This window comes from Mycobacterium sp. ML4, from assembly GCF_054515735.1.
Map to the genome: position 1 here is coordinate 171,796 of NZ_JBTNSY010000009.1, position 57,671 is coordinate 229,466.

Consider the following 57,671-nt stretch of genomic DNA (forward strand, 5'->3'; position numbering starts at 1 on the left):
CGACAACTCCGGGAAATCGGCGGCGAGGACGCGGTGAAAACGTTTGCGCGGCGGCGCATCGACGCGATTCTTTCCGGGGTGCAGGCAGCCGACGGCCCCGACGAGGATGCGGTCGAAGCGACCGCCGACCGGATAGCGCAGGCGTTGACCAAAGCCGGTTACGTAGCCACCACCACCCGGGTGGGTGGCCCGATCCACGGTGTGCAAATCTGCCAGCATCACTGCCCGGTCTCTCATGTCGCCGAGGAATTCCCGGAGTTGTGCGAAGCCGAACAGCAGGCCATGGCCGAGGTGCTCGGGTCTCACGTGCAGCTGTTGGCGACGATAGTCAACGGCGACTGTGCCTGCACCACGCACGTACCCCTGGCCCCGGCGCCCAGCCCGCGCCCCACCGCAACACGCAACAAGGGAGAGTCCTCATGACACTCGAAGCTGCACGGACCGTCGAGCCACTCACCCAGGAGCAGACCATCGAGTCGCTGGGCAGGTACGGCTACGGCTGGGCCGACTCGGACGTCGCGGGCGCCAGCGCGCAGCGCGGATTGTCCGAGGCGGTCGTGCGTGACATCTCGGCGAAGAAGAGCGAGCCGGAGTGGATGCTGAACATTCGGCTCAAGGCGCTGAACATCTTCGACAAGAAACCCATGCCGAACTGGGGCTCCAACCTCGAGGGCATTGACTTCGACAACATCAAGTACTTCGTGCGCTCCAGCGAGAAACAGGCCGCGACCTGGGACGATCTGCCCGCGGACATCAAGAACACCTACGACAAGCTGGGCATCCCGGAGGCCGAGAAGCAGCGGCTGGTCTCCGGTGTCGCCGCCCAGTACGAGTCTGAGGTCGTCTACCACTCCATCCGTGAGGATCTCGAGAAGCAGGGCGTCATCTTCCTGGACACCGACACAGCGCTGCGGGAGCACCCGGACGTCTTCAAGAAGTACTTCGGCACCGTGATTCCGGCGGGGGACAACAAGTTCTCCGCACTCAACACGGCGGTGTGGTCGGGTGGCAGCTTCATCTATGTGCCGCCGGGCGTGCACGTCGACATCCCGCTGCAAGCCTATTTCCGGATCAACACCGAGAACATGGGCCAGTTCGAGCGGACGCTGATCATCGTCGACGAAAACGCGTACGTGCACTACATCGAGGGCTGTACGGCGCCGATCTACAAATCGGACTCCCTGCACTCCGCGGTGGTGGAGATCATCGTGAAGCCCGGTGGCCGTTGCCGTTACACGACCATCCAGAACTGGTCGAACAACGTCTACAACCTGGTCACCAAGCGGGCCCGGGCCGAGGCCGGCGCCACCATGGAGTGGGTCGACGGCAACATCGGATCCAAGGTGACCATGAAGTACCCGGCGGTCTGGATGACCGGCGAGCACGCCAAGGGCGAGGTGTTGTCGGTCGCCTTCGCGGGCGAGGACCAGCACCAGGACACCGGCGCCAAGATGCTGCACCTGGCACCGAACACGTCGAGCAACATCGTGTCCAAGTCGGTGGCGCGGGGCGGCGGTCGCACCTCCTACCGCGGCCTGGTTCAGGTGAACAAGGGTGCGCACGGCTCCAAGTCGAGCGTGAAATGCGATGCGCTGCTGGTCGATACGATCAGCCGCAGCGACACCTACCCCTACGTCGACATCCGCGAGGACGACGTCACGATGGGCCACGAGGCCACCGTCTCCAAGGTCAGCGAGAACCAGCTGTTCTATCTGATGAGCCGCGGCATGACCGAGGACGAGGCCATGGCGATGGTGGTGCGCGGATTCGTCGAGCCGATCGCCAAAGAGCTGCCGATGGAGTATGCGCTGGAGCTCAACCGGCTGATCGAGTTGCAGATGGAGGGCTCCGTAGGATGAGAGTCGGATGACCGCATCGCTGAACAAGGGGGAGTTGTTCGCCTCCTTCGATGTCGACGCGTTCGAAGTACCGCATGGTCGCGACGAACTCTGGCGGTTCACCCCGCTGAAGCGCCTGCGCGGCTTGCACGATGGCAGCGCGGCAGCCACCGGCGCGGCCACCATCACGGTCACCGAGCGGGACGGCGTCACGGTGGAGACGGTGCGCCGCGGCGACGAACGCCTTGGGCAAGGCGGTGTTCCCGCTGACCGCGTTGCGGCCCAAGCCTTTTCGTCGTTCAACGCGGCGACGCTGGTCACTGTCGGACGCGACATCCCGGTCGGCGACCCGATCAACATCACCGTTGCCGGACCGGGCCAGGGTGCAACCGGCTACGGGCACCTGCAGATCCGGGTCGAAGAACTCGGTGAGGCGGTGGTCGTCATCGACCACCGGGGCAGCGGAACCTACGCCGACAATGTCGAATTCGTCGTCGGTGACGCCGCCCGGCTCACCGTCATCTGGATCGCCGACTGGGCCGACGACACCGTGCACGTCAGCGCCCACCACGCCCGGCTGGGTAAGGACGCGGTGTTGCGCCACGTCACCGTCACGCTGGGGGGCGAGGTGGTGCGGATGAGCGCGAACGTGAGGTTCGCCGGACCGGGTGGAGACGCCGAATTGCTCGGCCTGTACTTCGCCGACGACGGCCAGCACCTCGAATCGCGGTTGCTGGTGGATCACGCGCAGCCGGACTGCAAGTCCAACGTGCTGTATAAGGGTGCGCTGCAAGGAGATCCATCGTCCAAGCTGCCCGACGCGCACACGGTGTGGATCGGCGACGTGCTGATTCGCGCCGAGGCCACGGGCACCGACACTTTCGAGATGAACCGCAACCTGGTGCTGACCGACGGCGCGCGCGCTGACTCGGTACCCAACCTGGAGATTGAGACCGGCGAGATCGCCGGTGCCGGACACGCCAGTGCCACCGGGCGTTTCGACGATGAGCAACTGTTCTATCTGCGCTCCCGCGGCATCCCCGAAGAGCAGGCCCGCCGGCTGGTGATTCGCGGCTTCTTCGGCGAGATCATCGCCAAGATTGCGGTGCCCGAAGTGCGGGAGCGTCTCACCGCGGCTATCGAACACGAACTGGAAATGACGGAGAAGGCAACAACCGCATGACAATCCTGGAAATCAGAGACCTGCACGTCAGCGTCGTCAACCCGAGTGGCGGCGACGGCGAAGGCGAGATCCCGATCCTCAAGGGTGTCGACCTGACCGTGAAATCCGGCGAAAAGCATGCGCTGATGGGGCCCAACGGTTCCGGGAAATCGACGCTGTCCTACGCGATCGCCGGACACCCCAAGTACGTCGTCACCTCGGGCTCGATCACGCTGGACGGCGAAGACGTGCTGGCGATGAGCGTTGACGAGCGGGCGCGGGCCGGGCTGTTCCTGGCCATGCAGTACCCCGTCGAGGTGCCCGGCGTCTCGGTGTCCAATTTCCTGCGCTCGGCCGCCACCGCCATCCGCGGCGAGGCGCCCAAGCTGCGGCACTGGGTCAAAGAGGTCAAGGCCGCGATGTCCGCCCTGGAAATCGACCCCGCGTTCGCCGAGCGCAACGTCAACGAAGGGTTCTCCGGCGGTGAGAAGAAGCGGCACGAGATCCTGCAGCTCGAGTTGCTCAAGCCCAGGATTGCCATCCTCGACGAAACCGACTCCGGCCTGGACGTCGACGCGCTGCGCGTGGTCAGCGAGGGCGTGAACCGATACGCCGAAGCCGAGAACGGCGGCATTCTGCTGATCACGCACTACACCCGGATCCTTCGCTACATCCACCCGGAGTTTGTGCACGTCTTCGTCGGCGGGCGCATCGCCGAATCCGGTGGTTCCGAGCTTGCCGACGAACTCGAGCAGAACGGCTACGTGCGCTTTACCCAAGCGGCGACCGCTGGAGCCTGACCATGTTGGATCTCACGGCGATCCGCGCGGACTTTCCCATCCTCAAGCGCATCATGCGCAGCGGAAAACAGTTGGCGTACCTGGATTCCGGCGCGACCTCGCAGCGCCCCCTGCAGGTGCTCGACGCCGAGCGGGAATTTCTGCTCACCTCCAACGGCGGGGTGCACCGTGGCGCGCATCAGCTGATGGAGGAAGCCACCGACGCTTACGAGCAGGGCCGCGCGGACATCGCCGGCTTCGTCGGTGCCGATCCCGGCGAACTGGTGTTCACCAAGAACGCCACCGAATCGCTCAACCTGGTGTCGTATGTGTTGGGGGACAGCCGTTTGAAGGGTGCGGTCGGTCCGGGCGACGTGATTGTCACCACCGAACTCGAGCACCACGCAAACCTAGTTCCCTGGCAGGAACTGGCCCGGCGCACCGGCGCCACCCTCAAGTGGTTCGGCGTGACCGGAGACGGTCGCATTGACCCGGATTCACTGCAGCTCGACGAGAACGTCAAAGTCGTTGCCTTCAGCCATCATTCCAACGTCACCGGTGCGCTGGCGCCGGTAGGCGAACTAGTCGGGCGGGCGAAGGCCGTCGGCGCCTTGACGGTGCTGGACGCCTGCCAGTCGGTGCCGCACCAACCGGTCGACTTCCACGTACTCGGCGTCGACTTCGCCGCATTCTCCGGGCACAAAATGCTGGGGCCCAACGGGATCGGCGTCCTCTACGCCCGCGGCGAGTTGCTGAACAAGATGCCGCCTTTTCTCACCGGCGGGTCGATGATCGAAACCGTCGCCATGGAGAGCTCCACCTACGCGCCGGCCCCGCAGCGCTTCGAAGCCGGCACCCCGATGACGTCGCAGGTGGTCGGACTGGCCGCTGCCGCACGCTATCTGGACGAAGTCGGCATGGAAGCCGTTGAGGCGCACGAATACGACTTGGTCGCCAAGACCATCAAGGGTCTGTCCGGTATCGAGGGCGTGCGCATCGTCGGGCCCACCTCGATGGAGAACCGCGGATCGCCGGTCTCCTTCATCGTCGACGGCGTACACGCGCATGACGTCGGCCAGGTGCTCGACGATGAGGGTGTGGCCGTGCGCGTCGGACATCACTGTGCATTGCCGCTGCACCGGCGATTCGGTCTGGCGGCTACCGCGCGGGCTTCGTTCGCGCTGTACAACACCGACGAAGAGGTCGACCGACTGATCGCCGGCGTGCGACGGTCTCTGGAATTCTTCGGGAGAGACTGACGTTGCGTCTCGAGCAGATGTACCAGGACGTGATCCTGGACCACTACAAGCACCCACATCACCGCGGACTGCGGGAACCGTTCGGCGCCCAGGTGTTTCACGTCAACCCGGTCTGCGGTGATGAGGTCACGCTGCGTGTCAACCTCTCTGAAGACGGTCAGACCGTCGCCGACATCTCTTACGACGGGCAGGGTTGTTCGATCAGCCAGGCATCGACGTCGGTGCTGACCGAACAGATGATCGGGCAGAGCGTGCCGCAGGCACTCAAGACTCTCGACGCCTTCATCGAGATGGTCTCCTCGCGCGGGAGCGTGCAAGGCGACGAGCAGGTGCTGGGCGACGGAGTAGCGTTCGCAGGAGTGGCCAAATATCCGGCGCGCGTGAAATGCGCGCTGCTGGGCTGGATGGCGTTCAAGGACGCGCTGGCGCAGGCCCACGCGTCCTTTGAGGAGGTTGCACAATGAGCGAAACCACCGCATCCGACGAGGAACTGCTCGCCGACGTCGAAGAGGCGATGCGCGACGTCGTCGACCCGGAATTGGGGATCAACGTCGTTGACCTCGGCCTCGTCTACGGCTTGAACCTCGAGCAGGGCGAAGCGGGAACGATCGCCCTGGTCGACATGACGCTGACATCGGCGGCATGCCCGCTGACTGATGTCATCGAGGACCAGTCGCGTTCGGCGTTGGTGGGCAGCGGCCTGGTCGATGAGATCAAGATCAATTGGGTCTGGAACCCGCCGTGGGGCCCGGACAAGATCACCGAGGACGGCCGCGAGCAGTTGCGTGCCCTCGGCTTCACGGTATAAGGCTTCACCTGCCGGGAGCGTGTTCGCACGCACTAAATGGGACGTGTCCGGACCCCTGCTCGAGGCCCAATTCGAGGGAAGTTGATCCTGAGACTATTTCTGGACGCCGACGAATCCTGGGCTGCGGCCTGGGAGTGTGACTGCCCGTAGGTCCTGAGGACTTGTTTCATCCTGAGGACCTATTTCATCCACACGATAGCGGCGGCGCAAGCGATCAATCAACGATCGTGCCTTCGTAATGTCGTCTGAGAGTTGAGCCTCTTCCCGACGTAACACGCCAAGCCGTGGGGTCTGATGACGGTACCGGCGGCCGATTGTCTCGCGAACCTCCGCCTGACGACTCGACATGGTGACGATCTGTTCCTCCAACGCCGCAATGAGTACACGCGCTTGAGCGATATCGACATCACTTACCACAAAACGATGATCGCACCACCAACGCTAGCGTGCAGCCCGGTGAACCCTTTTCGGCACCAAGTTAACAGGAATGCAAACGCAGCACATGGCCGCCAGTCAGGCCGGCACAACCGCGGATCCTTAACCGGGAACAATCAGACACACCCTAAAGCAACCGCAGACAATAGTGCGCCGTTGTCTGCGCTGCCGCGGACGGTTATGCATTGCCCTGTGCGGCGTAGCGGTGTCCGAGACGGTCGCCGTCTGCGACGCTCCGGCGAATTCCGCGGTGACAGTTCCGCTTTGCGTCGTGATCAGCTGCTTACGGCGTGCCGTTGGCCCCGTCCGTGCCGAACAGCTGCCCGCCCGCGCCGCCGACGCCGCCAGGCCCGTCCGCGCCGTCGATCAATGCACCTGTCCCGCCGGCGCCGCCGTGCCCGCCAGTCCCGCCGTTGCCGATCAGCCGGCTGTTGCCGCCGCTGCCGCCCGCCCCGCCGGCCCCGCCCAAATCGAAGCCATCGCTACCCGCTCCGCCGGCCCCTCCGGCGCCGCCGGAGCCGTACCACCAGCCGCCGTTACCGCCGGCCCCGCCGTTGCCCCCCACCCCGCCAATGGGGCCAAAGAAACGCCCGGGGCCACCAAGCCCGCCGACGCCGCCGTTGCCGATCAGTCCGGCGTCGCCACCCACGCCACCCGCCCCGCCGGTGCCGGAACCGCCGTTACCGCCGCCGCCGCCTTGCCCACCGGCGCCGCCATCACCGAGCAGCAGGGCGCGGCCGCCGGCGCCGCCGGCTCCCCCGGTGCCGCCCTCGCTGCCGTTGGCCGCACCGCCGGTGCCGGTGCCGGTGCCACCCACGCCCCCGACCCCGCCGGTTGCACCGGCACCGTACAGCCACCCGCCGGTACCACCGGTGCCGCCGGACCCGCCGGACCCGCCGTAGCCGACCGCCGTGGCTCCGCCAACCCCCTTGCCGGTGCCGCCCTTGCCGCCGGCGCCGGCACCGGCGCCCTGGCCGATCAGCCCGGCGTTGCCTCCGGCCCCGCCGGCTCCGCCGGCCCCGCCGACCCCGGTGCCGGCGCCTGTGCCGTCACCGCCGCCTCCGCCATCTCCGCCCGCGGCGCCGGCGCCGTACAGCCAGCCGCCGTGGCCGCCGTTCCCGCCGCCGCCGCCGGCCCCGCCCACGGCGCCGGCGTTGATACTGGTGGCGTCTGCCGTCGCACCGGCCCCCCCGCGTCCGCCGACCGCACCGTTGCCGATCAGCCCGGCGTTGCCGCCGGCTCCACCGGCGCCACCGGCTCCGCCCGCCAAGTCGCCGCTGGATGCTCCACCGTCTCCGCCGGCCGCGCCGACACCACCGCTGCCGTACAGCCACCCACCGTTACCGCCGGAGCCGCCGGCTCCGCCGGTGCCGCTGGCCGAGCCCGCGCCACCAGTCCCACCAGCACCGCCCATGCCGATCAGCCCGGCCTGGCCGCCCGCCCCACCCGCTCCGCCGGGCGCGCCGGTGCTGACGGGGCCGGCGCTGCCGTTGCCGCCCGCGCCGCCCGAGCCGTAGAGCAGCCCACCGTTGCCGCCCCTTCCACCGGCCTGACCTATCTGTCCGGTGACAGCGGTTCCGCCGTCGCCACCCCTGCCGCCATTTCCAATCAAGCCCGCCTCACCACCGGACCCCCCGGGCCGACCGGTCCCGCCCGACCCGCCGTCTCCGCCGTTGCCGTACAGCAGACCTCCTGGTCCGCCAGGCAGGCCGCTTCCCGCCGGAGCGTTCGCGCCGTTGCCGATCAGCGGACGGCCCAAGAGAGCTTGAGTGGGTGCGTTGACCGCATCGAGCAGTTGCTGCTCCGCGACCTGCAGCGGCGAGACGTTAGCCGCCTCGGCGGCGGCGTACCACGTGCCGGCGGTGTTCAACAACCGCTCGAACTGTTGGTGAAACACTGCCGCCTGCGCGCTGAACGCCTGATAGGCCTGGGCGTGGCCGGAGAAAAGGGCCGCGATCGCCGCCGACACCTCGTCAGCACCCGCCGCCAGCACCCCGGTGGTGGAAGCCGCCGCCGCGGCGTTGGCCGTCGTTATCGCCGAACCGATGCCGGTCAAGTTCGTCGCCGTCGCCGTCAGCGCGTCCGGCACTGCCGTCACATAAGGCATAGCTGCTACCTCCGTGCCATTTCAGCGCCGGGAGTCTCAGAACACGTCTTCGGAAACGCGCATGATGTCGTCGTCGATGTTCTCCAGGACGGCACGCATCCCGGACAGCTTCGGCAGCATGTTCTTGGCGAAGAACGCCGAGACCGCCACCTTCCCCTGATAAAAGGCCTTGTCCTGCGCCGACGGTTCGCCCGCCAGCGCGGCTGCGGCCACGTTCGCCTGCACCAGCAGTTGCCAGCCGATCAGCAGATCGCCGACGGCGAGCAGGTACCGCACCGACCCGAGGCCGACTTTGTAGATGTCAGTGGAATGTTGAGCCGCCGACATCAGATATCCCATCAACGCACCCGTCATGCCGGTGACGTCTTCGACCGCAGCCTGCAGCAACTCGGCGTGGTCCTTCAACGATTCCGTGGTGGTTTCGATGGTCTTGTTGATCTGAGTCGTCACGTGCTGAAATGCCTGGCCGTGGTCGCGCACAATCTTGCGGAAGAAGAAGTCCATCGCCTGGATCGCGGTGGTGCCCTCATAGAGCGAATCGATCTTGGAATCGCGGATGTACTGCTCGATCGGGTAGTCCGTCAGAAAGCCCGAACCGCCCAGCGTCTGCAGCGACTCGGTCAGCACCTCATACGCCCGCTCGGAGCCCACGCCCTTGACGATGGGCAGCAGCAAATCGTCGACACGGTGCGCCAGGTCGTGGTCGGCACCTGAAACATGCTGTGCCACAACATCGTCCTGATGTGCGGCGGCGTACAGGTACAGTGCCCGCAGCCCCTCGGCGTAGGCCTTCTGGGTCATCAAGCTGCGACGCACATCTGGATGGTGCATGATCGTGACCCGCGGCGCGGTCTTGTCCGTCATCTGGGTGAGGTCGGCACCCTGCACCCGTTCCTTGGCATAGGCGAGTGCGTTGAGGTACCCGGTGGACAAGGTTCCCGTGGACTTGACCCCAATCGTCATGCGCGCGTTCTCGATTACGGTGAACATCTGCGCGATCCCGTTATGGACTCCGCCCACCAGATACCCGACCGCCGGCACGTCGGTGGCACCGAAGGTCAACTCGCAGGTGGGGGAGGACTTCAGGCCCATCTTGTGTTCCAGCCCGGTGACGTAAACCCCATTGCGCGCACCGAGTTCCCCGGTGTCCGGGTCGAAAAGGAAGTTCGGGACGTAGAACAGGCTCAACCCTTTGGTGCCGGGACCGGCGCCCTCGGGCCGGGCCAGCACCAGGTGGAAAATGTTCTCGGTGGTCTCGCCGACGTCGCCGCCGGAGATGAACCGCTTGACGCCCTCGATATGCCAAGTGCCGTCGGGTTGTTCGATCGCCTTGGCGCGGCCGGCGCCCACATCAGAGCCGGCGTCGGGCTCGGTGAGCACCATCGTGGCCTGCCAGCCGCGCTCGATTCCCATTGCGGCCCAACGCTTCTGCTCATCGTTGCCCTCGACGAACAACGACTGTGCCATCACCGGACCCAGGTTGAAGAAGCAGACCGACGGGTTGGCGCAGTAGATCATCTCGTTGACCGCCCAGGTGAGCGGTGGGGGCGCGGCCATGCCGCCGATCTCCTCGGCCAGGCCCAGCCGCCACCATTCGGCGTCTTTGATCGCCTGCACCGTTTTGACCAGTTCCGGTGCGACGCTGATGGTGTGGGTCGCCGGGTCGAACACCGGCGGGTTGCGGTCGGCGAACGCGAAGGACTCGGCTACCGGGCCTTCGGCCAGCCGGGCGGCCTCCGACAGGATCGTACGCACGGTGTCCTCGTCGAGGTCGGCGTACTTTCCGCTGCCCAGAACGGCGCTGATGTCAAGAACCTCGAACAGGTTGAACTCGAGGTCGCGCACGTTGGCGATGTAATGCCCCAATGTGGTTCCTTCCACTCAGACTGATCGGCCCGATGATCGGGCACAGTCTTGCTGCTGGGGGAAAACGTACGCAACCGTAACCAGCGGGAGGAGGCAGTGACCTGCTGCGGTTACGTGCCGTTCAGGCCGCGTTGACCGAACAGCAGCCCGCCTCTGCCGCCGATGCCCGGCGTGCCGAGCGCCCCGCCGCCGCCGCCGGCTCCGCCGTTGCCGATCAGGAGGGCATTGCCCCCGTTACCGCCGCGGCTACCCGCCAGCCCGCCCGCGTGGCCGCCGTCTCCACCGCCGAAGAACAAGCCGCCGTCGCCGCCGTCACCCCCGTTGGCGTTGCTGAATCCGGCGCCGCCGAAGCCGGCGCTGCCGAACAGAAGTCCGGCCTGGCCGCCGTTGCCGGCGGTCGCCGCGGAAAGGGCGTCTCCGCCGTTGCCGCCGGCACCGAATAGGTACGCCCTGCCGCCGGCACCACCGCCGCCGAGGAAGCTGGTGCCACCGCTGCCGCCATTGCCGTAGAAAATCCCGCCGTTGCCGCCGGCGCCGCCAATGCCGCCACCGTTGGCACTATTGCCACCGGTGCCGCCGTTGCCGAGCAGGAAGGCCGTGCCGCCCGCGCCACCGGGGGCATTGCCTCCGCTGTTGCCGCCGCCGCCGGCGTTGCCGAACAGCCAGCCGCCGGCGCCGCCGGCCCCGCCCGCCCCGCCGGCCCCGCCGCTACCGCCTGCGCCGCCGTTACCGAGCAGGCCCGCCGACCCGCCATTGCCGCCGGCAACACCCGCGACGGCCGTTGAGAATCCCCTGCCGCCGTCGCCGATCAGAAGGCCGCCGGCCTGACCGTTGGGGTTGGCCGCGGTCCCGTCGGCGCCGTTGCCGATCAGCGGCCGGCCCAGCAGCGCGTTGGTGGGTGCGTTGATCAAGTCGGCGATCGGCTGCAAAGGACCGAAGTTCGTCGCCTCCGCGAGGGCGTACTGCTGCGCCCCGCCGGCCATGAGTTGCACGAATTGCTGGTGGAACGCGGTCGCGCCGGTGCTCAGCGTCTGATACGCCTGAGCGTGCGCGCCGAAGACCGCTGCGACCGCGGCGGACACTTCGTCGGCCCCTGCGGCCGTGACGGCCATGGTCTGTGCGGCCGCCGCCTTATTGGCGTCGCTGATCGCCGAGCCGACGCGGGCCAGATTGCCTGCGGCTTGCGACACGAAATCGGTGTTAGCGACCACATAAGACATCTCGCACCTCCACTGCCATGAGCCGGCGACCAGAGAATCGTATCGCGATTCGGCAGAGGTGAATCGTTTTCCGACGTCTTTCTCAATCCAATTTCGAGCCGAATTTGAATGGTCCGCCAAAAGAATTCGCTCATTGTCCGCAGCGGGCGCGCGCAGCCCCGCAATCCCGCCTCCCGAGGCGTCGCCATGTTCCGTATACCGAAGTGCGATAAGCCAATTCAATGACAGAACGGAACCAAACCGAGACCTTCGGCAGGGCCTGTCTCAATACACTCGGTGCATCCTGACGCACTTCCACTTTCCTGTGAGGCCGCCCGAATGACCCTGACCGCTTTCGGAGTGACTGCTCCCGAGGCGTCCTTCGACCGCGTGCCCGCCGCCGCTGCGCGCCGCCTGAGCTGGGCTGCGGTGCTCTGGTCGGTGACGTCGGTGCGCTGGGCAACCGTCGCACTGATGCTGTTTTCGGCCGGTTTGGCGGCTCAACTCGAGGCCGCGCCGCAGCCTGTCTGGTGGGCGTTGTATCTGGCGTGCTATCTGTCCGGCGGCTGGGGCTCGGCGTGGGCAGGCGTGCGGGCGCTGCGAAACAGGACGCTCGACGTGGACCTGCTGATGATCGTCGCCGCGATCGGGGCGGTAGCGATCGGGCAGATCTTCGACGGAGCGTTGCTCATCGTGATTTTCGCGACGTCGGGTGCACTCGACGAGGTAGCGACCAAGCACACCGAGGACTCGGTCAAGGGGCTGATGGACCTGGCGCCGGATCAGGCCGTCCTCGTCGACGCAGACGGTTCCGAACGGCTGGTGCCCGCGGCCGACCTGGTGGTCGGCGACCCGGTGCTGGTGCGGCCGGGAGAACGGATACCGGCCGACGGTGTGGTGCTTTGCGGCGAGTCCGACGTCGACCAGTGTTCCATCACCGGCGAATCGATGCCGATCGCCCGATCCGCCGGCGACGAGGTCTTCGCCGGCACCGTCAACGGGTCAGGGGTGCTGCACCTCGTCGTTACCCGCGACCCCTCGCAAACCGTGGTCGCCCGGATCATCGAGTTGGTATCCGACGCTTCGGCGACCAAGGCCAAAACCCAACTGTTCATTGAGAAATTCGAACAGCGCTACTCGGTGGCCATGGTGGCCGCAACACTTGCGCTGATTGCGATTCCGTTGATGCTGGGGGCTGCGGTGCAGCCGACTCTGTTGCGCGCCATGACGTTCATGATCGTGGCCTCGCCGTGCGCGGTGGTCCTGGCCACCATGCCGCCGCTGCTCTCGGTGATCGCCAACGCGGGGCGGCACGGGATCCTGCTGAAATCCGCGGTCGTCGTCGAACACCTCGCCGATACCAGCGTCGTCGCGCTGGACAAGACGGGCACGCTGACCTGTGGGCTGCCGCGTCTGACGGTGATCGAAGCGCTGCGGCCGGACCTGGTTGACGGGTCGCGGCTGATCGAATTGGCAGCTGCCGCAGAGCAATTCAGCGAACATCCGCTGGGCAGGGCGATCGCGGCCGAAGCCCGGCGGCGCGGTGTCGCCATTCCCGCCGCGGAGGACTTCCGCGCGGTGCCGGGCCACGGCGTGCGCGCCTGCGTCGGTCGCGATTTCGTCGAGGTCTGCAGTCCGCGCAGTTTCCGCGGGATCCCGCCGGCCGAACTGGCGCCGATCCTCGATGCCGGTGCCACGGCCGCCGTCGTCGTGGTCAACGGGGTGGCCGTCGGGCTACTCGGAATGACCGATCAGATCCGCTCGGACGCGGCGGAATTCGTTGCGGCTCTGACGGCACTCACGGCGGTGCCTCCGGTACTTCTGACCGGTGACAACGCGCGCGCCGCCCGGCTCGTTGCCCGCGACACCGGAATCTCCGACGTGCGTGCCACCTTGCTGCCCGAGCAGAAGGTTGAGGCGGTACGCCAGCTGCAGGCCGCGGGTCACCGGGTGCTGGTCGTCGGCGACGGCGTCAACGACGCTCCCGCGATGGCCGCCGCGTGCACATCGATGGCCATGGGCGCCGGCTCGGACCTCACGCTGCAGACCGCCGATGCCGTGACGGTCCGTGACGAACTGCACACCATCCCCACCATCATCGGTCTGGCCCGGCAGGCCCGCCGCGTGGTGACCGTCAACCTCGCCCTGGCGGGCAGCTTCATCACGGTACTGGTGCTGTGGGATCTGTTCGGGCAACTGCCCCTCCCCCTGGGAGTGGCCGGCCACGAAGGATCCACACTGTTGGTGGCGCTCAACGGCATGCGTCTGCTCAGCAACCGAACCTGGCGAGCCGCCGCCTCGCGTTGACGTACTCTCTATTGCTGATGGGAGACGCCACGACCAGGGATCTGACGGCCGCCGACTTCCGGCAGGCGGTCAGGGGCAATGACAATGTGTTCGTCTACTTCTGGTCGCCGCTCTGTGCGCCGTGTGAGGTCTTCGCTCCCACATACCACGCGTCGGCCCGGAATTGCCCGGACATCGTGCACGCCAGAGTGAACTTCGACACTGAGAAGGACTTGGTCGAGACGGCCAAAGTGACGTTGTTGCCCACCCTGATGGCCTTCAAGAAGGGCAAGCTGGTGTTCAAGCAGGCGGGCCTCGCCAACCCCGGGATCATGGCCGAACTGGCGAGGCAACTGCGCGCATACCGGGATCCCACGGCGAAACCAGGCCTGCTCTGAACGACTGGGAACAAGCACCGCGACGTCGGCGTTAGGGCAGACGTGACTACCCAAGACCTCACCGCCGCGCAGTTCAACGAAACCGTCAACGGTAACGACATGGTGCTCGTTGACTTCTGGGCCTCCTGGTGCGGCCCATGTCGCGCGTTTGCGCCGACCTTCAAGGCTGCTTCGGAAAACCATCCTGACGTGGTGTTCGCCAAGGTGGACACCGAGGCCGAACAGGAGTTGGCCGCAGCGGCCCAGATCCGGTCCATCCCCACGCTGATGGCTTTCAAGAAGGGCAAGCTGCTGTTCAACCAGGCCGGGGCGCTGCCTCCGGCGGCGCTGGAGGACCTGGTACAGCAACTCAAGGCGTATGACGTCGACGAGGTGACCGAAGTCTGACCCGCGCCCGAGCGACGTTCAGGGGTTCAGGGCAGGTCTGCGCTACCGTTTCCGGGTGAGTTTGGTCCTTCTGGAATACCCGCGGCCCGAAATTGCTCTGATCACGCTGAACCGTCCCGAGCGGATGAACTCGATGGCGTTCGACGTCATGGTGCCGCTCAAGGAGGCGCTCGATGAGGTCAATGTGGACAATTCGGTGCGAGTGGTGGTCCTCACCGGGGCAGGACGTGGTTTCTCCTCCGGCGCCGACCACAAATCGGCGGGGACCGTGCCGCATGTCGAAGGCCTCACCCGGCCGACCTACGCGTTGCGGTCAATGGAACTGCTCGACGAAATCATCCTCAAGCTGCGACGGCTGCATCAGCCGGTGATCGCGGCGGTCAACGGCGCGGCGATCGGCGGAGGCTTGTGCCTGGCGCTGGCCGCGGACGTCCGAGTGGCTTCCACCAGCGCCTATTTCCGGGCCGCCGGCATCAACAACGGGCTCACGGCCAGCGAACTGGGTCTGAGCTACCTGCTGCCCCGGTCCATCGGGTCGTCGCGGGCCTTTGAGATCATGTTGACCGGCCGCGACGTCAGCGCCGAGGAGGCCGAGCGGATCGGGCTGGTGTCGTGTCAGGTACCGGGACCGCAGCTGCTGGACACCTGTTATGCGATCGCCGCCCGCATGGCGGCCTTCTCGCGCCCGGGAATCGAGTTGACCAAACGCACGCTATGGAGTGGACTGGACGCAGGCAGCCTCGAGGGACACATGCAGGCCGAAGGCCTCGGACAGCTTTTCGTCCGTCTGCTCACCTCCAACTTCGAAGAAGCGGTCGCCGCACGCGCAGAGAAGCGCCCGGCGGTTTTCACCGACGACAAGTAGCGCCACACTGAAGGAGCGAATGTGATCACGGCTACGGACCTCGAGGTCCGCGCTGGTGCGCGCATCCTGCTCTCACCCGATGGCCCTGACCTGCGGGTGCAGCCCGGCGACCGGATCGGGCTGGTCGGGCGCAACGGCGCCGGCAAGACGACGACCATGAGGATCCTGGCCGGGGAGGGCCAGCCCTATGCGGGTTCGGTCAGCCGCAAGGGCGAAATCGGTTATCTGCCACAGGATCCCAAGGAAGGCGACCTCGAGGTACTGGCGCGCGACCGGGTGCTGTCGGCCCGCGGGCTGGACGTGCTGCTCACCGATCTGGAAAAACAGCAGGCCCTGATGGCCGAGGTCGCCGACGACGATGCCCGCGACCGTGCCATCCGCCGCTACGGCCAACTGGAGGAGCGGTTCGTGGCGCTCGGCGGCTACGGCGCCGAGAGCGAGGCGGGCCGCATCTGCGCCAGCCTCGGGCTGCCCGACCGGGTTCTCACCCAACAGCTGCGCACCCTGTCCGGCGGCCAGCGCCGCCGGGTCGAACTCGCGCGCATCCTGTTCGCGGCATCGGAGGGCGGAGCGGGGGCCTCAGGATCCAACACCACGCTGCTGCTGGACGAGCCGACCAACCACCTCGACGCGGATTCCGTGGGTTGGCTGCGGGATTTCCTGCGGTCTCACTCCGGTGGGCTGGTCATCATCAGCCACAACGTCGAGCTGCTCGCCGACGTGGTCAACCGGGTGTGGTTCCTCGACGCGGTACGGGGCGAAATCGACGTCTACAACATGACCTGGCAGAAGTACCTCGATGCGCGCGCCACCGACGAACAGCGCCGGCGCCGGGAACGCGCGAACGCCGAGCGCAAGGCCGCAGCGTTGCGCAACCAGGCGGCGAAGTTGGGTGCCAAGGCCACCAAAGCCGTTGCGGCGCAGAACATGTTGCGTCGAGCCGACCGGATGATGGCGGCGCTCGACGAAGAACGCGTCGCCGACAAGGTGGCCCGCATCAAGTTCCCCACCCCGGCTCCGTGTGGGCGGACGCCGTTGGTGGCCAAGGGGCTGAGCAGAACGTACGGGTCTCTCGAGGTGTTCACCGGGCTCGATCTGGCCATCGACCGCGGCTCGCGGGTGGTGGTGCTCGGACTCAACGGCGCCGGCAAGACCACGCTGCTCCGCCTGCTGGCGGGCGTCGAGACCCCCGACACCGGCGGCCTGCAACCCGGACACGGTCTGCGGATCGGCTATTTCGCCCAGGAGCACGACACCCTCGACAACGACGCGACCGTCTGGCAGAACATCCGGCACGCCGCACCCGAATCCGGCGAACAGGACCTGCGTGGCCTGCTCGGCGCCTTTATGTTCACCGGGCCGCAACTCGACCAGCCCGCCGGCACACTGTCCGGCGGTGAGAAGACCAGACTGGCGCTGGCCGGCCTGGTCGCCTCGACCGCCAACGTGCTGCTGCTCGATGAGCCGACCAACAACCTCGACCCCGCCTCGCGCGAACAGGTGCTCGACGCGCTGCGCAGCTACCAGGGCGCGGTGGTGTTGGTGACGCACGATCCGGGTGCGGCCGAGGCGCTGGACCCGCAGCGCGTCGTGCTGTTGCCCGACGGCACCGAGGACTACTGGTCAGAGGAATACCGGGACCTGATCGAGCTGGCCTGATTTCTATCAAAACGACCCGCCGCCGGCAGCGGGTTTCTAGGCTGAATGCCTAGGATTGTGACGGTCCTGGAGGCCCCGGTGCGACGGTTGAATCAGACTTGCGAGTCGGGAACCACGATGCTGCGCCGCGGCTGCCCGCGTCATCATGCTCGGCCACGGCAATGTGCCACGGGTGGGTCACGTCTGCTGCTTGGAGGTCAACCATGGTTAATTTCGCAGCGTTAGCGCCGGAAATCAATTCCTTGCTGATGTTCACCGGTGCGGGTTCGGCGCCGATGCTGGATGCCGCGGCGGCCTGGGATGGGTTGGCGGTGGAGCTGGGCGCGGCGGCGTCGTCGTTCTCGGCGGTGATCTCGGAGTTGGCGGGTCAGGCGTGGCAGGGTCCGGCGGCGGCGGCGATGGCGGCTGCAGCCGTCCCGTATGCGGGATTCCTGACGACGGCATCGGCGCAAGCTCAGGGGGCGGCCGGGCAGGCAAAGGCGGTTGCCGGCATGTTTGAGGCGGCGCACGCGGCTGTAGTTCATCCGTTGCAAGTGGCGGCCAACCGCAGTGCGTTTGTGCGGTTGATTCGGTCGAATTGGTTGGGGCTCAACGCACCCGCGATCATGGCCACGGAGAGCCGGTACGAGCAGATGTGGGCTCAGGATGTGGCGGCGATGCTTGGCTATCACGCCGGTGTGTCGTCGGCGGCGGCGCACCTGCCGTTGCCGGCCGCCTTGCAGCAGTTCCTCAACAGCCTGCCCAACCTGGGCGTCGGCAACAAGGGCAACGCCAATCTGGGCAGCGGCAACACGGGTAACGGCAACGTCGGTGACGGTAACCGCGGCGGCTCCAACGTGGGTGGTGGCAACGTCGGTGACCGGAACATTGGCAGCGGCAACCGCGGCGGCGACAACGTCGGATTCGGAAACTTCCGCAACGGCAATGTCGGCTTCGGAAACACCGGAACCGGTCCCGTTGGCCTGAATCCGGGCCACAACGTCGGGGCGGGTAATACGGGAAACTACAACTGGGGCTTCGGTAACACCGGCACCGCCAACACCGGCGGCGGGAACACCGGCAACGGAAACATGGGTGGGGGCAACACCGGCAATAATAACTTCGGCTTCGGCAACACCGGCAACGACAACATCGGGATCGGGCTGACCGGCAACAACCAGGTGGGCATCAACCTTGCTGGGCTGTTGAACTCGGGCAGCGGCAACATCGGCATCGGGAACTCGGGCACCAATAACATCGGCTTCTTCAACTCGGGCAGAGGAAACGTCGGCTTCTTCAGCACTGGCACCAATACCGTTGAGCCCGGCCACCTCAACGGCTTCGGCTTCGGGAACTCGGGCGTCGGCAACGTCGGCTTCGGGAACTCGGGCGCGTTAAACACCGGATTCGGGAACGCTGGCGACCTGAACACCGGGTTTGCGAACAGCGGCACCCAAAACACCGGCGTCGCAAACACGGGCAGCTTCAACACGGGTTTCGACAACTCGGGCAACATCAACACCGGCAGCGGGAACTCGGGCACCACAAATACGGGCTCATGGAATTCGGGCAACGCGAATACCGGTTTCGGATTTACCACGGACAGCGGCTTGACGACATCGGGCTTCAACAACACCGGTAGCGGAGTCTCAGGCTTTTTCAACACTCCCACCGGTCCCGGCGCCGGGTTCGTATCGGGCTTCTTCAACACCGCCAGCGGCGGCAGTGCCCTCAACGGCTCAACCTCGGGCATTGGAAACATCGGCGTCCCAAGCGCATTGGCCCCTGGCGCGAGCGGCTTGACCTCGGGCTTGTTCAACATGGGCACCCTCACAACGGGGGTGTTTAGTCTCCGTCGGCTGTTGTCGTAACTGATCGGCCGCCGGCTGTGTAACGCGCGACGTGCCAGCGGCGTGTCGCGTCGTCATATTCACATTGGCCCCGTCGCGGGGGTTCGCGAAGGCTAAGGCGTAGTTCCCCGGGGCCGGCGCACCGAGTTCTCCACCAAGTCCAGCACCGCTGCCAGCCGCTGCGGATCCTCACCGGACGCCAGACGGGCAACCAGACCGTCCAGCACCAGATCCAGATAGCACTGCAACACGTCGGCCGGGACGTCGTCGCGGACCCGCCCAGCCTGCTTTTGGCGGTGCAACCGTTCGGTGGTGGCCGCCGCCAGTTCCGCCGACCGCTCGGCCCAGCCGCGGCTGAACTCCGGGTCGTGGCGCAGCTTGCGGGCGATTTCCAGCCGGGTGGCCAGCCAGTCGAATTGCTCTGGCGCGGCCAGCATGTCGCGCATCACCTGGATCAGGCCCGAGCGCGAAGCGACCTCCGCCATCCGCTGGGTGTCCTCGCGGGCAAGCGCGAAGAACAGGGCGTCCTTGTCCCGGTAGTGGTGGAAGATCGCGCCGCGCGACATCCCGATCTCTTTTTCCAGCCGTCGCACCGTGGCTTGGTCGTAGCCGTACTCGGCAAAACAGCGGCGTGCGCCGTCGAGGATCTGACGGCGCCGAGCCTCCAGATGGTCCTCGCTGACCTTCGGCACTGGCGGGCGGGGGCGATCGGTTAGCCGGACTTGCTGGACTTGAGCATGTTGCGCAGCACGTACTGCAGGATGCCGCCGTTGCGGTAGTAGTCGGCCTCGCCGGGTGTGTCGATTCGGACCACCGCGTCGAACTCGACCTTCGACCCGTCGCCCTTGGTTGCGGTCACCGTGACGGTCTTCGGCGTCTTGCCCTCGTTGAGCGCTTCGATGCCGGTGATGTCGTAGGTCTCGGTGCCGTCCAGCTGCAGCGACTTGGCCGACTCGCCGTCAGGGAACTGCAGCGGGATGACGCCCATGCCGATCAGGTTGGACCGGTGGATGCGCTCGAACGACTCGGCGATCACCGCACGCACACCCAGCAACGCGGTACCTTTGGCCGCCCAGTCCCGCGAGGAACCGGAGCCGTATTCCTTTCCGCCCAGGACCACCAACGGAATGCCTGCTGCCGCATAGTTTTGCGCTGCGTCGTAGATGAACGCCTGCGGACCGCCCTCCTGGGTGAAGTCACGGGTGTACCCACCGGAGACGTCGTCCAGCAGCTGGTTACGTAACCGGATGTTGGCGAAGGTGCCGCGGATCATCACCTCGTGGTTGCCGCGTCGCGAACCGAAGGAGTTGTAGTCCTTGCGTTGGACACCGTGTGCGTCGAGGTACTGCGCGGCCGGGGTGCCCGGCTTGATGCTGCTCGCCGGCGAGATGTGGTCGGTGGTCACCGAATCGCCGAGCAGCGCCAGCACCCGCGCCGCGCTGATGTCCTTGACCGGCTCCGGCTCGGCGGACATCCCGTCGAAGTACGGCGGCTTGCGCACGTAAGTCGAATTCTCGTCCCACTCAAAGGTATTACCGCTTGGGGTGGGCAGATTCTGCCAGCGCTCATCACCCTTGAACACGTCGGCATAGTTCTTGACGAACATCTCCTGGCTGATCGCCGAGGCGATGGTGTCGGAGACGTCCTTTTGCGACGGCCAAATGTCTTTGAGGAAGACGTCGTTGCCTTCCTTATCGGTGCCGAGCGCCTGAGTTTCAAAGTCGAAGTCCATCGACCCGGCCAGCGCGTACGCGACCACCAAAGGCGGCGACGCCAGGTAGTTCATCTTGACGTCGGGGTTGATGCGGCCCTCGAAGTTCCGGTTGCCGGACAGCACGGCCGACACCGAGAGGTCGTTGTCGTTGATCGCCTTCGAGATCTCGTCGGGCAGCGGGCCCGAGTTGCCGATGCACGTGGTGCAGCCGTAGCCGACAAGGTAGAAGCCGAGCTTCTCCAGATACGGCCAGAGGCCGGCTTTTTCGTAGTAGTCATTGACCACCTGTGAGCCCGGCGCCAGCGTGGTCTTCACCCACGGCTTGGATGCCAGTCCTTTGTCGACGGCGTTGCGGGCCAGCAGCGCCGCGCCCAGCATCACCTCGGGGTTGGAGGTGTTGGTGCACGACGTGATCGCGGCGATCACCACCGCGCCGTGGTCGAGCACGAAATCGCCGTACTCCTCGGATTTCACCTCTACCGGGTTGCTCACCCGTCCCGTCGCATGCACGGCGGCCGACTGCAGGACAGGGCGGTCGTCGGCGTGACCATTGGCGACCTGGCCCGGGTCGCTGGCCGGGAACGTCTCGTCGAGCTCCTGGTCCAACTTTGAGTACTCTTGCTTGCCGGGGTCGTCGCCGACGTAGCTGGGAATGGTCTTGCGGAAGGTGGACTTGGCTTCGGCCAACGCAATCCGGTCCTGCGGACGCTTCGGGCCCGCGATCGACGGCACCACCTCGGACAGGTCGAGCTCCAGGTACTCGGAGAACTTCGGTTCGTGCTCGGGGTCGTGCCACATTCCTTGCTCTTTGGCGTACGCCTCCACCAAGGCGAGCTGCTCCTGGCTGCGACCGGTGAACTTCAGGTAGTCGATCGTCTCTTCGTCTATCGGGAAAATTGCTGCGGTGGAACCGAATTCGGGGCTCATGTTGCCCAGGGTGGCTCGGTTGGCCAGTGGCACCTCGGCCACGCCCTTGCCGTAGAACTCGACGAACTTGCCGACCACGCCGTGCTTGCGCAGCATCTCGGTGACGGTCAGCACGACGTCGGTAGCGGTAACACCCGCCTTGATCTCGCCGGTCAGCTTGAAGCCGACCACGCGGGGGATCAGCATCGACACCGGCTGGCCGAGCATGGCGGCCTCGGCTTCGATGCCACCCACGCCCCAGCCCAGAACGCCCAGGCCGTTCACCATCGTGGTGTGCGAGTCGGTCCCCACACAGGTGTCGGGATAGGCCACACCGTCGCGGGTCATCACCACATGCGCCAGGTACTCGATGTTGACCTGATGCACGATGCCGGTGCCCGGCGGAACCACCTTGAAGTCGTCGAATGCGCCCTGTCCCCAGCGCAGGAACTGATAGCGCTCGCCGTTGCGCTCGTACTCGATCTCGACGTTGCGCTCGAAAGCGTCTGCCCGGCCGAACAGGTCGGCGATCACCGAGTGGTCGATCACCAGGTCGGCGGGCGCCAACGGGTTGACCTTCTCGGGGTTGCCACCCAGGTCCGCGATGGCCTCCCGCATGGTGGCCAGGTCGACGATGCAGGGCACGCCGGTGAAGTCCTGCATCACCACGCGTGCGGGCGTGTACTGGATTTCGATGCTGGGCTCTGCCTGGGGGTCCCAGTTCGCTATCGCCTCGATGTGGTCCTTGGTGATATTGGCGCCGTCCTCGTTGCGGAGCAGATTCTCGGCGAGGACTTTGAGGCTGTAGGGGAGTTTCTTGGTGCCTGCAACGGCGTCGAGGCGATAGATCTCGTAGCTGTTGTCGCCGACCTTGAGTGTGTCGCGGGCTCCGAACGAATTCTTGCTGCTCACATCAACTCCCGAAGATTAAGTTCTGCCGCCGACGGGCCGTGTCGGCGGCGCGGTGCAACTTTAACAGTACGCTTGTCCTGCAAAACGGGGGGGCCCGTTAGGTGCCAGTCTTGTCCCTCCGGGGTTCGGAGCAAAAGGGTCGTTGCCCGCTCGTGCCGTTTTCATCGAGATTGAAGCCAGGCCGGGGCGTCCGACGCGGCCGCGTTGTCGAGATTGAAGCCAGGCACGGCGTTGTCGGCGTGTCGGGTGCCTGGTGTCAATGTCGCGGGTAGTGGGGGGCGCAGCCGGCCCCGCCTCCAAGACGCCCTCCCAAACCCCCTTCGTCGAGATTGAAGCCAGGCACGGCGTTGTCGGCGTGTCGGGTGCCTGGTGTCAATGTCGCGGGTAGTGGGGAGCACAGCCGGCCCGCCTCCAAAACCCCGACGGGTACGGTGCTCCTAGCATTATGGGAGGAGCGACACCATGACCGGGCCTGAATCATTCGTCGAGCTACCGTTGCCGCAGACGATTCCGTTCCTGCCCGAATACATCCCGCAGGATGTCGACATTAACTCGATCAAGGCGCAGGTTGCCGCGGACGGCGTCGCCGCCCCGCCGAACGTCGAGCCCGGGCTGCAGGAAGTAATCAGTCAGGCCCGCGGCGACGGCATCAACTTGAAGATCGTCCTGCTTGACCACAACCCGCCCAACGACACTCCGCTGCGCGACATCGCCACGGTCGTCGGTGCCGACTACCCCAATTCCACGGTGCTGGTGCTGAGCCCCAACTATGTCGGCAGCTACAGCGGTCATTACCCGCGGGTCACCCTCGAGGCCGGTGAGGACCATTCCAAAACCGGCAATCCGGTGCAGTCCGCGCAGAATTTTCTCAATGAACTCAACACCCCTGAGTTTCCCTGGACGGCGTTGACGATTGTTTTGCTGATCGGGGTGCTGGCGGCCGCCGTCGGTACTCGCTTGATGCAACTCGGCAGCCGCGAGCCAGCAACCTCGCCAACGTCGGCGGACGCCGCACCCGCCGAAGGCAGCTAGAACATCTAACCAGCTCCGGGTCGCGGAATCGTCTCCGCGGAGCTGACGAGCCGGTCGTTGCGGCAAACCTCCCAGGTCACTGTTCGGTCACAGTAAACGCACTTCCAGAGTGCAATTTGTGACGTGCGTTTCTTTAGCGACAGCTGTGACGTACGGTGCAAATGATGCTTGTGAAGCCAATTGCGCCTTCAGCGATAACCCGCCTCGTACGTCCGAGTTAAGCCATAGGAGACCCAAGTCGCATGAGACGGAGACGCCCGGGCTCTGCTTCGCGGACCGCCGCCAGGCTGGTACGGCCGACCGTGCTCAGCGTCGCGCTACTGTTCGGCACGCCCGAGCTCGGACTGGCCAGCGCCGACCCGGCTGCCGACTCGATGGCGGTATTGATCGCCAACGTCGCCAGGGCCAGCCAGCGTCTCGAAGACCTCGCCAACGCCGTCGAAATGGAGCAGGAGGGCGTCAACAAGGCGTTGGTGGCGGTCGAGGACGCGCGCGAACAGGCCGAGGCGGCCGGCCGCGAGGTCGATGCCAGTCAGCAGTCGGTCAGGGACGCCACCGCGGCTATCGCGGCGGCGCAGCAGCGGTTCAACACCTTCGCCGCGGCTAGCTATATGAACGGACCTTCGGACGGCTTGCTGACGGCGCGTAGTCCAGAGGACATGATCGCCGCGGCGTCGGCCGCCCGGACCATGGCCACCAGTTCGCAGGCGGTGATGGCCCGGCTGCAGCGAGCCCGCACCGAACAGATCAACAAGGAATCCGTCGCCCGGCAGGCCAAACAGAAGGCCGACAAGGCCGCCGCCGACGCCAAGGCCAGCCAGGACGCCGCGGTCGCGGCCCTCAGCGACACTCGGCGCAAATTCGACGAGCAGCGCGAGGAAGTCAATCGCGCGGCCGCCGAACGGGAACAGGCCGAAGCGAAACTCCAGGCGGCCCAACTCGTCGCATGGACGCAGGCCGGCGGTCAGGGCTTACCTCCGAGCGGCATGTGGGACACCACCAACGGACCGGGCGGCGGGCGTCGCTGGGACGGCTGGGACCCCACGCTGCCGCAGGTGCCCAGCGCGAACATCCCCGGTGACCCGATCGCGGTGGTGAATCAGGTGTTGGGGTATTCGGCCACATCGGCGCAGGTCACCGCGCAGATGGGGCGCAACTTTTTGCAGCAGCTCGGCATCCTCAAGCCCAACGACACCGGGATCACCAACGCACCGACGGCTGCCTCGCCGAGCCGCATTCCCCGGGTGTACGGACGCCAGGCCTCCGAGTACGTCATCCGTCGCGGCATGTCGCAGATCGGGGTGCCCTACTCCTGGGGTGGCGGCAACGCCGCGGGTCCCAGCAAAGGAATCGACTCGGGCGCCGGCATCACCGGTTTCGACTGTTCCGGGCTGGTCCTGTATTCCTTTGCCGGAGTGGGCATCAAGTTGCCGCACTACTCGGGCTCGCAATACAACTTGGGCCGCAAGATCCCGACGTCCCAGATGCGCCGCGGCGACGTCATCTTCTACGGCCCGGGCGGTAGCCAGCACGTGACGATCTACCTCGGCGACGGCCAGATGCTCGAGGCGCCTGACATCGGTTTGAAGGTGCGAACCGCTCCCGTCCGTACCAGCGGTATGACGCCTTTCGTGGTCCGCTACATCGAGTATTAACGAGGTTTCATGCGCCACAACCGATTTCGATTCTCCTTAGCCTGGATCACCGCTTTGGTGACCGGGCTGTTGATCGCGGTGGCCCCCCCGGCACCGGCGTCGGCCGACCCGGGTGAGTGGGATCCGACGCTGCCGGCCGCGATCAGCGCGGGCGCCCCCGGCGACCCGCTCGCCGTCGCCAACGCTTCTCTGCAGGCCACCGCGCAGGCCACCCAGACCACGCTCAATCTCGGCCAGCAGTTTCTCAGCGGTCTGGGCATCAACCTGGGCGGCTCCCCAGCTCCGGCCGCCAACAACACCAGCGGCAGCCGGATCCCCCGCGCCAACGGCAGGGAGGCCATCGAGCACGTCATCCGGCGCGCGGGGTCGCAGATGGGTGTGCCGTACTCCTGGGGAGGCGGCTCGCTGGACGGCCCGAGCAAGGGCGTGGACTCCGGTGCCGGCACGGTCGGCTTCGATTGCTCGGGCCTGATGCGGTACGCCTTCGCCGGCGTCGGCGTGCTGATCCCGCGGTTCTCCGGCGACCAGTACAACGCCGGCCGGCACATCCCGCAGAACGAGGCCAGGCGCGGTGACCTGATCTTTTACGGCCCGAACGGCAGTCAGCACGTCACCATGTACCTGGGGAACGGACAGATGCTGGAGGCATCCAGTCTGGCCGGCAAAGTCACCATCAGTCCGGTCCGCAAGCCCGGCATGACGCCGTATCTGACTAGGATCATCGAGTACTGAGCCGGGTGGGGACCCTGAGAGTCGCCTAATAGCGAACCGGTGACGTCGACGGAATTCGAGACGCCTGGAATAGTTGAACGCGGGCACCTCGCTGCCCCGCGGCAGTGGTCGTGACGGCAGTCGTGTCCAAATGAGCTCTGGAGGGTTATTGATGACAACGGCAGGTGGCGGTTACCCGGGCCAGGGTGCGCATGCGGGCCCACCCACCCAGGAGGCGCCATTGAGCGGCGCGGACGGTCTGGCCGCAGAGGTGCACACCCTGGAGCGCGCCATCTTCGAGGTCAAACGAATCATCGTGGGCCAGGACCAGCTGGTGGAGCGGATGCTGGTCGGACTGCTCGCCAAGGGCCACGTGCTGCTCGAAGGTGTTCCCGGCGTCGCCAAGACCCTGGCCGTCGAGACCTTCGCGCGCGTGGTCGGCGGGACGTTCGCGCGTATTCAGTTCACCCCTGACCTGGTGCCCACCGACATCATCGGTACGCGTATCTACCGGCAGGGCAAGGAGGAGTTCGACACCGAGCTCGGTCCGGTGGTGGTCAATTTCCTGTTGGCCGACGAGATCAACCGCGCACCGGCGAAGGTTCAGTCGGCGTTGCTGGAGGTGATGGCCGAACGGCAGGTGTCGATCGGCGGCAAGAGATTCCCGTTGCCCAACCCGTTCCTGGTGATGGCGACGCAGAACCCAATTGAGCATGAGGGTGTCTACCAGCTGCCGGAGGCGCAACGGGACCGTTTCCTGTTCAAGATCAACGTCGGCTACCCCTCGCCGGAGGAGGAGCGGGAGATCATTTACCGGATGGGTGTCACGCCTCCCCAGCCCAAGCAGATCATGAACCCGGGCGACCTGCTGCGGTTGCAGGGAGTCGCGGCCAACAGCTTCGTCCACCACGCGCTGGTCGACTACGTGGTCCGTGTCGTCACCGCCACCCGGCACCCCGAACAGTTGGGCATGAACGACGTCAAGACGTGGATCGCGTTCGGTGCTTCGCCGCGTGCCTCGCTGGGCATCATCGCCGCGGCGCGGGCGCTGGGTCTGGTGCGCGGTCGCGACTACGTGATCCCGCAGGACATCATCGACGTCATTCCCGACGTGCTGCGGCACCGGTTGGTGCTTACCTACGACGCGCTGGCAGATGAGATCACCGCGGAGACCGTGATCAACCGCGTGCTGCAGACGGTCGCATTGCCGCAGGTGAATGCTGTTCCGCAGCAAGGACATTCGGTCGCACCGGTGATGCAGGGCGCCGCGGCGGGCGGTCGGTGACAGGGTCAAGTCCCGGCGCCAAGCGCCCTGTGCATCCGCCCTCGATGATGCGTGGCACCCTTGACGACCCGAAGTTGTCGGCGGCGCTGCGCACCCTCGAGCTGACCATCAGCCGCAAGCTGGACGGCATCCTGCACGGCGACCACCTGGGGCTGATCCCGGGGCCCGGCAGCGAACCGGGCGAGTCGCGGATCTACCAGCCCGGCGACGACGTGCGCCGGATGGACTGGGCGGTGACCGCGCGTACCACCCACCCGCACGTCCGGCAGATGATCGCTGACCGGGAGCTGGAAACCTGGCTGGTGGTCGACATGTCGGCCAGCCTGGACTTCGGCACCTCGGTCTGTGAGAAGCGCGACCTCGCGGTCGCGGCAGCAGCAGCCATCGCCTACCTCAATGTCGGTGGCGGAAATCGGCTCGGCGCACTGATCTCCAACGGAGAGCACATGACTCGCGTTCCGGCCCGCTCGGGCCGGGAGCACGTGCACACGTTGTTGCGCGCCATCGCGACCACGCCCAAGGCCCCGGTCGGAGTGCGCGGCGACCTGTCCGCCGCCATCGACGCGCTGCGCCGCCCGGAACGGCGTCGCGGGATGGCGGTGATCATCAGCGACTTCCTCGGGCCGATCAACTGGATGCGTCCGCTGCGGGCGATCGCGGCCCGTCACGAAGTCCTGGCCATCGAGGTCCTCGACCCCCGTGACGTGGAGCTGCCCGATATCGGCGATGTCGTGCTGCAGGACGCCGAATCCGGGGCGGTCCGCGAATTCACCATCGATGTCCAGTTGCAGACCGACTTCGCCCGTGCTGCGGCGAAGCACCGCGAGGATGTGGCCCGTACGATTCGCGGCTGTGGTGCCCCGGTGATGACATTGCGCACCGACCGCGACTGGATCGCCGACATCGTCCGATTCATCTCTTCTCGCCGGCGCGGGGCAATGGCGGGACGCCGGTGACGAATTTCTACAACATGACGGGTCTGTTATGACGTTGCCGTTGCTGGGGCCGATGTCGCTGTCCGGCTTCGCGCACTCCTGGTTCTTCCTGTTCCTGTTGTTGGTCGCCGGCCTGATAGCCCTTTATGTGGTGCTACAGCTGGCGCGGCAGCGGCGCATGCTTCGCTTCGCGAACATGGAATTGCTGGAAAGCGTTGCGCCCAAACGGCCTTCGAAGTGGCGGCACGTTCCGGCGATCCTGCTGACGGTGTCGCTGGTGCTGTTCACCATCGCGATGGCGGGGCCGACGAACGACGTCCGGATTCCGCGCAACCGCGCGGTGGTGATGCTGGTGATCGACGTGTCGCAGTCGATGCGCGCCACCGACGTCGAACCCAACCGCATGGCCGCGGCCCAGGAAGCGGCCAAGCAGTTCGCCGGCGAACTCACTCCCGGTATCAACCTGGGCCTGATCGCCTACGCGGGCACCGCGACCGTGCTGGTGCAGCCGACCACCAACCGGGAGGCGACCAAAGCCGCGCTGGACAAGTTGCAGTTCGCCGACCGTACCGCCACCGGTGAGGCCATCTTCACCGCTCTGCAGGCCATCGCTACCGTCGGTGCGGTCATCGGCGGCGGCGACACGCCTCCGCCCGCGCGCATCGTGTTGTTCTCCGACGGCAAAGAGACGATGCCGACGAATCCGGATAACCCCAAGGGTGCCTATACCGCCGCTCGCACCGCCAAGGACCAGGGCGTGCCGATCTCGACCATTTCCTTCGGCACTCCGTACGGCTTCGTCGAGATCAACGACCAGCGTCAGCCGGTGCCCGTCGACGACGAGACGATGAAGAAGGTCGCGCAGCTCTCGGGAGGAAACTCCTATAACGCCGCCACTTTGGCCGAGCTCAAGGCCGTCTACTCGTCGCTGCAGCAGCAGATCGGCTACGAGACCATCAAGGGTGACGCGAGCACGGGCTGGCTGCGGCTCGGGGCGCTGGTGTTGGCGGTCGCCGCGGTGGCGGCGCTGCTGATCAACCGTCGCTTGCCGACGTAAAACTCTGGCGCGCAGTGGTTACCGGCCGCTGAGTTGGATGGCTTTGACCACGAGCAAACCGGCGCCTACGACGAGATAGCCGCGCAGGGCCAACATCCCGAGTTTGGTGCCCGCCGACCATGTCACCGGTTCCAGGAGCGCTAATGGGGGCATCCGCCAGTGCATCTTGTCGACACTTGCCGGCAGAGGTGGCGGGGCGGCCTGGACACGCTGGCGCCGTTCCAGCCATTTGACAGCGCCGAGAGCGGCGACGATGCCGATCGCGATGATGCCCGCCAGATACTGCGAGACCGTGACCACGTCAAGATGCGGAAACAGCGTGGTGGCCATCAGGATTCCCGACAACAGCAGCAGCACCGACACGATGAAACCCGCCACGATGTTGAGCCAGCGCCGGTTCACCCACGGGCCGAGCACCTGCCGGTCGTTGCACAACAGCAGCAGAAAGACGCTGGCGCTCGGTAGCAGCAAGCCGGCCAATGCCTGCACGGCGGTGGTGATCAAGCCAAGGGGTGCGCCGGGGATCAGGACGATTGCCGCCGCGGCGGCGACCATCGCCGCATACGACAGGTAGAAGGCTCTGGCTTCCAGGAATCCGCGGTGCAGGGAGTGTTTGAGGCCGAAGACGTCGCCGAAGGCGTAACTGGTGGACAACGTGACCGCGGCGGCGCCGACGATCGATGCGTCGAGCAGCACGATCGCGAATATCGGCCCGAGCAGGCTACCGTTCCGGCCGAGCAGATCGGCCACCGCACCGGCGTCGAGGAAGTTTCCGGACTCGCCGGTGGAGCGTGCGGCCCAGTCCGCCGTCATCACCAATGCTGCCGCGCCGATTACGACGACGAACGCTCCGAGCGTGGTGTCGACCCGTTCATAGCCGATGAAGCGCGGGGTAATGCGCTTGTCGACAACGTTGGATTGCTGAAAGAACAATTGCCAGGGAGCGACGGTCGTGCCGACGATCGCAATGATCAGCAGCACCGAATCGGAGCTGAGCCCCCCTTTGATGCCGGGGATCACGAAGCCGCGCGCGGCATCTCCCCACTGCGGGTGTGACAACAGCAGCATGGGGATTTGCAGCAGGGTGATCGCAATGAATACGAACATCGCCCGCTCCCAGCGGCGGAAGCTTCCGGACGCCATGATCACCACTAAAGCGACCGCGGCGGTAGGCACCACGATGTATTTCGAGATGCCGAAATAGTTCGCCGCCAAGGAGATTCCGATGAACTCGGTGACGATAGTCAGGAAATTCAGCAAGAATAGATCGCCGACCGAAAACCAGCCCCAGCCGCGGCCGAAGCGTTCGTTGATCAACCGTGCATGTCCCACCCCGGTGACGGCGCCGAGTCGGACCACCATTTCCTGGTTGACGATGAGCACTGGAATGAGCAGCAGCAGGACCCACAGCATGCTGTAGCCATAGTTCTGGCCGGCCTGGGTGTAAGTCGCGACGCCGCCGGCATCGTTGTCGCCGACCATCACAATTATCCCGGGACCGACGATCGCCAACAGTGTGATCAGCCGGGTCTTGAGCGTGCGCCCATGCTCGGTGTCACCAAGCCGGATCCGGCCGAAGGCGCCTTCGATATCGCCCAGGTGGGCACTGTCGAGAACCGCCGAACTTTCGGGGCTAAGCTCCACCGCGCCGGGGCCGGTGTCCTGGCGGGTGACGTGCTCAACCACGAGCCGAGCCGTCCTGGTTGCGCAAAACTGCGTTGTCGGTAGAGCTTTCACGGATCGGGCGTGGATCGGGTTCGCGTCGCCGCCAGTCTTCCGGGATGGTTGCCTCCAAGATGTCGTCGTATGTGACGACTCCGAGAACGCGGTCGTGATCGTCCACGACGGGGATGGCGACCAGGTTGTAGTCGGCCATGAGGAGCGCGACATCCGTAAGGTCGGCGTCCGGCGTGACCCGTACCGGATCGACGTCCAGCAAGTCGGCCACCGGTGTGTCAGGGGCCGATTGCAGCAGCCGGATCACCGACACCACCCCGACGAGTTCACCGGCAGGGTCGACGGCATGCATTTTCAGCAAAGCCTCTGGTTGCATCGTGCGGGCGCCGGCGAGAATGGACAGTGCCTGAGCCGCGGTGCAATCCGTTGCGCACGAGGCCACATCGACGCTCATCAGCCCGCCGGCGGTAGCCGGGTTGAACCCCATCAGCGTGATCACTTTGGTGCGCTGCCCCGCCGGCAGCAGGTCGAGCACTCGGCGCCGCCGCTGCTGGCGCAACTCGGCTATGGCGTCGGCCGCGTCATCGGCGCGCATCCGGGCCAGAACTCCGGCGACGTCGGTGTCGCTCATGTCGTTGAGGAGTTTGTTGGCCATGTCGGGCTCGAGTTCCTCAAACACGTCGGCTTCCAGCTCGGGATCGCTGTGGATGCGATCGAGGATCTCCCCGCCCTCCTGCTTGCTGGCGTCTTCCAGGAGGTCGGCGATCTGCGCCGGTTTCAGCTTCCCGACCCGGCCCTTGGGGCGTTCAAGGCTGGTGTGCCGGTGTCCGATCAGCGGTTCGAATGCTTTCCAGTCTCGGCTGGCATGCCCGCTGCCGGCTTTGATCAAGCCGAACAGCCGTGCCGGACGCCGCGTGTCCAGCCGGGCCAACACCCAGCCCGCGCCGGTCTCCTCCAGTTCCACGTCGTAGGCATGCACCAGCTCGGCCGCCGGAACATCGATGAGCCGGTGATCGAGCAGATCGGCACGCAGCAGCACCTCGCCGCGCCTACGCTCGAAGGCCCGCAGATCCACTTTGTTCTTCGACAACGCCATGTGGTCGGTGGCCCATTCGGTGATCTGCTCCCATGGGACGTAGACGCGGCGCCCCCCGATACCCACCACGAGTCCGCTCACCGGCGGATAAATATCAGTGCCTTGCAGGCGTACGACCACGTCGTCTACCCGCCCCACCGTGTCGCCGGACTTGGCGATCACCGGTCGGCCGAGCAACTCGGATAGGTGAACCGTCGCAGGCGACCCGGATACGCGGCCGGCGGCTCCGCGCGATGCGTCGGCACTCATAGCGGCTCCTCGGCGTGGAGATTGGCGACCCTCACGGATTACACGCTCTACACGAAGAGGAGATGAACAACGCGCGACAGGCGCCCGGATGGGCAGTGACACGCGGTCAGGACACAACAGTCGTCGGGGTACACCCCGTGCGCGATCGGCCGGGCGCGCTGGTGTCGGCGATCCCGGCACCCGCGGCGCTGCTGATCAACCGTCGCTTGCCGACCTGAGTTCCTTCTGCCCGTTGGAGTGATCGCCGTTGGACCCGGCGCCATTGCGGCGTTCGCGTAGCGCGGTCAGTGCCCGCTGCTCGGTGGCGTGGGCCGCCTCGCGCAGTGCCGCCGCCTCGGCCGCCGGATCGGCGAACAGGAAGCTGCCCTGGCCGGGGCGCCCGCCCATACCGAGTTTGTTCAGCCGCTTGGGCACCGGTGCACCCTGGTATTCCAGCGGGAGCGGGTGGCCGTGTTCGTCGACCGCAGCGAGGGGCTGGTGCACCTCGATGTAGGCGCCGTGGGGCAGTCGTTTGATGATGCCGGTTTCGATGCCGTGCGCGAGCACCGCGCGGTCGCTGCGCTGCAGGCTGATGCACCAGCGGTAGGTGATGAAGTAGACGATCGGCGGCAGCACCACCATCCCGATGCGCCCGATCCACGTCATCGCGTTCAACGAGATGTGGAACTTGTAGGCGATGATGTCGTTGAACGACGAGAACGTCAGCACGATGTAGAACGCGATCGCCATGGCTCCGATCGACGTACGTACCGGGACGTCGCGGGGACGCTGCAGCAGGTTGTGGTGTGCGGTGTCACCGGTGAACCGCTTCTCCAGGAACGGGTAGGCCACCAGCCCGCCGAGGATGACTCCCATCAACACCGCCACGGCGACCGCGGCCGGAATCGTGTAGTGCCCGATGTAGATTTCCCACGCCGGCCACAATCGGACCAGGCCGTCGGTCCACATCATGTAGAAGTCGGGTTGCGATCCCGCAGCCACCTGAGAAGGCTTGTAGGGGCCCAGGTTCCAGATCGGATTGATCTGCATCAGGCCACCCATCAAGCCCAGCACTCCGACGATCGCGGCGAAGAAGGCGCCCGATTTCACCGCGAACACCGGCATCACGCGCACGCCGACCACGTTGTGCTCGGTGCGCCGTGGTCCGGGGAACTGGGTGTGCTTCTGAAACCACACCAACGCCAGGTGTACGCCGATCAGCGCCAGCATGATCCCTGGGAACACCAGGATGTGGATGGCGTACAGCCGTGGGATGAGGATGTTGCCGGGGAAGTCCCCACCGAACAGTCCCCAGTGCAGCCAGGTGCCGATCACGGGTATTCCCAAGGTGATTGACGACAGCGCCGCCCGCAGGCCGGTGCCCGAGAGCAGGTCGTCGGGCAGTGAGTAGCCAAAGAAACCCTCGAACATGGCCAGGATCAGCAACAGCGACCCGATCACCCAGTTGGCTTCGCGCGGGCGCCGGAACGCGCCGGTGAAGAAGACCCGGGCCATGTGGACCATGATCGAGGCGGCGAACATCAATGCGGCCCAGTGATGAACCTGGCGCACGAACAACCCGCCCCGCACTTCGAAGGAGATGTTCAGCGCCGTCTCGTAGGCCCGCGACATCTCGACGCCGCGCAGCGGCTGATAGACCCCGCTGTAGGTGACCTCCGCCATCGACGGGTCGAAGAACAACGTCAGGTACACCCCGGTCAGCAGCAACACGACGAAGCTGTACAGCGCGATCTCACCGAGCAGAAAAGACCAGTGTGTCGGGAACACCTTGTTCAGCTGGCGCCGCAGCGCAGCCGACGGGTGGTAGCGGGTGTCGATCTCGTCGGCCTGGCGGGCCAACTTAGCCTCTACGTCGATTCTCGGACTCATGTGATCTGTGCCAATCCGTCGCGGTTGTCGGGGGTGTGCAGGGACGGGTTCGTCCGTCGAGTGCGTGGGCTGCCTCGATCGCCGAGAAGAGACAGCGTGACATTTACTAGACTAGTTGTTCACTAGTGTATGAGCAATGCAGTTATGGCCTAACTGTCCACCGCCTGTTTCATCCGGCCGCCGCGGCATGCTGTGACGCGATCGAGCCACAGCACGACCAGCGCGTGGGGCACGGTGAGGGCCAGCAGCAGGCGCAGCGTGTCGGCGAGTAACACGGTTGAATTCGGCGTCGCGACGCTGAACCAGCCGAGAACGGCCAACGCGATCCACGCCGCAAGGGTGGGTATGGCGGCGAGTCGGACCAGACGCAGGACCGCCGTACCGGGGCGTCCGGCGACCACCAGGGCGGCGCACGTTGGCTCCACTGTCAGGAGGCGGGCGCAATGGCGCAGCGCGTGCCAGCCGCCGAACCAGACGGCGAATGCGATCACGGGTGGCGCCAGCAGACCCGCGGCGCCGACGAGGAGGATGTCGCCGGCGACCGCGGGGTGATGCGACTTCAGCGAACCGCAGATCGCGACCAGCGCCGCCGCGAGCCAGATTGCGAGAAGGGCTTTCTGTAGCGGCTGCCGGCCCACTGCCGACGCCAGGGCAGGCGAGACCGTCGTCGCCACCGCTCTCAGCTGATCGCCGCAACGCGCCAGTGGCAGAACCAGTGCGCCGGTGCCCGCGACGATGATCGAACCAGCCATCCACGCCGGCGGGTGCCAGTCCGTGAGCCGATGAACCACCTCGAGCTCGCCGAGGCCGAAATGCAGGGCGCTAAGGGTGATCGCCAGTATCAGCGCGATCGGGTCCGCCCACTGCAAAAGCGCAAACGCACCGGCGGCTACGCCTGCGTACACGGCCGCGACGAGCACCATCGGCGTGTTGCCGGCCAGCCGCGTGGCGATCACGTGGTCCGCTGCGCCGTGCGGTACTCCGAGCAAGAAGCCGAACGCGGCGATGTGCAGGACGACCGGACCGGGGACTGCGGGCAGTCCGACGGTGCACCCGCCAAATGCGAGTACCGCGCCTAGCAGCAAACACCTGGACCAGCTCGCAGCGATCTTCAGCGGATCAGCGGTCGCCGGTCGCGTCGGGCGCCGCGACGCAAGAGCGTGGCCACGAGCTGCCGACGGTAGTGGACCGCACTCCCCGGGATCCACGGCCCGGGGAGTGCGGTCCCGTTTCGGAGACACGCCAACCGTCAACTACGCGGTGGTCGCGGCCGGAACCGCGGTCAGGCCGTTGCGGCCGGTGTTCCGCTTTGGCCGCGCCGGGCGACCGATGCGGTAGACCGGCTGCCGTTGGCCTGCGCGACGGCAGTCACGTCACCATGCGCACCCTCTTCGACCGCGAAGCCCGGGTCGTCGGCTTGAGACTTCAGGCGCGCGATCTTGTAGATCAGCAAGCCGTAGAGGCACTTGGACAAGATGTCGGCAACGGAGTAGCCGCCCTGCTTGATCACCCACGAGGACGCACCGGCGCCGGCCGCGTAGAGCGGAATGATGTAGGCGATGGGGTAGACGCCCCATGTGCCCAGCAGCAGGTAGCGAATCCCGCTCACGGTGCTCCGCACGGCCGCCGGCTGACGGTCCAGCGAGCGGGTCAGCTCGACGAACAGCACGTAGAGGATGTAGAGGAAGGGAATCGTAGACAGCAATCCGAAGACGTTGCGCAGCGTGTTGTTGTCGCTGATCTCCCCGGGATAACCCAGGCCGATCATCAGGGCTGCCGCCGGGATCAGCCGGTAGAGCAGTGAATTCTGCAACTTGCGCGCCAGTGTCAGCACGACGACGAGTTCGGTCAACAGCAACGGCACCGTCAGAAACCAGTCGACATAGCGGTATGCCTCGTTGAACGACACCCCGGCGGCCTGGACGTAGGTGCCGCGGCCGCCCTGTGCGTTGGTGACGAACGCGGCCTTGAACGACTCGAAGATGCGGAAGTAGTGATAGGCCGCGATCCCGCAGACGATCGCGGAGATCACCACGGCCTGCCGGTAGCGCGCCAGCACGCGTCCCTGACTGGCCAGCAGAAAAATCGCGGTGAACAGCTGTGCCGCGATCGAGAAGGAAAGGACGTTGTAGACGGTGTCGAATTGGGAGTGGGTCAGTTCTTTCGGGATCATCGTTGAACCTTTGAACGTGATGGGGCAAGCTAACAGCCAGATCGTACATTAATGGACAATCCATCCACTAGTGGTCAGCTGAGAAACTTTTGGTACCACTGGCCACCGAGTACATTCGGAACACCTGTGAGTTGCCGCCCAAGCCCGGAGCGGGAAAGGACTAACGCCCATGGCACCTGGTCACGACACCCGGTCGGGTGGGACGGGTGAGGACGCCCGGATCGTCCGGACCAGGGCCGACGTCGCGCGCACGGCGTTCGACGTGCTGGTGAGCGAGGGATCTGAGGCGTTGACGCACGCTCATGTCGCTGAGCGGGCCGGCTATTCGAAGACCACCGTCTACAAGCACTGGCCCACCAGGTTCGACCTGGCCGCCATAGCTCTGCAGGCTTTGGGTGAGGTTAGACACCACCAGCCCACCGGCGATCTCCGTGCCGATCTGATCGGCGAGCTCACGGCGTTTCGCCAGGCCGTGCTCGACCACCGGCTCGACCAGGTGCTCTCGGCGATGGCTCAGTGGGCTACCGACGAGATGATGAGGCAGCTTCGGCACCAGATCAACACCGAGGGACAGCGGACCATCCGCACCATCCTGGAAACGGCCTTCGAAGGGGCAGAACTGGAAGCGGCCATCTCCATGCTCTCCGGCGTGGTGGCGTGCCCGTCGGTGATGTTCGGCGCCTTGCCTGACGACGAGGTCATCGAGGCGGCGGTGGACATGGTTCTGCGCACCGCGGGCTGAAGACCCAATTTCGGCCGATCGCGCCAAGGCGCTAGGTTGACGGGGTGACTGAGGCAGCCACTGACACCTCCAGCGAGGCCGCCGTTGTTGGCGGCAAACCCCCCTTCGTGTCCCGTTCAGTCCTGGTCACCGGTGGAAACCGGGGGATCGGTCTGGCGATCGCCCAACGGCTGGCAACCGACGGCCACAAGGTGGCCGTAACCCATCGCGGATCGGGGGCGCCTGACGGTCTGTTCGCCGTCGAGTGCGACGTCACCGACAACGACGCCGTCGATCGCGCGTTCAAAGAGGTCGAAGAGCACCAGGGTCCGGTCGAGGTGCTGGTGTCCAACGCCGGGGTGTCCGCGGACGCATTCCTGATCCGAATGACCGAGGAGCGGTTCGAGAAGGTCATCGACGCGAACCTGACCGGAGCGTTCCGGGTGGCGCAGCGGGCGGCGCGCAGCATGCAGCGGAAGAAGTTCGGCCGGATGATCTTCATCGGTTCGGTCTCCGGCAGCTGGGGCATCGGGAACCAGGCCAACTACGCTGCTTCCAAGGCCGGCGTCATCGGCATGGCCCGCTCCATCGCCCGCGAGCTGTCGAAGGTCAACGTGACGGCGAACGTGGTGGCCCCGGGCTACATCGACACCGATATGACCCGCTCGCTGGACGAGCGGATCCAAGAGGGGGCCTTACAATTCATCCCGGCCAAGCGGGTCGGTACCGCCGCCGAGGTTGCCGGGGTGGTCAGCTTCCTGGCATCCGAGGATGCGAGCTACATCTCCGGCGCGGTCATTCCGGTCGACGGCGGCATGGGTATGGGCCACTGATCTCCATCAACCTAAGGACGGACAGGGTATGACAGGACTGCTCGAAGGCAAACGGATCCTGGTCTCCGGGATCATCACCGACTCGTCGATCGCGTTCCACATCGCCAAAGTCGCCCAGGAGCAGGGCGCTTCGCTGGTGCTGACCGGGTTCGACCGGCTGCGGTTGATCCAGCGCATCGTGGACCGGCTACCGGAGAAGGCTCCGCTGATCGAACTGGACGTGCAGAACCAGGAACACCTGGACAGCCTGGCGGCCCGGGTGACCGAGGTCATCGGCGAAGGCAACAAGCTCGACGGCGTCGTGCACTCGATCGGTTTCATGCCGCAGAGCGGGATGGGCATCAACCCCTTCTTCGACGCGCCCTACCAGGACGTTTCCAAGGGCATCCACATCTCCGCGTACTCCTATGCCTCGCTGGCAAAGGCGTTGCTGCCGATCATGAACCCCGGCGGCGGCATTGTTGGCATGGACTTCGACCCCACCCGCGCGATGCCGGCCTACAACTGGATGACGGTCGCCAAGAGCGCGCTGGAGTCCGTCAACCGGTTCGTCGCGCGTGAGGCCGGAAAGTACGGTGTGCGCTCGAATCTCGTTGCCGCCGGCCCGATCCGCACGCTCGCTATGGCAGCGATCGTGGGTGGCGCACTCGGCGACGAGGCGGGCGCCCAGATCCAGCTGCTCGAAGAAGGCTGGGACCAGCGTGCGCCGATCGGCTGGAACATGAAGGATCCCACGCCGGTCGCCAAGACGGTGTGCGCGCTGCTCTCCGAATGGCTGCCGGCTACCACGGGCGACATAATCTACGCCGACGGCGGCGCTCACACTCAATTGCTTTAGGTGACAATGCAATTCGACGCGGTCCTGCTGTTGTCATTCGGCGGGCCGGAAGGGCCGGAGCAGGTCCGGCCGTTTCTGCAGAACGTCACCCGCGGCCGCAACGTGCCACCCGAGCGGTTGGATGACGTCGCGCAGCACTACCTGCATTTCGGCGGCGTGTCGCCGATCAACGGCATCAACCGCGCGTTGATCGCCGAACTACGCAAGCAGCAGGACCTGCCGGTGTATTTCGGCAACCGCAACTGGGCGCCCTACATCGAGGACACCGTTGCGGCCATGCGCGACAACGGTGTCCGCCGTGCGGCCACTTTCACCACCTCTGCGTGGAGTGGCTATTCCAGCTGTACGCAGTACGTCGAGGACATCGCCCGGGCCCGGGCAGCGGCCGGTCCCGGTGCACCGGAGCTGATCAAGCTGAGGACTTATTTCGACCACCCGCTGTTCATCGACATGTTCGCTGAGGCCGTCGGTGCGGCCGCGCAGACCGTGCCGAAGGATGCCCGGCTGGTCTTCACCGCGCATTCCATCCCCACGGGCGCTGACCGACGTTGCGGGCCCAACCTGTACAGCCGCCAGGTCGCTTATGCTGCAAGGCTTGTCGCCTCAGCCGCGGGGTATGGCGAGCATGACCTGGTGTGGCAGTCGCGCTCGGGTCCGCCACAGGTGCCCTGGCTGGAACCTGACGTGGGTGACCACCTCACGACGCTGGTCGCAGCGGGCACCAAGGCCGTAATCGTCTGTCCCATCGGTTTTGTCGCCGACCATATCGAGGTGGTGTGGGATCTCGACCACGAGTTGCGGCTGCAAGCCGACGATTTGGGCATTGCATTGGCCCGCGCCGGTACGCCCAACGCCGACCCTCGATTCGCCCGGTTAGCAATCGATTTGATCGACGAGCTACGCGACGGTCGCGAGCCCGCGCGTGTCACCGGTTCCGGCCCGGTGCCGGGATGTCTGGCCAGTGTCGACGGCGCCCCGTGCCGTCCACCGCACTGCGCTGCCGGCTAGTCCGTCCACGCCGAATGCAGGATCGCGTCGACCGCCGCCATGCGCGCCGAGCGCACCACGGCGGTCAACGGCCGCAGCGCGTCGGTCGCGATCTGACCTTCCGACGACGATTGCGTCCCAATGAGTTCCGGCCCGCCCGTCATATGGTCGGACAGCCGGCTCAAGCCGGCGCTGACAGCGATGATCGCGTCGACGTGTGCGGCATTCTCCAGCACCCGCAGCGCGCGCGTCGGTGCGTGGTCGGGAACTCGGTGCTGGCGTAGCGATTCCAGCATCTGCTCGACGAGTTCCCGTGGATTGTCCACGCTCCCAGCAGATCCCAGTCCCAGCGCACCCAAAGCGTCAGCGGCCGAACGGACCGCCGACCGCAGCTCGTATTCGGCGCCGCCGAGATCGTGGTAGTCGAATGCCGGGGGGCCGGGCAGCGAGTACACCATCCAGGTCAGTGCACACAGTTCGGGCTGCCCGTATTCGGTGTCGTCGGTATCGCTGTAGGTGAAATCGGGGACGAGCCCGATCGCGGTGTGGGGGTCGGTCGTACTGCTGATGATGACGGCTTCGCCCGCGGCCAGTGCGTCCTGGGCGAACTGGGTTCCGGCAAAAAGCCCGCGCACGTCCCCGGGTACCGGCAATACCACGTTGATGGTGCCGCGCAGCGACGACGGTGGCCCGCTGATCGCCCCTCGCAACGTCTGCAGCAACGACACCGTTCCGGCATCGTTCACATCGGGCCACGGCAGACCGGTGTGACCCGCAGCGACCGCATCATAGGCGGCCACCGATTGCCTTGGCGCCCATAGTGATAACGCGTCCAGGACGTCGTCGGGCGCGGCCTTGCCCGCGAGCCAGGCGTTGGCCCACATCGACAGCGAAACACTCGGACACCACATGATCTCGCAGTGTAGTTGTTCGTCGCCGCCGACGTGGATCACGCGCGTATTCTGAGCCCATGCCCGTGGCGCTGATCTGGCTTATCGCAGCGTTGGTGCTTGTCGGTGCCGAAGCTCTCACCGGCGACATGTTTCTGCTGATGCTCGGTGGTGGCGCATTGGCGGCGTCGGGTGTCAGCTGGCTGGCCGACTGGCCGGTCTGGGCGGACGGATTGGTCTTTCTCATCGTCTCGGTGCTGTTGCTGGCTCTGGTCCGCCCGGCGCTGCGGCGCCGGCTCACCCCAGCCAAGGGACCGGTGATGGGTGTGAAGGCGCTGGAGGGCAAGAGCGCCGTGGTGCTCGACCGGGTTGCCCACGATGCCGGCCAGGTGAAGCTGGACGGTCAGGTGTGGACCGCGCGCCCGCTCAACGACGGCGACGTCTACGAACCCGGCCAGTCGGTTACCGTCGTGCACATCGACGGTGCCACCGCGGTGGTCTTCAAGAACGCTTAGCTGGTTTCGAGAAAGGAATCCCGGTGGAAGGTGCGGTTGCCGGCCTGGTCTTCCTGGCCGTTCTGGTGATATTCGCCATCGTCGTCGTGGCCAAGTCGGTCGCATTGATACCGCAGGCCGAGGCCGCGGTCATCGAGCGCCTGGGCCGGTACAGCCGCACAGTCAGCGGGCAGCTGACGTTGCTGGTGCCGTTCATCGACCGTATCCGGGCCCGGGTGGATCTGCGCGAGCGCGTGGTGTCGTTCCCGCCACAGCCCGTCATCACCGAGGACAACCTGACCCTCAACATCGACACCGTCGTCTACTTCCAGGTCACCGTGCCGCAGGCGGCGGTCTACGAGATCAGCAACTACATCGTCGGTGTGGAGCAGCTGACCACCACCACGCTGCGCAACGTGGTCGGCGGTATGACCCTCGAGCAGACCCTGACCTCCCGTGACCAGATCAACGCCCAGCTGCGCGGCGTGCTCGACGAGGCGACCGGCCGGTGGGGCCTGCGGGTTGCTCGGGTGGAGTTGCGCAGCATCGATCCGCCGCCGTCGATCCAGGCGTCGATGGAGAAGCAGATGAAGGCCGACCGCGAGAAGCGCGCGATGATCCTGACGGCCGAAGGGACCCGCCAGGCCGCGATCATGCAGGCAGAGGGTCAGAAGGCGTCGCAGATCCTGGCCGCCGAGGGTGCCAAGCAGGCGGCGATCCTGTCCGCCGAGGCAGATCGGCAGTCGCGGGTGCTGCGCGCCCAGGGTGAGCGTGCCGCCGCCTATCTGCGGGCGCAGGGTCAGGCCAAGGCCATCGAGAAGACGTTCGCCGCGATCAAGGCGGGCCGGCCCACCCCGGAGATGCTGGCCTATCAGTACCTGCAGACGCTGCCGGAGATGGCGCGCGGCGACGCCAACAAGGTGTGGGTGGTGCCCAGCGATTTCAACGCCGCGCTGCAGGGATTCACCCGCATGCTGGGCAAGCCCGGCGAGGACGGGGTGTTCCGCTTCGAACCGTCCCCGGTCGACGAGGCGCCCCGGCACGCCGCCGACGATGACGCCGAGGTCGCGGACTGGTTCTCCACCGAGACCGACCCGACGGTCGCGCAGGCCGTGGCCAAGGCGGAGGCGATAGCGAACAAGCCGGTGGAGCGGCCGCTGGGCGTGCCTCCCGAGTTGCATCAATAGGATTGCCGGATGAGCACTGTGACTTCACCGAGGACATACGCGGCGTTGGCGGCGTTTCATGCCGTCGACGCGGTGGCGTGCGCAGTCCAGATGCCCCCTATCCGGAAGGTGTTGGACACCGTCGAAGTTCCCGAGAATGTGAGGCCCGTCCTGCCGGTGGTCAAGGCTGCGGCGGCGGTGGGGCTGGCGTCGGTGAACCGCTTTCCGGCACTGGCCAGGCTGACTACCGCGATGCTGACGGTGTACTTCGCGCTGGCGGTAGGCGCCCATATCCGGGTGCGGGACAAGGTGGCCAATGCGGTTCCGGCCGTGCTGTTCCTGGCCCTGTTCGCGGCGATGACCGCTAAGGGGCCAGAAGGCACTTAATCCAACCGCAGCTCGCGGGTGCCACGCATGACATCCCTATGTCGCGAGCGTGCTGTTTCGCACCCTCGCGACAGGGACTACCGCGGGGGAGTCGGCGATGCGCTCGGGTTCCCCGACGGTGGTGCCGGCGGCTGGCCCGGTCCCGGCGGTTGCTGCCCGGGCAGCGGGCCCGGTCCCATCGGCGGCGGACCACCCGGGAACGGGGCCCGCAATCCGGGGCCGCCCGGACCCATCGGAGGCGGTGCCATCCCCATCGGGCCTCTGGGACCGGCCATCGGCCCACCGGGTCCGCCTGGCGGCGGGAATCCGAAGTGCGATGCGCCGGGCGGGCCGAAACCCGGACCCGGCGGCGGAGGGGTAGGCCCGAACCCGAACGCCATGATCAGAAGCGCCGTACCAGCGGTGACGACGGCGCCCACCAGCCCGCCGAGGATGCCGGCGCCCACCACCACGCGCGTGGAATGGCGGGGCTTTTGCGCGACCACCGGTGCCACGGGCGCGGCGGGCGCCGCGGTCGGTGGGGGTACGGGTGCGGCGACTGACGGATCAGTCGTCGGGGTGTCGTCGGAGGTCATGCGACTCCTCACGTCGTTGGACTGTTGCAGTCGCGACGGTAAGAGCCGAACTTGAAGTGGACCTGAAGAAATCAGGACGGTCCCGGCGGCAGGGGTGGCGGACCCGGGACCAGACTGGGCGGCGCCGAGGTCGGAACGACGCTGGACAGCGCCGGAGGAGGCGTCGGTGGCGTCGTCGAGAACTGCGGATACGGCGGCGGAGGCAGTTCGACGCGGACGGTGAAGACCAGGCCGGTCACCGCGAACGCGGCCGTCGCGCCGACTGCCACGCCCGCCAGCCCGGCGCCGATCAGCGCGCCGAGGGAATACCGTCGCGCTGGTGCTGGGTGGGTGGTGCCGTCGGGAGCCATACGGGGATTGTGCGCCGTCGCTGTGAAATGCGGCCGCAAATGCGCGGGCCGGTCGTGGTCACGACTAAGAATGAGGGCATGACGGACAGCCGTTCGGCGACGGATCAGTTCAGTGTCGGCACGCCGCGCGTGCTGGTGGTCGAAGACTCCGAAACGATCCGCGAGATGGTCAGCGAGGCGCTGGCTGATGTCGGCTACCACACCGACACGCGTTGCGACGGTGACGGATTGGAGCAGGTGCTGGCCGGGTTGCGGCCCGACCTGGTGGTGCTCGACGTGATGCTGCCGGGCCGGGACGGATTCGAGCTCATCGACGTGGTCCGCGAGTACGGCGACGTCGGGATCGTGTTGATCACCGCGCGTGACGGACTGCCGGACCGGTTGCGCGGCCTCGACGGCGGCGCCGACGACTACGTCGTCAAGCCGTTCGAGCTGGCCGAACTGGTGTCCCGGGTGGGCGCTGTGCTGCGGCGGCGGGGACGGCTGCCCAAGGTGATCCAGTTCGGTGACGTGATCCTCGACGTCGACGCCGGGGTGGCGGCACGTGACGGCCATCAACTGGACCTGACCGCCACTGAATTGCGGTTGCTGGAATTCCTCGTCGAACAGCGCGGCCGGATTGTCAGTGCCAACCAGATCCTCAGTGCGGTGTGGGGCTACGACGCGTACGACGCCAATCTGGTGCAGGTGCACGTGAGTAGCCTGCGGCGCAAACTCGAGGCGCATGGGCCACGGGTCGTGCAGACAGTGCGCGGGATCGGGTATCGCTTGCAGCCGCACCGCTCATGACGGTCGAACCGGGCACCGCCACCCCGTCGTTGCAGCGCCGGGTGTTGCTGCTGGTGCTGGCGCTGCTGGTCGTGCTAGTGGCGGTGCTCGGGGTGACGATCGACGTCAGCCTGGGGATGCAGGCGCGCCGCAATCTGCACGACCGGCTGCTGGCCGCCACGTCGCGGGCCGATGCCCTGGTCGCCGCCAATACCCCGCCCGAGCTGCTGGCCGCTCAACTGAACGGCGGCACCGTGCGCGCGTTGGTGGTCATGGCCGACGGCGCCGGCTACGGCGATCCCGGCATCAGCCCTGACATCAAAGCCGGGTCGGTGGTGCCGCCTCCCGGGTTCCCGCCACCGCCCGGCCACCCGCTCGCACCGATGCCGATCCCACCGTCGGGTCGGCCATCAAGACCCCCGCCGTTGCCTCCGCCGCCGCCCGGGCCGCCGCCCGACGGCAGCGCGACGGTGGTGGTACACCCGCTGCCCGACGGTGCCCGGCTGATTCTGGTTGCCGACACCACCCAGACCATGCAGGTGACCCGGCAATTGCGGCAACTGATGGTCGGCGCGGGTCTGGTGACGCTGGTGGTGGCGGCGCTTTTGCTGATCGCCGTCAGCAAGGCAGCACTGCGGCCTTTGGACCGGTTGACGACCCTGGCCAGGGGCATCGCCACCGGTGACCGGGGGCGGCGCCTGCGCCCCTCGCGCACCGACACCGAATTAGGTCGTGCGGCAGCCGCTTTCGACTCAATGCTGGATGCGTTGGAGGACTCCGAATTGCGGGCGCAGCAGGCGGCGGCGGCGGCCCAGCGTGCCGAGGCCGCCACCCGGCAGTTCCTGGTAGACGCCGCTCACGAGTTGCGAACCCCGATCGCGGGCATGCAAGCGGCCGCCGAACAGCTCGCCGCCCATGAGAGCGATTCGCAGGCGAGTGCCCAGTACCGGCGGGCCAGCCTGTTGCAGTCCGATGCCCGCCGAGCGGGCAGGCTGGTGGCCGACATGCTGGATCTGAGTCGCATCGACGCCGGTCTGCCGCTGGACGTCCACGACACCGACCTGGCCGTCATCGTCGACGCGGAGGCGCAGCGGGCCGCGATGCTGGCCCCGCGGCTATCGATCGTGCGGACCGGAGTGGACAAGCTGACAATCCCGGCGGACCCGACGAGGGTTGCGCAGATCCTGTCCAATCTGCTGGACAACGCCCGCCGGCACACCCCGGCCGGCGGGACGGTGACCATCGACCTGAGCGTCGACCCCGCGGCGGCGCAGGTGACGGTCACCGACACCGGCCCGGGCATTCCCGACGCCGAGCGCTTCCGCGTCTTCGAGCGGTTGGTGCGTTTGGACGCCGGGCGCGCCCGCGACCACGGCGGCGCCGGGCTGGGCCTGCCGATCGCCCGCGCGCTGGCCCGGGCCCACGGTGGCGACCTGGTCTGTCTGGCGCATGACGGGGGTGCGCGGTTCCGGCTGAGTCTGCCGGTCAGGGTCAGCTGAGTCGTTAGCCGGTCACGACGGTCAGACCCCACTGGTCCAGCCACGGCCGTACCAGTTCGGCCACCGAGAACGTCGCGGGTGTGGAACAGGTCGGGTTGGGTTCGTTCGGACGCCCGCCGCGGATGTGGATCCCGACGGCCGCCGCGCCGTCGGGCCGGATGAGGTAGACGGGGCCACCGGAATCGCCGCATTGGCTGGGTGCCAGAAACGCGACCTTGCTTTCGGTGACGTCGGTGATCTGCCCGCATGCCATCCGGCCGGTGCGCATGCCGCACTTGCACAGCTGCTCCCCGATTCGCAGGTCGCCGGCGACGCCGCTGACCGGCATCGGCCCAGTGATTGACGCCGTCCGGGGGACTTTGTCCGAATCGAGCATCACCAGCCCGATGTCGTGGGCTTCGCCGCGCGTTCCCTCGCTGACGGTTTGGGTGAATGTGCCCACCGTCTGGTAAGGGACGGAACCGGAGTTCATGCTCACCTTGCTCCCTTCGCCCGGCCGGTTGCAGTGTCCGGCGGTGAGCACTCCGGTCTGGCCGCCCGCGGTGCGAACCAGAAAACCCGCGGTACAGGCCATTCCGCCGGTTCCGTCGGCGTAGGCGACGGCGATGGCGGCGCCGGGCCCGATTGCGCTCGCGGCCGGGAGGGTCACCAGCGGCTGCACCGGCGCCCTGCGGGGTCCGGGCAAAAACATCGTCACGATGAACGACGCCGCGCTCAACAGCGCGACCAGCGACAGCCGCCAGCTATAGGTCCCGGCGCGCCGGGATGCCCGCAGGGGCCAGGCTGCCACCCCGAGGCACAGCACCGCTCCGGCCACGAGCATGATCGTGCGCGCCGACGCCAGATGAGCAAACTGCACGGCGAGTGGTCAGGGCGCGACAGCGGGTTCGGAGAGCGGCTCGGTGACAGATTCGGCAGTGTGCCGGTGGTGGCGGCGATACTGGCGGATCTCATAACCCAATCCGCACAGACCGAGCGCGGCCGTGCCCACCGAAACCAGTACCAACAACGGGTTGCCGTCTCCGGCGAACGCGTTGCCCAGGATCGCCACCGCGGCTGTGCCGGGCAGCAGGCCAACCACCGTCGAGCACATGTACGGCATGATGCGCACGGCCGAGGCGCCTGCGGCGTAGTTGATCGCCGAGAACGGCACGGCGGGGATGAACCGCAGCGACAAGATGGCCAGCCAACCCCGCTCCCGCAGTCGCTGGTCGAGACGGACGATGGTCCGGCTGCGGACCAGGCGGTTGAGCCGCCACCCGGTCGCGCGGACCAGCAGCGTCGCCAGAACGGCGCTGGCGGTGCTGGCCGTGACCGCGATGGCCACACCGATCACAGGTCCGAACAGTAGCCCGGCCGCCAGCGTGAAGGCGGTGCGGGGAAACGGCGGCACCGTGACGACGGTGTGGACGAGCCAGAACGCCAGCGGAAACCACGGTCCCAGCGACCGGGCCCAGTCACGCATTTCCATTGCCGTGGGCAGCGGAACCAACAATGCCACCGCCACCAGAACTGTGATTCCCACCACGCTTGCGACCAGCCTCGGCAGCGACGCCTGACGCGCGCCCGAGACCACGGCCATGGCGACACCGCGCACCGTATCGGTGGTCTTGCAGATCGCGGCGGTCGTCACGGCTCAAGAGTACGGGGCGAAGATGAATACCGAGTTGCCCCGGACTGGCGTTTCGCCGTGGCGGTGTTGCGCTCGCCGGCACCTCGATTCCTGGATTCCGGTGCCGATCAATTAGCCTTGTTAGTTAAGCGACAAGACGGAAGTGAGCCGAAGCAAGACTGTTGATTGCTGCGGAAACAGGAGCAAATCGGTGTCCATCGACGTACCCGAGCTCGCCGACCTAGAACAGGTTCGCGGGCGCTGGCGCAGTGCGGTTGCCGGTGTGTTGTCCAAGAGCGCCCGTGTCGATCCGGCCGACCTCGGCGACCACCCTGAGCAGCGGCTGGAGACCCCGACCTACGACGGGTTCGTGATCCGGCCGCTCTATACCGCGTTCGACGAGCTGCCCGAGCCGCCGTTACCAGGACTATGGCCCTTCGTTCGCGGCGGCGACGCATCGCGGGACGTCAAGTCGGGCTGGAAGGTCGTCGAGGCGTTTCCCGCGCCCGGTGTGCCGGCAGGTGAGGCCAACGGCGCGCTGTTGACCGCACTCGGCGAAGGCGTCGGCGGGCTCTTGCTGCGGGTGGGGGAGTCCGGCGTGGCTCCCGACCAGATCGCGGCCCTGCTCGAGGGCGTGTACCTGAGCATGGCGCCGGTCATCGTCGACGCAGGAGCCGACTATGCGGCCGCCGCTGACGCGATGCTGACGCTGGTCGACCAGGTCGACGCCGAGCAGCGCGCGACCGTGTCGGTGGACCTGGGCGCCGACCCGCTGACCGCAACCCTGAGCGAGCGCGGCGCTCCGCTGCTCGAGGACGTCGTCTCGGTCGCGAAACGTACCGTCGAGCGGCCGGGCGTGCGGTCGATCACCGTCGACGGCCCCGCTTTTCACAACCTGGGCGCCACCGCCGGCTGGGAACTCGGCGCGACGATCGCCGCGGCGGTCACTTATCTGCGGGCACTCACCGAAGCGGGGCTGCCGGTCCAACAGGCGCTGCGTCAGATCAGCTTCCGGCTCGCCGCCGATGACGACCAGTTCATGACGCTGGCCAAGATGCGTGCGGCGCGCCAGTTGTGGGCGCGTGTCGCCGAGGTGGTTGGTGATCCCGACGGCGGTGCGGCCGTCGTGCACGCCGAGACGTCGCTGCCGATGATGACCCAGCGGGACCCGTGGGTGAACATGCTGCGCTGCACGCTGGCGGCCTTCGGCGCCGGCGTCGGCGGCGCCGACACCGTGCTGGTGTACGCGTTCGACGTATCCATCCCCGGCGGCTGGCCGGGCACCGCGACGAGCTTCGCGCGCCGGATCGCCCGCAACACGCAGTTGCTGCTGCTGGAGGAGTCGCATGTCGGACGGGTGCTCGATCCGGCCGGCGGGTCGTGGTTTGTCGAGGATTTGACGCGGGAGCTGGCCGAGCGGGCCTGGCAGCACTTCCAGTCCATCGAGTCGCGCGGCGGGTTCGCCGTGGCCCATGGCTACCTGGTGGATGAGATCGGATCGCTCGCCGCCAGACGCGCCGAGGACATCGCGCACCGCCGCATCGCCATCACCGGCGTCAACGAATTCCCGAATCTTGGCGAAGCGCCGCTGCCGCAAGGTGATTCGCTGGGGCGTTCGGGACGGGTGCGGCGCTACGCCGCCGAGTTCGAGGCGCTGCGCGACCGTTCGGACGTCTATCTCGCCGCGCATGACAAGCGGCCGCAGGTGTTGCTGCTGCCGCTGGGGCCGCTGGCCGAACACAACATCCGCACCACCTTCGCCGCAAACCTGTTGGCATCCGGCGGCATCGAGGCGATCAACCCCGGCACCGTCGAGGCTGCAGATGTCGCGCAGGCCGTCACCGGCGCGGGGTCACCGACGGTGGCGGTGATCTGCGGCACCGACCGGCGCTACGCGGACGAGGTGCCCGGCGTGGTACAGGCCGCCCGTGCCGCCGGCATCGAACGGGTGTACCTGGCCGGGCCGGAAAAGGCTGTAGATCATTCCGGCCAGCGGCCCGACGGGTACTTGACCGCGAAAATGGATGCAGTCGAAGCGCTTTCGGATCTGCTCTTCAGGCTGGGGGCATAACGATGACAGCTACGGTCCCCTCGATTGGCAGCTTCGCCGACGTCCCGTTCGACAGTGACCGCCCATTGACCAAGCCAACCGCGGCCGCGGTTGAAAAGCATGTCGCCGCGGCGGCGAAAGCGCACTGGTATAGCCCCGAGCAGCTGCAGTGGCAGACTCCGGAGGGTATCGAGGTCAAGCCGGTGTACATCGCCGAAGACCGGGCAGCGGCCGAGCAAGAAGGCTACCCGCTGCACAGCTTCCCGGGTGAGCCGCCGTTCCTGCGTGGTCCCTACCCGACGATGTATGTCAACCAGCCATGGACCATTCGTCAGTACGCGGGCTTCTCCACCGCCGCCGAATCCAACGCGTTCTACCGTCGCAACCTGGCGTCCGGTCAGAAGGGTCTGTCGGTGGCCTTCGACCTGGCCACCCACCGCGGCTACGATTCCGACCATCCCCGCGTCCAGGGCGACGTCGGAATGGCCGGCGTGGCAATCGATTCCATCCTCGACATGCGCCAGCTGTTCGACGGCATCGACCTGTCAGCAGTGTCGGTGTCGATGACGATGAACGGGGCGGTGCTGCCGATCCTGGCGCTGTACGTGGTGGCCGCCGAGGAGCAGGGGGTGCCGCCGGAGAAGCTGGCCGGCACCATCCAGAACGACATCCTCAAAGAGTTCATGGTCCGCAACACCTACATCTACCCGCCCAAGCCCTCGATGCGGATCATCTCCGACATCTTCGCCTACACCAGCGCCAAGATGCCGAAGTTCAACTCCATCTCGATCTCCGGCTATCACATCCAAGAGGCCGGTGCGACAGCCGATTTGGAGCTGGCGTACACGTTGGCCGACGGTGTCGAGTACATCAAGGCCGGCCTGGACGCCGGCCTGGACATCGACAAGTTCGCACCGCGCCTGTCGTTCTTCTGGGGCATCGGGATGAACTTCTTCATGGAGGTTGCCAAGCTGCGCGCCGGGCGGCTGCTGTGGAGCGAGCTGGTGGCCAAGTTCGAGCCCAAGAGTTCGAAATCGCTGTCGCTGCGCACACATTCGCAAACTTCGGGCTGGTCGCTGACCGCCCAGGACGTGTTCAACAACGTTGCCCGCACCTGCATCGAGGCGATGGCCGCCACCCAGGGCCACACCCAGTCGTTGCACACCAACGCATTAGACGAGGCGCTGGCGCTGCCCACCGACTTCTCCGCCCGCATCGCCCGCAACACCCAGCTGCTGCTGCAACAGGAGTCCGGTACCACCCGGCCGATCGACCCGTGGGCGGGTTCGTATTACGTGGAGTGGCTCACCCACCAGCTGGCGCTGCGGGCGCGCGCGCATATCGAGGAGGTCGCCGAGCACGGCGGCATGGCGCAGGCGATCGGCGAAGGCATTCCGAAGCTGCGTATCGAGGAGGCCGCCGCGCGGACCCAGGCCCGCATCGACTCCGGCCAGCAACCGGTGATCGGGGTGAATAAGTATCAGGTGGCCGAGGACCAAGAGATCGAGGTGCTCAAGGTCGAAAACAGCCGGGTGCGCGCCGAACAGTTGGCCAAACTCCAAGAGCTGCGGGCGAATCGAGACCCCGAGGAGGTTGCCGCCGCACTGGCGGAGCTGAGTCGCGCGGCTGCGGCGAGCGGGCCGGCCGGTGTGGGGGCACCTCCCGCTTGCGGGGGAGATGGGTTGGGTAACAACCTGATGGCGCTGGCCATCAATGCGGCTCGGGCCAAGGCGACCGTCGGGGAGATCTCCGACGCGCTCGAAAAGGTCTACGGACGCCACCAGGCTGAGATACGCACGATCGCCGGGGTTTACCGTGACGAGGTGGGAACCTCCCCCAATCTCGCCAAAGCAACCGAACTCGTCGAGAAGTTCGCCGAAGCCGACGGTCGCCGCCCGCGAATCCTGATCGCCAAGATGGGTCAGGACGGCCACGACCGCGGCCAGAAGGTGATCGCGACGGCGTTCGCCGACATCGGGTTCGACGTCGACGTCGGGTCGTTGTTCTCCACCCCCGAAGAGGTGGCCAGGCAGGCCGCCGACAACGACGTCCACGTCGTCGGCGTGTCCTCGCTGGCAGCCGGTCATCTGACGCTGGTGCCGGCGCTGCGCGATGCCCTGACAGAGGTGGGACGTCCCGACATCATGATCGTGGTCGGCGGGGTCATCCCACCCGGTGATTTCGATGAGTTGTACGAGGCCGGGGCCGCCGCGATCTACCCGCCCGGGACCGTCATCGCCGACTCCGCGATCGGCCTGCTGCACAAGTTGGCCGACCGGCTCGGGTACGACCTGGACTCGTAAAGCGCCGTGTCACAACGTTCACGCCTGCCCCAGCTGACCCTGCGCCGGGCGGCACCCCGATTGCCCGCCTTACAGCGACAACCTGCATTGCTTGAAGGCGGCGACGGCGTAAACGACGTTCGCTCTGCGTTGAGGGTGCAGCACACTCGGACAAACCCGCCAACACCGCAGCACCGAGTCCCCAGGGTCTGGGCATGACCGTGGAGGAACTGGCCGAGGCCATCCGCAACGGCGACCGTGCGGCACTGCCGCGCGCCATCACCATGCTCGAATCCACCCGCGCCGACCATCGCGAGCGGGCCCAGCAGCTGCTGCTAGCTCTGCTGCCGCACGCCGGCAACGCTCACCGGGTCGGGATCACCGGGGTTCCGGGGGTGGGCAAGTCCACCACCATCGAGGCGCTGGGCATGCATCTGATCGAGCAGGGCCACAAGGTGGCCGTGCTGGCCGTCGACCCGTCCTCGACGCGGACCGGTGGCTCGATCCTGGGCGACAAGACCCGGATGGCGCGGCTGGCGACGCACCCTGACGCCTACATCCGACCGTCCCCGACGTCCGGAACTTTGGGCGGCGTAGCAAAAGCCACCCGGGAGACGGTCGTGCTGCTGGAGGCGGCGGGTTTCGACGTGATCGTGATCGAAACGGTCGGGGTCGGGCAGTCCGAGGTGGCGGTGGCCAACATGGTCGACACCTTCGTCCTGCTCACCCTGGCGCGCGCCGGGGATCAGTTGCAGGGCATCAAGAAGGGTGTGCTGGAGCTCGCCGATATCGTGGTGGTGAATAAGGCCGACGGCGAGCATCTCAAGGATGCGCGGATGGCCGCCCGAGAACTCTCCGGGGCAATCAGGTTGATTCACCCCCGCGAATCACTTTGGCGGCCACCGGTTCTCACGATGAGCGCGGTGGAGGGCACCGGCCTGGTCGAGCTGTGGGAGACCATTCAGAAGCATCGCGAAGTGCTGACCGAAGCCGGCCAGTTCGAGGCGCGGCGACGTGATCAGCAGGTCGACTGGACCTGGCAGATGGTCCGCGACACGGTGTTGGACCGAGTGATGTCGAATCCTGGGGTGCGCAGGATGCGCCGGGACGTCGAACGTCGGGTTCGCGACGGCGAGCTGACCCCCGCTTTAGCGGCCCAGCAAATACTCGAGATCGCAACCTACTAACGGAAAGGTAAATATGTCCGGGTTTAACCGTGGACTCTACGAAAGCGAAGTAAATTCGACCTCGTGACGGTAGACATCGGAGTCGATCGCCGCGCTGTTCCTTCTCGCGGTGCCCCCGACGCAGGGCACGGTGTGTTCGGTGCTGCGGACTCCCACTTTGGTTGCGTCGTTCGGGCCTTCTCCACCATGTTTCCCGGCCACCGCTTCGGCGGCGGGGCATTGGCGGTCTATCTCGACGGGCAGCCCGTCGTCGACGTCTGGAAGGGCTGGGCCGACCGCGACGGTGAGGTGCCGTGGTCGGCGGACAGCGCCCCGATGGTGTTCTCCGCGACCAAAGGCATGGCCGCCACGGTCATCCACCGGCTGGCCGATCGCGGGTTGATCGACTATGACGCGCCGGTCGCCGATTACTGGCACGCCTTCGGCGCCAACGGCAAGGCCAAGATGACGGTGCGCGAGGTCATGAAGCACACCGCGGGCCTGTCCGGTCTGCGCGGGGCCACCCAGGAAGAGCTACTGGACCACGTCCTCATGGAGGACAGGCTGGCCGCGGCGTCTCCGGGGCGGCTCATGGGCAAACCGGCGTACCACGCGCTGACCTTCGGCTGGCTGATGTCCGGGCTGGCCCGCGCGGTCACCGGCAAGGACATGCGCGTGCTGTTCCGGGAGGAACTGGCCGAACCGCTGGGCACCGACGGATTCCACCTGGGCCGCCCACCCGCAGGATCGCCCACCCGGGCAGCCGAGATCATCATGCCGCAGGACATCGCGGCCAACCCGATCCTGACGTGCGCGGTGCAGCGGATCGCCAACCAATTCTCCGGCGGCTACCGCTCGATGTATTTCCCCGGCGTCATCGCCGCGGTGCAGGGCAACATGGCGATGCTGGACGCCGAGATCCCCGCGGCCAACGGCGTCGTGACGGCCCGCGCGCTGGCGCGGATGTACGGTGCGATCGCCAACGGCGGAGAAGTGGACGGGACCCGGTTCCTCTCCCGGCGGCTGGTCGCCGGTCTGACCGGCGAGAAAATCATCCAGCGCGACCGCAACCTGTTCGTACCGATGGCTTTCCATCTCGGCTACCACAGTCTGCCGATCGGCAACGTGATGCCCGGATTCGGTCACGTCGGCTTGGGCGGCTCGGTCGGCTGGAACGACCCGGAGACCGGGGTGGCTTTTGCCATCGTGCACAACCGGTTGCTGACGCCGTTCGTGGCCAGCGACCACGCCGCCTTCGTCGCGCTCTACGCGATGATTCGCAAGGCGGCAGGCACGGCCCGCAAGCGTGGGTACCGGCCGGTGCACGGGCTCGGCGCGCCGTACACCGAGTCCGGGCAGGTTGCGGGATAGCTTGGGTTACGGACGCCGCGTAGTCGTCGGCCGACAGCAGTGCCACACTTCCGTGCTCGGAGAAGTTTCGACGGGCGCTCATACCCCTCGAGCCTGTACTGCGGTGAGACAATCGGACGATGGATCAGGTTGACAGGCGGATTGCGGACGCAACCGAGACGCTGCAGCAGCACGGCGCGGTGTTTGCCTACCTGCACGGCAGTCGAGCCTCGGGCACTGCCCGCCCAGATTCCGATGTCGATATTGCGGCCTATTTCGACGGACAGCCCCGAGAGGCATTCGAGGTTCTGCTGCCCGCCGGTGTCGACCTGGTGATACTCAATCGCGCTCCTCTCGAACTCGCGGGCCGGGTCGCACTGCACGGGAAGCTCTTGTTCGAGCGGGACCCCAGTGCTCGTGTGGTGTGGGAGGCGACGACACGCAAGATCTATCTCGATGAGCTGCCGCGGCTCACGGGCGCTCACCGGGACTTCGCTGAAGCGATGCTGCGCCGTGGTGGATGACGTCCGCGTTTTCAGGCTGCTGCGTGCTGTCACTGATGATCTCGGTGTTTTGCATCAGGAAACCAACGCTGGTGAGGAACGTCGCGCCGATCCGATGTGGCTACGCGGCGTGAAGTACACCTTTGTCACGTCCATCGAGGCGTGTATCGATATCGCCCAGCACATCTGCTCGGCGCAGGGTTGGGGTCCGCCGGCTGACAATGGCGACGCCATGAAAGTACTCGGGCGCCACGGAATACTCACGGCTGAAGTGTCCGATGCCATGCGCAAGGCTGTTGGGTTCCGCAATGTCCTTGTGCACGAGTACGTCGCGGTGTCGGATGAGATCGTTGTGTCCCGGCTCGGCGATCTGCGTGACCTCGAGCAATTCGTCGCGCAGGTGACCACTTTTTTGCGTGGCTGATGTCCCGGGCTGGCCCGGGCGGTCACCGGCAAGGACATGCGGGTGCTGTTCCGGGAGGAATTGGCCCGGCCGGCCCCGGTTTCGGCGGGTGCACCGGGCTCGGCGCGCCGTACTCCGAAGCGGGAGCCGTCGCCGGGTAGCTCGGCTTACGAATCTTCCAGGCGGAAACCGACTTTCATGGTCACCTGGTAATGCGCGATGGCGCCGTCTACCAGGTGACCGCGAACGGATTCCACCTCGAACCAGTCCAGGCCGCGCATGGTCTGCTTCGCTCGTGCCAGACCGCTTTGAATGGCCGCGTCGACTCCGTCCGGTGAGGTTCCGACAATCTCGATCACGCGGTAGGTGTGATTGCTCATCGCGTCCCCTTCAAGCTCCGCTGGTCTTGCGACCATATACGGGCTGCTGGTCAATCCAGGCTTTCGAATGCGGCGATTTGCTGTCGGGTGACCGTGAGTGGATCGGCGCCGTCGTGCACGCGTCGTTCCCAGTCAATGGTCCATGTCACGGCGTCGCGGAAGCCCAACCGGTTGCGCCAGCCGAGTTCACGTTGCGCCTTGCCGGCATCGAGTGCCAGCAGGTTCGCCTCGTGGGGATGGTCACCGGGTTGGCGGTCCCAGTGCGCGCCGCCGCCCCACAAATCGGCGGCCAACGTCGCGACCTGTCCGACTTCGACGAAGCTGTCCCGCCCGGGCCCGATGTTCCACTGGCCCAATCCCGAACCGTCCAGCAGCGCGTCGGCGATGGTGAGATAACCGTTGAGGCAGTCGAGCACGTGCTGCCAGGGTCGGACGGCGCGCGGGAACCGCAGCAGCGGTGCCTGGCCAGTCGCGTAGGCGCGCACCAGGTCTGGAAAGAGCCGCTCATGGCTGACATCGCCGCCGCCAATCACGTTGCCGCCGCGGGCAATAGCGGTGGGGCAACCGGCAAAGCTACGGATCCAGGACTGAGTCAGCAGATCTGCCATCGCTTTTGAGGCGCTGTAGGGATCATCGCCGCCGAGCGGATCGGTTTCGACATAACCGGCTTCCTGGTCGACGTTGCGGTACACCTTGTCGGTGGTGATGACCACGTGCGCGCGCACCGAAGGGGTGGCACCCACCGCTTCCAGCACGTTCAGGGTGCCCATGGCGTTGGTTTCGAAGGTGCAGCGCGGATTGCGGTAGGACTCACGAACCAGCGACTGGGCAGCCATGTGAACGACCACGTCAGGAGCTGAGGCTGCAATCCGCGATGCCGTGGCCTCGGCGTCGCGGATGTCGACCCGGTGATCGGCGACAAAGTGCTTGCCGAGGCCGGCACGATCGAACAGGCTGCCCGCAGGCGGATCAAGAGCGAGTCCTGAGACCTGATGCCCCCGACTGAGCAGGAGCAATGCGAGCCAGGGGCCTTTGAAGCCGGTGTGCCCGGTGATCAAGTAGTGCACGACTATCGCCCGAGTGCGCGCTTAGGTTTCGGCAAAAGAATGTGCACGGGCGACTCCTTCAAGGGATGCGTCGGCGAAAGCCACATACTATGCGCGAAGGGTGGCCCCTCAGGAGACGAGTACACGCCGTCGGCATCGGCCCGTTGTCGTTACTTGGCTAGGCAATTTGGTCCGAAAACGCCGCGTGCCGGCCTAGAAACTCGTAGGCTACCCACAGGTAAGCTTCAGGGCCATGACAATGTCGTCATGCTGACACCCTGAGCGCGGTTGGGGAGATTTGGGCAGGCGGTCTCGTATGGCAACTCAATCCGTGGAACGCATCTGCATCATCGGCGGTGCGGGGCATGTCGGTCTACCGCTCGCACTAGTGCTCGCGGATGTCGGATACCACGTCGACATCCTGGATACCAATGCGGCGGCCTTGAAGTCCATCATGGCCGGTCGGATGCCATTCATCGAGAACGGCGCCGAGGAGCTCCTCGAGCGGCTGTTGCCCACCGGACGCATTTCGGCAACCACTGACGCGTGGGCGGTAAGAAACTCCGACATCGTGATCTGCGTCGTCGGTACACCCGTGGACGAATATCTGACACCGCAGGCGCACACCTTCTTTCGCATCATCGACGAAATCAGTCCCTACTTCCACGACGGACAGACCCTGGTGCTGCGAAGCACCGTGTATCCGGGCTTGAGCCAACGTGTCCACGACATGTTTCAGCAGCGCGGGATCGGGGTGCACGTCACCTTCTGCCCCGAGCGCATCGCCCAGGGACACTCGCTTCGGGAGCTGCGGGTCATACCGCAGATCATCAGTGGGTTCGACGCTGAAGGACGCCGGATCGTTCGCGAGCTCTTCTCCCGGATCAGCACGGAGATCATCGAAGTCGAGCCGCAGGAAGCTGAGCTGGCGAAGCTGTTCTGCAACGCCTACCGCTACATTCAATTCGCGGTGGCCAACCAGTTCTATTTACTCAGCCGTGAGGCGGGGCTTGACTTCGACCGCGTCCACCATGCGGCGACCTACAAGAACAGTCGTGTCGACAGCCTGCCCAAAGCCGGCCTGGCAGCCGGTCCTTGCCTGCTGAAGGACACCATGCAGCTGGCGGCATTCAGCAACAACAACTTCATGCTGGGCCATTCGGCCATGCTGATCAACGAGGGTCAGCCGCAATTCATCGTGACTATGCTCAAACGCCGGGTTG

General features: G+C 66.4%; 50 protein-coding genes and 3 pseudogenes (2 of these 53 only partly in view). 36 read left to right on the top strand and 17 right to left on the bottom strand.

Translation table 11 applies throughout. The features are described from left to right. The 7 genes and pseudogenes from ACX9NE_RS12575 to ACX9NE_RS12605 form a co-directional block, all read left to right on the top strand. A protein-coding gene (locus ACX9NE_RS12575) for a helix-turn-helix transcriptional regulator (protein WP_459363524.1) crosses the window boundary here: on the top strand, positions 1-423 show its end. Its footprint begins 429 nt before the window's first position; the window shows 423 of its 852 coding nt (coding positions 430-852); its start codon lies off the left edge, out of view; it ends in the stop codon at positions 421-423. After that, positions 420-1,859, top strand: coding sequence for a Fe-S cluster assembly protein SufB (sufB, locus tag ACX9NE_RS12580; protein ID WP_459363500.1), 1,440 nt, complete (start codon positions 420-422; stop codon positions 1,857-1,859). Before ACX9NE_RS12575 ends, sufB begins: the two co-directional genes overlap by 4 nt. Positions 1,860-1,866: 7 nt before the next feature. After that, a complete protein-coding gene (gene sufD, locus ACX9NE_RS12585; protein ID WP_459363501.1) occupies positions 1,867-3,021 on the top strand; it encodes a Fe-S cluster assembly protein SufD in 1,155 nt (384 codons plus the stop codon). Next, positions 3,018-3,800 (top strand): Fe-S cluster assembly ATPase SufC, encoded by a 783-nt coding sequence (sufC, locus tag ACX9NE_RS12590; RefSeq protein WP_459363502.1) that lies wholly within the window; start codon positions 3,018-3,020, stop codon positions 3,798-3,800. The genes sufD and sufC overlap by 4 nt, the downstream gene beginning before the upstream one ends. Before the next feature lie 2 nt (positions 3,801-3,802). Next, entirely contained in the window at positions 3,803-5,038 is a 1,236-nt protein-coding gene (locus ACX9NE_RS12595) for a cysteine desulfurase (RefSeq protein ID WP_459363503.1), read from the top strand. Then, a pseudogene (sufU, locus tag ACX9NE_RS12600) lies at positions 5,035-5,596 on the top strand (Fe-S cluster assembly sulfur transfer protein SufU). The gene ACX9NE_RS12595 and the pseudogene sufU overlap by 4 nt, the downstream one beginning before the upstream one ends. Then, on the top strand, positions 5,499-5,846 hold the full coding sequence (locus ACX9NE_RS12605) for a metal-sulfur cluster assembly factor (protein ID WP_459363504.1): 348 nt from the start codon (positions 5,499-5,501) through the stop codon (positions 5,844-5,846). The pseudogene sufU and the gene ACX9NE_RS12605 overlap by 98 nt, the downstream one beginning before the upstream one ends. 718 nt (positions 5,847-6,564) lie before the next feature. Here the strand turns inward: ACX9NE_RS12605 and ACX9NE_RS12610 are convergent. The 3 genes from ACX9NE_RS12610 to ACX9NE_RS12620 form a co-directional block, all read right to left on the bottom strand. Further along, on the bottom strand, positions 6,565-8,388 hold the full coding sequence (locus ACX9NE_RS12610; RefSeq protein ID WP_459363505.1) for a PE family protein: 1,824 nt from the start codon (positions 8,386-8,388) through the stop codon (positions 6,565-6,567). A gap of 36 nt (positions 8,389-8,424) precedes the next feature. Further along, positions 8,425-10,254, bottom strand: coding sequence for an acyl-CoA dehydrogenase (locus ACX9NE_RS12615; RefSeq protein WP_459363525.1), 1,830 nt, complete (start codon positions 10,252-10,254; stop codon positions 8,425-8,427). A 110-nt stretch (positions 10,255-10,364) separates the two neighbouring features. Next, a complete protein-coding gene (locus ACX9NE_RS12620; RefSeq protein ID WP_459363506.1) occupies positions 10,365-11,474 on the bottom strand; it encodes a PE family protein in 1,110 nt (369 codons plus the stop codon). 318 nt (positions 11,475-11,792) lie between these two features. Between ACX9NE_RS12620 and ACX9NE_RS12625 the strand changes: the two genes are divergently transcribed. The 6 genes from ACX9NE_RS12625 (at position 11,793) to ACX9NE_RS12650 (ending at position 18,898) form a co-directional block, all read left to right on the top strand. Then, positions 11,793-13,760 (top strand): heavy metal translocating P-type ATPase, encoded by a 1,968-nt coding sequence (locus tag ACX9NE_RS12625; RefSeq protein WP_459363507.1) that lies wholly within the window; start codon positions 11,793-11,795, stop codon positions 13,758-13,760. A gap of 17 nt (positions 13,761-13,777) precedes the next feature. Beyond that, positions 13,778-14,137 carry a thioredoxin family protein gene (locus ACX9NE_RS12630; RefSeq protein WP_459363508.1) on the top strand — a complete coding sequence of 120 codons (360 nt, stop codon included), beginning with the start codon at positions 13,778-13,780 and terminating at the stop codon, positions 14,135-14,137. A gap of 42 nt (positions 14,138-14,179) precedes the next feature. Beyond that, complete coding sequence (gene trxA, locus ACX9NE_RS12635; protein ID WP_459363509.1) at positions 14,180-14,524, top strand: thioredoxin; 345 nt, start codon at positions 14,180-14,182, stop codon at positions 14,522-14,524. 37 nt (positions 14,525-14,561) lie between these two features. After that, entirely contained in the window at positions 14,562-15,389 is an 828-nt protein-coding gene (locus tag ACX9NE_RS12640; protein ID WP_459363526.1) for an enoyl-CoA hydratase, read from the top strand. Between the two features lie 21 nt (positions 15,390-15,410). Beyond that, complete coding sequence (locus ACX9NE_RS12645; protein ID WP_459363510.1) at positions 15,411-17,048, top strand: ABC-F family ATP-binding cassette domain-containing protein; 1,638 nt, start codon at positions 15,411-15,413, stop codon at positions 17,046-17,048. A 203-nt stretch (positions 17,049-17,251) separates the two neighbouring features. Further along, complete coding sequence (locus tag ACX9NE_RS12650; RefSeq protein WP_459363511.1) at positions 17,252-18,898, top strand: PPE family protein; 1,647 nt, start codon at positions 17,252-17,254, stop codon at positions 18,896-18,898. A gap of 92 nt (positions 18,899-18,990) precedes the next feature. Here ACX9NE_RS12650 and ACX9NE_RS12655 read toward each other — a convergent pair whose 3' ends face one another. Together ACX9NE_RS12655 and ACX9NE_RS12660 are read right to left on the bottom strand one after the other, a co-directional pair. Then, a complete protein-coding gene (locus tag ACX9NE_RS12655; protein ID WP_459363512.1) occupies positions 18,991-19,569 on the bottom strand; it encodes a TetR/AcrR family transcriptional regulator in 579 nt (192 codons plus the stop codon). Between the two features lie 20 nt (positions 19,570-19,589). Further along, positions 19,590-22,409, bottom strand: a complete 2,820-nt coding sequence (locus tag ACX9NE_RS12660) for an aconitate hydratase (protein WP_459363513.1) — start codon at positions 22,407-22,409, stop codon at positions 19,590-19,592. Positions 22,410-22,871: 462 nt separating this feature from the next. On the opposite strand from ACX9NE_RS12660, the gene ACX9NE_RS12665 reads away from it, so the two are divergent. The 6 genes from ACX9NE_RS12665 to ACX9NE_RS12690 all read left to right on the top strand — a co-directional run bounded on the left by ACX9NE_RS12665 (position 22,872) and on the right by ACX9NE_RS12690 (position 29,084). Beyond that, positions 22,872-23,441 carry an Rv1476 family membrane protein gene (locus ACX9NE_RS12665; protein WP_459364705.1) on the top strand — a complete coding sequence of 190 codons (570 nt, stop codon included), beginning with the start codon at positions 22,872-22,874 and terminating at the stop codon, positions 23,439-23,441. Between the two features lie 242 nt (positions 23,442-23,683). After that, positions 23,684-25,096, top strand: coding sequence for an NlpC/P60 family peptidoglycan endopeptidase RipA (ripA, locus tag ACX9NE_RS12670; RefSeq protein ID WP_459364704.1), 1,413 nt, complete (start codon positions 23,684-23,686; stop codon positions 25,094-25,096). Between the two features lie 9 nt (positions 25,097-25,105). Continuing rightward, on the top strand, positions 25,106-25,828 hold the full coding sequence (ripB, locus tag ACX9NE_RS12675; RefSeq protein WP_459364703.1) for an NlpC/P60 family peptidoglycan endopeptidase RipB: 723 nt from the start codon (positions 25,106-25,108) through the stop codon (positions 25,826-25,828). 151 nt (positions 25,829-25,979) lie between these two features. Beyond that, positions 25,980-27,092, top strand: coding sequence for a chaperone MoxR1 (moxR1, locus tag ACX9NE_RS12680; RefSeq protein ID WP_459364702.1), 1,113 nt, complete (start codon positions 25,980-25,982; stop codon positions 27,090-27,092). 44 nt (positions 27,093-27,136) lie between these two features. Then, a complete protein-coding gene (locus ACX9NE_RS12685; RefSeq protein ID WP_459364709.1) occupies positions 27,137-28,048 on the top strand; it encodes a DUF58 domain-containing protein in 912 nt (303 codons plus the stop codon). A gap of 28 nt (positions 28,049-28,076) precedes the next feature. Continuing rightward, positions 28,077-29,084, top strand: a complete 1,008-nt coding sequence (locus tag ACX9NE_RS12690; protein WP_459364701.1) for a VWA domain-containing protein — start codon at positions 28,077-28,079, stop codon at positions 29,082-29,084. Positions 29,085-29,102: 18 nt separating this feature from the next. Here ACX9NE_RS12690 and ACX9NE_RS12695 read toward each other — a convergent pair whose 3' ends face one another. From ACX9NE_RS12695 to ACX9NE_RS12715, 5 genes are all read right to left on the bottom strand, one after another. Beyond that, positions 29,103-30,728: an Nramp family divalent metal transporter gene (locus ACX9NE_RS12695; protein ID WP_459364708.1), complete on the bottom strand. Its 1,626-nt coding sequence runs from the start codon at positions 30,726-30,728 to the stop codon at positions 29,103-29,105. Between the two features lie 34 nt (positions 30,729-30,762). Next, the gene (locus tag ACX9NE_RS12700) at positions 30,763-32,106 is read right to left on the bottom strand and encodes a magnesium transporter MgtE N-terminal domain-containing protein (protein ID WP_459364700.1); all 1,344 of its coding nucleotides are present in this window, start codon (positions 32,104-32,106) and stop codon (positions 30,763-30,765) included. A 195-nt stretch (positions 32,107-32,301) separates the two neighbouring features. Next, positions 32,302-33,975 (bottom strand): cytochrome bc1 complex cytochrome b subunit, encoded by a 1,674-nt coding sequence (gene qcrB / locus ACX9NE_RS12705; protein ID WP_459364699.1) that lies wholly within the window; start codon positions 33,973-33,975, stop codon positions 32,302-32,304. Positions 33,976-34,124: 149 nt separating this feature from the next. Continuing rightward, positions 34,125-35,216 carry a beta-carotene 15,15'-dioxygenase, Brp/Blh family gene (locus tag ACX9NE_RS12710; RefSeq protein WP_459377728.1) on the bottom strand — a complete coding sequence of 364 codons (1,092 nt, stop codon included), beginning with the start codon at positions 35,214-35,216 and terminating at the stop codon, positions 34,125-34,127. Positions 35,217-35,257: 41 nt separating this feature from the next. Further along, positions 35,258-36,148 (bottom strand): bacteriorhodopsin-like, encoded by an 891-nt coding sequence (locus tag ACX9NE_RS12715; protein WP_459364697.1) that lies wholly within the window; start codon positions 36,146-36,148, stop codon positions 35,258-35,260. A gap of 169 nt (positions 36,149-36,317) precedes the next feature. Between ACX9NE_RS12715 and ACX9NE_RS12720 the strand changes: the two genes are divergently transcribed. From ACX9NE_RS12720 to ACX9NE_RS12735, 4 genes and pseudogenes are all read left to right on the top strand, one after another. Next, the gene (locus tag ACX9NE_RS12720; protein WP_459364696.1) at positions 36,318-36,890 is read left to right on the top strand and encodes a TetR/AcrR family transcriptional regulator; all 573 of its coding nucleotides are present in this window, start codon (positions 36,318-36,320) and stop codon (positions 36,888-36,890) included. A 44-nt stretch (positions 36,891-36,934) separates the two neighbouring features. After that, complete coding sequence (gene fabG1 / locus ACX9NE_RS12725) at positions 36,935-37,702, top strand: 3-oxoacyl-ACP reductase FabG1 (RefSeq protein WP_459364695.1); 768 nt, start codon at positions 36,935-36,937, stop codon at positions 37,700-37,702. Positions 37,703-37,730: 28 nt separating this feature from the next. Further along, complete coding sequence (inhA, locus tag ACX9NE_RS12730; protein ID WP_459364694.1) at positions 37,731-38,540, top strand: NADH-dependent enoyl-ACP reductase InhA; 810 nt, start codon at positions 37,731-37,733, stop codon at positions 38,538-38,540. Positions 38,541-38,546: 6 nt separating this feature from the next. After that, positions 38,547-39,573: pseudogene (locus tag ACX9NE_RS12735) on the top strand (ferrochelatase); the annotation flags it as partial. On the opposite strand, the gene ACX9NE_RS12740 reads toward ACX9NE_RS12735, so the two are convergent. Continuing rightward, entirely contained in the window at positions 39,545-40,438 is an 894-nt protein-coding gene (locus tag ACX9NE_RS12740) for a hypothetical protein (protein WP_459364707.1), read from the bottom strand. The pseudogene ACX9NE_RS12735 and the gene ACX9NE_RS12740 sit on opposite strands and share 29 nt — an antisense overlap. Before the next feature lie 59 nt (positions 40,439-40,497). Here ACX9NE_RS12740 and ACX9NE_RS12745 point away from each other — a divergent pair, with 59 nt between their 5' ends. From ACX9NE_RS12745 to ACX9NE_RS12755, 3 genes are read left to right on the top strand one after another with little or no spacing between them, the layout of a single operon-like run. Beyond that, positions 40,498-40,932 carry an NfeD family protein gene (locus ACX9NE_RS12745; protein WP_459364693.1) on the top strand — a complete coding sequence of 145 codons (435 nt, stop codon included), beginning with the start codon at positions 40,498-40,500 and terminating at the stop codon, positions 40,930-40,932. Between the two features lie 23 nt (positions 40,933-40,955). Further along, entirely contained in the window at positions 40,956-42,098 is a 1,143-nt protein-coding gene (locus ACX9NE_RS12750; RefSeq protein WP_459364692.1) for an SPFH domain-containing protein, read from the top strand. Between the two features lie 9 nt (positions 42,099-42,107). After that, entirely contained in the window at positions 42,108-42,464 is a 357-nt protein-coding gene (locus tag ACX9NE_RS12755; protein ID WP_459364691.1) for a DoxX family protein, read from the top strand. Positions 42,465-42,541: 77 nt separating this feature from the next. On the opposite strand, the gene ACX9NE_RS12760 is transcribed toward ACX9NE_RS12755, so the two are convergent. Both ACX9NE_RS12760 and ACX9NE_RS12765 read right to left on the bottom strand, forming a co-directional pair. After that, positions 42,542-43,039, bottom strand: a complete 498-nt coding sequence (locus ACX9NE_RS12760; protein WP_459364690.1) for a hypothetical protein — start codon at positions 43,037-43,039, stop codon at positions 42,542-42,544. Between the two features lie 71 nt (positions 43,040-43,110). Continuing rightward, positions 43,111-43,389: a hypothetical protein gene (locus tag ACX9NE_RS12765; RefSeq protein ID WP_459364689.1), complete on the bottom strand. Its 279-nt coding sequence runs from the start codon at positions 43,387-43,389 to the stop codon at positions 43,111-43,113. 78 nt (positions 43,390-43,467) lie between these two features. Here ACX9NE_RS12765 and ACX9NE_RS12770 point away from each other — a divergent pair, with 78 nt between their 5' ends. Together ACX9NE_RS12770 and ACX9NE_RS12775 are read left to right on the top strand one after the other, a co-directional pair. Then, entirely contained in the window at positions 43,468-44,178 is a 711-nt protein-coding gene (locus ACX9NE_RS12770) for a response regulator transcription factor (protein WP_459364688.1), read from the top strand. Then, positions 44,175-45,656, top strand: a complete 1,482-nt coding sequence (locus tag ACX9NE_RS12775; RefSeq protein ID WP_459364687.1) for a HAMP domain-containing sensor histidine kinase — start codon at positions 44,175-44,177, stop codon at positions 45,654-45,656. Before ACX9NE_RS12770 ends, ACX9NE_RS12775 begins: the two co-directional genes overlap by 4 nt. A gap of 4 nt (positions 45,657-45,660) precedes the next feature. Here ACX9NE_RS12775 and ACX9NE_RS12780 read toward each other — a convergent pair whose 3' ends face one another. Further along, positions 45,661-46,479 carry a S1 family peptidase gene (locus ACX9NE_RS12780; RefSeq protein WP_459364706.1) on the bottom strand — a complete coding sequence of 273 codons (819 nt, stop codon included), beginning with the start codon at positions 46,477-46,479 and terminating at the stop codon, positions 45,661-45,663. A 45-nt stretch (positions 46,480-46,524) separates the two neighbouring features. Further along, entirely contained in the window at positions 46,525-47,289 is a 765-nt protein-coding gene (locus ACX9NE_RS12785; RefSeq protein WP_459364686.1) for a TVP38/TMEM64 family protein, read from the bottom strand. A 190-nt stretch (positions 47,290-47,479) separates the two neighbouring features. Here ACX9NE_RS12785 and mutA point away from each other — a divergent pair, with 190 nt between their 5' ends. From mutA to ACX9NE_RS12820, 7 genes and pseudogenes are all read left to right on the top strand, one after another. Further along, positions 47,480-49,339, top strand: coding sequence for a methylmalonyl-CoA mutase small subunit (gene mutA / locus ACX9NE_RS12790; protein ID WP_459364685.1), 1,860 nt, complete (start codon positions 47,480-47,482; stop codon positions 49,337-49,339). A 2-nt stretch (positions 49,340-49,341) separates the two neighbouring features. Then, a complete protein-coding gene (gene scpA, locus ACX9NE_RS12795; protein WP_459364684.1) occupies positions 49,342-51,621 on the top strand; it encodes a methylmalonyl-CoA mutase in 2,280 nt (759 codons plus the stop codon). 194 nt (positions 51,622-51,815) lie between these two features. Beyond that, positions 51,816-52,787, top strand: coding sequence for a methylmalonyl Co-A mutase-associated GTPase MeaB (gene meaB / locus ACX9NE_RS12800; RefSeq protein WP_459364683.1), 972 nt, complete (start codon positions 51,816-51,818; stop codon positions 52,785-52,787). A gap of 63 nt (positions 52,788-52,850) precedes the next feature. After that, positions 52,851-54,137 (top strand): esterase/beta-lactamase LipL, encoded by a 1,287-nt coding sequence (gene lipL / locus ACX9NE_RS12805; RefSeq protein WP_459364682.1) that lies wholly within the window; start codon positions 52,851-52,853, stop codon positions 54,135-54,137. Positions 54,138-54,256: 119 nt separating this feature from the next. Next, a complete protein-coding gene (gene mntA / locus ACX9NE_RS12810) occupies positions 54,257-54,640 on the top strand; it encodes a type VII toxin-antitoxin system MntA family adenylyltransferase antitoxin (protein ID WP_459364681.1) in 384 nt (127 codons plus the stop codon). After that, a complete protein-coding gene (hepT, locus tag ACX9NE_RS12815) occupies positions 54,573-55,043 on the top strand; it encodes a type VII toxin-antitoxin system HepT family RNase toxin (RefSeq protein ID WP_459364680.1) in 471 nt (156 codons plus the stop codon). Before mntA ends, hepT begins: the two co-directional genes overlap by 68 nt. Continuing rightward, a pseudogene (locus ACX9NE_RS12820) lies at positions 55,031-55,115 on the top strand (hypothetical protein); the annotation flags it as partial. The gene hepT and the pseudogene ACX9NE_RS12820, both read left to right, overlap by 13 nt. A gap of 74 nt (positions 55,116-55,189) precedes the next feature. Here ACX9NE_RS12820 and ACX9NE_RS12825 read toward each other — a convergent pair. Together ACX9NE_RS12825 and rfbG are read right to left on the bottom strand one after the other, a co-directional pair. Further along, positions 55,190-55,402 (bottom strand): dodecin, encoded by a 213-nt coding sequence (locus ACX9NE_RS12825; RefSeq protein WP_459364679.1) that lies wholly within the window; start codon positions 55,400-55,402, stop codon positions 55,190-55,192. 50 nt (positions 55,403-55,452) lie between these two features. Further along, on the bottom strand, positions 55,453-56,469 hold the full coding sequence (gene rfbG, locus ACX9NE_RS12830) for a CDP-glucose 4,6-dehydratase (protein WP_459364678.1): 1,017 nt from the start codon (positions 56,467-56,469) through the stop codon (positions 55,453-55,455). A 295-nt stretch (positions 56,470-56,764) separates the two neighbouring features. Between rfbG and ACX9NE_RS12835 the strand changes: the two genes are divergently transcribed. Beyond that, positions 56,765-57,671, top strand: the 5' portion of a protein-coding gene (locus ACX9NE_RS12835; protein WP_459364677.1) for a nucleotide sugar dehydrogenase. The gene runs 389 nt beyond the window's last position; 907 of the gene's 1,296 nt are visible here — the first part of the coding sequence; the start codon lies at positions 56,765-56,767; the stop codon falls past the right edge of the window.

Bases quoted from the DNA above. Each gene is read 5' to 3' on its own strand.
- ACX9NE_RS12740 (WP_459364707.1), bottom strand. From the start codon at position 40,438: ATGTGGTGTCCGAGTGTTTCGCTGTCGATGTGGGCCAACGCCTGGCTC.
- sufB (WP_459363500.1), top strand. From the start codon at position 420: ATGACACTCGAAGCTGCACGGACCGTCGAGCCACTCACCCAGGAGCAG.
- sufC (WP_459363502.1), top strand. From the start codon at position 3,018: ATGACAATCCTGGAAATCAGAGACCTGCACGTCAGCGTCGTCAACCCG.
- ACX9NE_RS12665 (WP_459364705.1), top strand. From the start codon at position 22,872: ATGACCGGGCCTGAATCATTCGTCGAGCTACCGTTGCCGCAGACGATT.
- ACX9NE_RS12685 (WP_459364709.1), top strand. From the start codon at position 27,137: ATGATGCGTGGCACCCTTGACGACCCGAAGTTGTCGGCGGCGCTGCGC.
- ACX9NE_RS12765 (WP_459364689.1), bottom strand. From the start codon at position 43,389: ATGGCTCCCGACGGCACCACCCACCCAGCACCAGCGCGACGGTATTCC.
- meaB (WP_459364683.1), top strand. From the start codon at position 51,816: ATGACCGTGGAGGAACTGGCCGAGGCCATCCGCAACGGCGACCGTGCG.
- ACX9NE_RS12775 (WP_459364687.1), top strand. From the start codon at position 44,175: ATGACGGTCGAACCGGGCACCGCCACCCCGTCGTTGCAGCGCCGGGTG.
- ACX9NE_RS12620 (WP_459363506.1), bottom strand. From the start codon at position 11,474: ATGTCTTATGTGGTCGCTAACACCGATTTCGTGTCGCAAGCCGCAGGC.
- ACX9NE_RS12595 (WP_459363503.1), top strand. From the start codon at position 3,803: ATGTTGGATCTCACGGCGATCCGCGCGGACTTTCCCATCCTCAAGCGC.
- ripA (WP_459364704.1), top strand. From the start codon at position 23,684: ATGAGACGGAGACGCCCGGGCTCTGCTTCGCGGACCGCCGCCAGGCTG.
- ACX9NE_RS12610 (WP_459363505.1), bottom strand. From the start codon at position 8,388: ATGCCTTATGTGACGGCAGTGCCGGACGCGCTGACGGCGACGGCGACG.
- hepT (WP_459364680.1), top strand. From the start codon at position 54,573: ATGAGCTGCCGCGGCTCACGGGCGCTCACCGGGACTTCGCTGAAGCGA.
- ACX9NE_RS12715 (WP_459364697.1), bottom strand. From the start codon at position 36,148: ATGATCCCGAAAGAACTGACCCACTCCCAATTCGACACCGTCTACAAC.
- ACX9NE_RS12755 (WP_459364691.1), top strand. From the start codon at position 42,108: ATGAGCACTGTGACTTCACCGAGGACATACGCGGCGTTGGCGGCGTTT.
- ACX9NE_RS12630 (WP_459363508.1), top strand. From the start codon at position 13,778: ATGGGAGACGCCACGACCAGGGATCTGACGGCCGCCGACTTCCGGCAG.
- ripB (WP_459364703.1), top strand. From the start codon at position 25,106: ATGCGCCACAACCGATTTCGATTCTCCTTAGCCTGGATCACCGCTTTG.
- ACX9NE_RS12720 (WP_459364696.1), top strand. From the start codon at position 36,318: ATGGCACCTGGTCACGACACCCGGTCGGGTGGGACGGGTGAGGACGCC.
- ACX9NE_RS12825 (WP_459364679.1), bottom strand. From the start codon at position 55,402: ATGAGCAATCACACCTACCGCGTGATCGAGATTGTCGGAACCTCACCG.
- ACX9NE_RS12770 (WP_459364688.1), top strand. From the start codon at position 43,468: ATGACGGACAGCCGTTCGGCGACGGATCAGTTCAGTGTCGGCACGCCG.
- ACX9NE_RS12690 (WP_459364701.1), top strand. From the start codon at position 28,077: ATGACGTTGCCGTTGCTGGGGCCGATGTCGCTGTCCGGCTTCGCGCAC.
- ACX9NE_RS12625 (WP_459363507.1), top strand. From the start codon at position 11,793: ATGACCCTGACCGCTTTCGGAGTGACTGCTCCCGAGGCGTCCTTCGAC.
- ACX9NE_RS12745 (WP_459364693.1), top strand. From the start codon at position 40,498: ATGCCCGTGGCGCTGATCTGGCTTATCGCAGCGTTGGTGCTTGTCGGT.
- moxR1 (WP_459364702.1), top strand. From the start codon at position 25,980: ATGACAACGGCAGGTGGCGGTTACCCGGGCCAGGGTGCGCATGCGGGC.
- ACX9NE_RS12780 (WP_459364706.1), bottom strand. From the start codon at position 46,479: ATGCTCGTGGCCGGAGCGGTGCTGTGCCTCGGGGTGGCAGCCTGGCCC.
- ACX9NE_RS12650 (WP_459363511.1), top strand. From the start codon at position 17,252: ATGGTTAATTTCGCAGCGTTAGCGCCGGAAATCAATTCCTTGCTGATG.
- mntA (WP_459364681.1), top strand. From the start codon at position 54,257: ATGGATCAGGTTGACAGGCGGATTGCGGACGCAACCGAGACGCTGCAG.
- ACX9NE_RS12700 (WP_459364700.1), bottom strand. From the start codon at position 32,106: ATGAGTGCCGACGCATCGCGCGGAGCCGCCGGCCGCGTATCCGGGTCG.
- inhA (WP_459364694.1), top strand. From the start codon at position 37,731: ATGACAGGACTGCTCGAAGGCAAACGGATCCTGGTCTCCGGGATCATC.
- ACX9NE_RS12605 (WP_459363504.1), top strand. From the start codon at position 5,499: ATGAGCGAAACCACCGCATCCGACGAGGAACTGCTCGCCGACGTCGAA.
- qcrB (WP_459364699.1), bottom strand. From the start codon at position 33,975: ATGAGTCCGAGAATCGACGTAGAGGCTAAGTTGGCCCGCCAGGCCGAC.
- ACX9NE_RS12760 (WP_459364690.1), bottom strand. From the start codon at position 43,039: ATGACCTCCGACGACACCCCGACGACTGATCCGTCAGTCGCCGCACCC.
- scpA (WP_459364684.1), top strand. From the start codon at position 49,342: ATGACAGCTACGGTCCCCTCGATTGGCAGCTTCGCCGACGTCCCGTTC.
- sufD (WP_459363501.1), top strand. From the start codon at position 1,867: ATGACCGCATCGCTGAACAAGGGGGAGTTGTTCGCCTCCTTCGATGTC.